Genomic DNA, 49,905 nt, shown 5'->3' with positions numbered 1-49,905 from the left:
GAAGGATCGCCCGTAAAGCGGATGACACGGATCCAATACCCGGACCACTTCGACCGATGATTCGTCAGACTCACCAGCAGGGATATTCCTGTAGGCCTTCGCTAGGGCTTGAACCGGCCCCACGGTCCCTCGAACGCCTTGCGCGCAGCAATCACCGCCAAGTCGATGTCCTGGCGGTCGCCGCGCGGCACCGTGGCAATGACCGCACCGGTGGCCGGATTGCGGCTCTCCATAGTCCGGCCCAAGAGGGCATCGACCCAGGCGCCGCCGATGAACATCTGCCGATGGCGCCCGTCGATCGGCAGCCGCAGTGCCGCCGCTGTCTGAGCTATGGTCATGACCGTCCTCCAACCACGCGCGGTAGTCTCTCAGTCTAGATTAGCGGTATCGTTGTATCGAGTCCGTGGGTGATCCGTAACGAACTTATCGCTACCATCAGGAGGCGTGGTCAGCGTCGCACCACGGGCAATCACTTGAGATTAATTATCGATCTCGAGGCCGCCCCTCATCGCCCTGCCGGGCACTTCTCCCCATATAGTGACGGGGAGAAGGACGCCTTCGCAAAGGATTTCGCCAATATCCAGCGCTGCAAAAAAGCGCGCCGAGGTGCGGCTAGTCCCTTCTCCCCGTCACTATACGGGGAGAAGATGCCGGCAGGCAGATGAGGGGCGGCGCCAACCTGCGCGATTGCCTCGACCGCTATTCGGCCGCCAGGGCCAGTTGCGGCCTTTCGCTTTCTTCTGCCGTCGTGGCCGCCTCCTCCGTTGCCCCGACCTTCTTTGGCTCCCTGCCGAAGAACAGCGCGTAGGCTGCCGGCAGGACAAGAATGGTCAGCACCGTGGCGACGAGGATGCCACCCATCATGGCATAGGCGAGCGGCCCCCAGAAGACGCCGCGCGAGATCGGGATCAGCGCCAGCACCGCGGTCAGCGCCGTCAGCACGATCGGCCGGAACCGGCGAACGGCCGAGCCGATGATGGCCTCGGAGCGCTCCACGCCGGCGGCGATGTCCTGGTCGATCTGATCGACCAGGATGATCGAGTTTCGCATGATGATGCCGAGCAGAGCGATGACACCGAGGATGGCGACGAAGCCGAACGGCGCGCCGCTGATCAAAAGTGCTGCCGCCGCCCCGATGATGCCGAGCGGACCGGTCGCCAGCACCAGCATCGCCTTGCCGAAATGCTGCAGCTGGATCATCAGCAGCACGACGATGACCGCAAGCATGATTGGCGCTTTCGCCGCAATCGAGGCCTGGCTTTCGGCCGCATCCTCGGCGCCGCCCTGGATCTCAATCTTGTAGCCGGGTGCGAGGCCGTCGCGCAGGCCCTGCATCTCGCTGTACATTTTCATGGCGACATCGTTCGGCTGCACGCCGTCCGGCAGCGTGGCGCGTACGCTGATGGTCGGCAAGCGGTCGCGCCGCCATTCGACGCCTTGCTCCAGCACCGGGACGATCTTGGCCACCTGCGACAGTGGCACGAAGCCGCCGAATTCGGTCGGGATATAGACGGAATCCACCGCGGACAGCAGATGCCGGTTTGCCTCCGGTTCACGGGCAACGATCGAAACCGTCTCCTCGCCGTCGCGGAAGTCATCCAGCGGCGCGCCGGCCATGGTCGCCTGCAGCATCTGGCGGATGCGCTGCGAGGTGACGCCGAGCGCACGGGCGCGATCCTGGTCGATCACCAGCTTCATCGCCGGCACCGGCTCCAGCCAGTCGTCGTGGATGGCGCCGAGCAGCGGATTTGCCTGGAACTTCGCCTTTACCTCGTCGGCGATGCGGCGCACCTCCTGGCGATCCGGACCCATGACGCGCATCTGCACCGGCCAGCCGGTCGGCGGACCGAGGAACAGGCGATCGACCTTGGCGCGGATCGACGGGAAATCCTCGGCCAGGATGGTGCGCAGCTTGACGATCAGCCGCTCGCGGGCCGGTTCGTCATTGGCCATCACCAGAAGCTGGGCGAAGTTCGGGTTGCGAAGCTGCTGGTCGAGCGGCAGGAAGAAACGCGGTGCGCCTTCGCCGATATAGGTGGCGATGAAGCGCTTGTCCTTGTCGTCCATCATCCTGGCTTCGAGCGCCTTGGCCTGCGTCTCGACTTCCTTGATGCTGGTGCCTTCAGGCAGCCAGAGGTCAACAAGGATTTCCGGGCGCGACGATTGTGGGAAGAAATTCTGCGGGATGAACTGGAACGCCCACAGGCTGGTGGCAAAGGTCATCAGCGTCATCACCAGCACGATGATGCGATGGCGCACCGCCCATGCCACGGTCGAGCGAAGCCGGCGGTAGAAGCCGGTGTCGAAGACATCGTGATGGTTGCCGGCGTGCTTGCGCTGCTTCAGGATCATGTGGCCGAGCCATGGCGTGAAATAGACCGCCGCGAACCAGGACACGACCAGCGCGATGCCGACGACGTAGAACAGGGTGCGCACATATTCGCCGGCCGTCGAGGCGGCGAAGCCGACGGGGATGAAGCCGGCTGTGGTGATCAGCGTGCCGGTCAGCATCGGGAAGGCGGTCGAGGAGTAGGCGAAGCTCGCCGCCTCGACCTTGACCAAGCCTTCCTCGAGCTTTCGCTCCATCATTTCGACGACGATCATCGCGTCGTCGACCAAGAGGCCAAGGGCGATGATCAGCGCGCCGAGCGAGATGCGCTGCAGGTCGATGCCGAGCTCGTACATGATGGCGAAGGTGGCGGCCAGGACCAGCGGAATGACGATCGCGATCACCAGACCCGAACGCCAGCCGATCGACAGGAACGAGACGACAAGCACGATCAGCAGCGCTTCACCGAGCGCTTCCATGAACTCGGCCACCGCATCCTTGACGACTTCCGGCTGGTCGGAAACCTGGTCCACCGAAACGCCATAGGGCAGCGCCTCCTCGAAGCGCTTGTAGGTCGCTTCGACGTCCTTGCCGACATCGGTGACGTTGAAGCCCTTGGCCATGACGACGCCGAGCTGGACGCTGTCGTGGCCGTTGAAGCGGTATTTGCGCTGGTACGGGTCCTCGAGGCCGGAGGTCACGGTGGCGATGTCGCCGAGGCGCGTCACCTGGTTGCCGGCGCGCAGGCGAAGCTCGCGGATGTCGGCCGCCTTGGCGACGTCGCCTTCGACCGAAATGCGCACCGAACGCTGGCCGGTGTCGACCGAACCTGCCGGGTCGACATTGTTCTGGCCCCTGATCGCATTCTGCAGGTCGGTCAGCGTCAGGCCGCGTTCGGCAAGCACCTTGGACGACACGTCGATATAGAGCTTTTCCGGCTGGTCGCCGATGATCACGGCTTTCTCGACGCCGGGCGTCGTCAGCAGCATGTCGCGCGCCTGGATGGCGAATTTCTTCAGCTCGGGATAGCTGTAGCCGTCGCCGCTGATCGAATGCAGCGTGATGAATGTGTCGCCAAATTCGTCGTTGAAGTAGGGCCCGAGCAGCCCCTGCGGCAGCTCGTTCGAGATATCGCCGACCTTCTTGCGCACCTGATAGAACGCATCCGCAACCTGCGCCGGGTTGGTGTCGCCCTTGACCTGCAAGGTGATGATGGCGCTGCCGGCGCGGGTATAGGAGCGGACGAAATCGAGATGCGGCGTTTCCTGCAGCTTGCGCTCGATCTTATTGACGACCTGGTCCTCCATCTCCTTAATCGAGGAGCCTGGCCAGATCGCCTGGACGACCATGACGCGGAAGGTGAAATCGGGGTCTTCCTTCTGGCCCATGCGCATCAGGCCGAGCGCACCGGCGACGATGATAAGCCCGAACAGGAAGCGGGCAATGCTCGGATGGCCGATTGCCCAGCGCGAAAGATTGAAAGACCGCTTTTCATTGGTGTTGGTGGTCATCGGCGTCAGTCCGTTTCAATTTGATCAACAGAGCACGCGCTTTCGCATGCCCAAGGAACTTCCGATGTGAGCTTCCGGGCGGCGAGGCTTTCCGAGTTGAAAGATCTACATCGCGGTGGGACGCGAGGATCGACGTGGGGGTTACATCGACCTGAGATCTCGAAAATCGGGGGCGCCTGCCGCCCGGAAACCGTGAATTGCCTGGCCGTCAGCGCAAGCGCCTTGCGGCGTCGTCATCGGCCGATGCCGACTGCTGCGCTGCATCGCCGGTCAGCTTGACTTTCAGATTCTCGGTCATGAACTGCGTGCCGGCGGCCACCACGACGTCGCCCGGCTTCAGCCCATCGGCGACACTGACGCCGTCGGGCGTGAAGGCGGCGACCTTGACCGGATGCGCATGGACCGTTCCGCCATTGCGGTCGACGGTCCAGACGATCGATTGGCTGTCCTTTTGCGCCAACGCGCTCAGCGGGATCGACACCAGCTGCTGCCGGTTGCCCGCCGCAGCTTCGATGGAGGCGGTCATGCCAAGCAGCACGCGCGGATCGTTGGGCAGGCTGACGCGAACGGCAAAGGTGCGCGACTGCGGATCGGCGCTGCCGGCGACTTCGCGGACCTTGCCTTCGAGCGTCAGCGCCTCGTCGGACCAGAAGCCGGCCTTGACGGTCTTGCCCGGCTTGAATTCGGCGATATCGGTTTCCGGAACAGCGATCAGGACTTCCTTCTCGCCGTCGATGGCAACGGTCACCACCGGCGTGCCGGAGCCGACCACCTGGCCGACATCGGCGGCAACGGCAGTGACGATCCCGTTCTTGTCCGCCTTGAGATCGGTATAGCGGACCTGGTTCTGTGCCTGCGCAAGCTGCGAGCGGGCGGAGTCTCGCGTGGCGACCGCCTGATTGTAGCTGAGCGTCGCCTGCTCGAGCTGCGACTTCGGCGCGAAATTCTTCGCGTAGAGCTGTTCGGCGCGCTTGCGCGTAAGCTCGACTGTCTCGACCTGACGGTCGGCAGCATCGAGGCTGGCCTGAGCGCTTCTCACCGAAAGCTCATAGTCGGTGGGATCGATGCGGGCGAGAACGTCGCCCGGCTTGACGCGGTCACCGATGTCGACAAGGCGCTCGGTGATCTTGCCGTTGATGCGAAAGCCGAGATTCATCTCGGTGCGGGCGCGCACCGATCCGGAATAGGAAAGCTGACGGGTATCGCTCGCCTTGGCGATCTCGACCACCTTGACCGGGCGGATGATCTCCTTGACCTCGGCTTTCTCCTGCGAGCAGCCGACGAGGCCGAGAGCGGCAACGACAATCAATGCCAGGCCGGGGGCCGTTCGCCTGTTGGTGATGGACTTGGACAAAGACACTTTTTCGTACTCCCGAACTGTGGAGATGAATTGCCGACATCGCCGCCCCACGGGCGGCAACGGTCATTTCTTCAAGGCTCTGATTGCAAACTCGGTCAGCTCGTCCGGCGTCGCCCGGTTCTTCTTGGCGAGGCACTGAGCCATCATCTGTGGATGACAGAGGCTGATAATAGCAGCACCGAAACACCGGGAAGCGACTACCGGATCCTGATCGACGAACTCGCCGGCGGCGATGCCCTCGCGGATCACTTCCGCGACCAATTCGTGGATGCTGTCGATGTGCTTTTCGATGACATGCCAGTCGCGCTCGATGGCGACGATGACCATCTCGTGCACCTTCTCCTGGTCGATCATGGTCTCGAGCGTCCACTGATAATGCGTGTGCACGTAGCGGCGGAGCTTCTCGCTGGCGGTGCCGGAACCATGGCAGGCCTCGTAGGTCAGCCGGTAGCAGGTGGCGAGCATGCGGCCGCAAACCGCCTGGTGGATTTCGACCTTGGAGGCGAAGAAGCGATAGATGTTGGCGGTCGACATGCCGAGTTCGCGCGCTATGTCGGCGACGTTGGTCTTGCCGTAGCCGTAGTGGCGGAACAATCGCTCCGCGCAATCCAGGATGCGGGTCACATTTTCCTGGCGGGCGGAGTCGGCGGTGGTGTCTAGGGTTTCAAGCATCTCATTGGCCAAAATTTACGACTGACGAATTTAGAATTTCGTCACTCGTAAATTGAAAACCGTCACCTGTCAAGGCGCGATGTTGGCCGGCTGGCTCAATTGATGACAGATGCTGACATCGTCTTAGGTGAGTCCGCCTGTGAAGCGGGCTCTCGAGAGGTCCTCCAAGCCATGTGGTAAACCCGCCCGCGCGCGTCTACAGCCCCGCGTCTTATTGACGCAAAGGACGCGGTAGCAGTTTGATTTTGCGTATGATTTTCCGAAATCGGTTCCGACTTGGGGTCATGCACTAAGGCTGTTTCGCCATTTCTCGCAGCCGGAACTTCTGGATCTTGCCCGTCGAAGTCTTCGGGATCTCGGCAAAGATCACCGCTTTCGGCACCTTGAAGCGGGCGAGCAGCGCGCGGCAGTGCTCGATGACCTCGGCCTCGGTCGCCGCCTTGCCCGGCTTCAGCTCGACATAGGCAACCGGCACCTCGCCCCATTTGTCGTCGGATCTGGCGACAACGCCACAGGAGGCGACGGCAGGATGTTTGTAGAGCGCCTCCTCGACTTCGATCGAGGAGATGTTCTCGCCGCCGGAGATGATGATGTCCTTGGAGCGATCCTTGAGCTGGATGTAGCCGTCCGGATGCATGACGCCGAGGTCGCCCGAATGGAACCAGCCACCGGCAAAGGCCTCGTCGCTCGCTTTGCGGTTCTTCAAATAGCCCTTCATGACGATGTTGCCGCGGAACATCACCTCGCCAATCGTCTCGCCGTCGGCCGGCGTCTCTTGCATGGTCTGCGGGTCCATCACGGTCAGGCCTTCGAGCGCGGCATAGCGCACGCCTTGCCTGGCCTTCTTCGCTGCCCTCGGCCCCTTCGCCAGCCGGTCCCACTCGCCGTGCCATTCGTTGACGACGGCCGGGCCATAGGTTTCGGTCAGGCCGTAGAGATGGGTGACGGCAAAGCCCGCATCGGCCATGCCCGACAGCACCGCCTCAGGCGGCGGCGCCGCGGCGGTGTTGAAGGTGACGGTCTGCGGGAACTGCCGCTTGTCCTCGTCCCTGGCGTTGATCAGCACCGACATGACGATGGGTGCACCGCAGAGATGGGTGACGCCGTGATCGGCGATGGCATCGTAGATCGGCTTTGGCCGCACCCAGCGCAGGCAGACATGGGTGCCGGCCTGCACGGCAAGCGTCCAGGGAAAGCACCAGCCGTTGCAGTGGAACATCGGCAGCGTCCACAGATAGACCGGGTGCTTGCCCATGCCGGCATGGATGGTGTTGGCATAGGCCATGAGTGCCGCGCCGCGATGGTGGCAGACGACGCCCTTCGGATTGCCTGTCGTGCCGGAGGTGTAGTTGAGCGAGATGGCATCCCATTCGTCGTCCGGCATCGACCAGGCGAAATCCTCATCGCCGTCGGCGACAAACGCCTCGTAGTCGAGCGTGCCGATCCGCTCGCCCTTGGGATAGGGCGCGTCGGCGGCGTAATCGGGATCGTCATAGTCGATCACCAGCGGCTTGACCTTGGCCAGCGCCAGCGCTTGCCGAACCACGCCGGTGAATTCGCGATCGACGAACAGCACCTTGGCTTCGGCATGGTCGAGCTGGAAGGCGATGACCGCGGCATCGAGGCGGGTGTTGAGCGAGTGCAGCACGGCCTTGGTCATCGGTACGCCGAAATGCGCTTCCAGCATCGGCGGTGTGTTGGACAGCATGACGGTGACGGTATCGCCCTTGCCGATGCCGCGCTTCGCCAGCGCCGAGGCAAGCCTCAGCGAGCGTTTCCAGAAATCGTGATAGGTTGTGCGCTGGCGGCCATGGATGATGGCGGTCTGGTCGGGAAAGGTTTTTGCCGCCCGCTCAAAATAGGTCAGCGGCGTCAGCGGCTGGTGGTTGGCCGGATTCCTGTCGAGATCCTGTTCGTAGGGATTGCCCATCCCGTCCTCCGCCAGTGTTCGTCCAGAACTTCTAACCGCGGCCTTCCGGCCCGTCACCACCAACGATGCCATCATAGACCGCGTTTGGCGCAGGATGGTCTAGATTCGGCGGGCGAAAGAGCATCGTATGCCTTCGCTCAATTTGACTTTTGTCGAGAGCCGTGAATAATGTCAGCGAGGAGATGGCATGGCGATCCGACCGGCAGAACAGCTTATCCACAAGGCCGCCTGGCTTTACTATGCACACGGCCTGCGCCAGGACCAAGTGGCCAGCCAGCTGAAGATTTCCCGTGCCTCGGTGGCGATGTATCTGCGCAAGGCGCGCGAGACCGGCATCGTCAACATCTCGACCTCGACCCAGCTTTTCACCGACGACGTCCTGGCGCGCAAGCTGGAAGACGCGCTGCAGCTCGACGCCGTCTGGATCGCGCCGGAAAACGGCTATGTCGCCGACCCGTCGACCGACATTGCTGTGCTGGCGGCAAGCGTCTTTCTCGAGCTGGTCAAGAAGGGCGACCGTATCGGCGTCGCCTGGGGACGGACCGTCTATACGATCGCCGACATCATGTCCTATGCCGACCTGCAGGACGTCACGGTGGTGCAGCTCTGCGGCAATCTGGGAGCCCCCTATTCGTACCGGCCCGACCAATGCACCATGGAAATCGCGCGCCGGCTCAATGCCAAGGGGCTGAATTTATACGCGCCGCTGGTGCTGACGACGGAAGAACTGGCACGCGGCCTGCGCGCCGAGCCGGTGATCCGCGAGCAATTGTCGGGCATCGGTGACTGCGGCCTGGCGCTGTACTCGGTCGGCTCGGTGGATACCGACAGCCATTTGGTCAAATGCGGCGCGCTGACGCCAAGCGAAATGGCTGCATTGCGCAAGGCGGGTGCGGCCGGCGTCATCGCCGGACAGATCATCGATGCCGAAGGCAAGGCGCTCGACTGCAGCTACAACCGCCGGGTGATTTCGGCAGAGCTGTCATCGCTGCGCAGGATCGAAAAGCGCCTTGTGGTGGTGCAGGAGGACAGCAAGTTCGAACCGCTCATCGCGGCGATCGCCGGCGGGTTCTGCACCCATCTCGTTGTCGGCGCGCGCATGGCACGGCGGCTGCTCGACTACGCTGGAGCAACAGCAGAAAAGGTCGCCTGATACCCAGTTCCAGCCGCCGGCGCTTTGTCATCAAGGCGTCGCGGCATTCCTGTTCACAACAAACGAGAAATCGGACGAAGTTGATATGAAGAACCTGTGGAATGACGGCGACGCGGAGAAACTGGTCGCCGACTATGCAAAGAAGGGTGTGTCCCGAGACCTGGCGCTGCGCGTCTACACGACCAGGCTTCTGGGCGGCGAGCCGCGGCTCGTCCTGCATGGGGGCGGCAACACCTCGTGCAAGACCAAGGCCACCGATCTTGTCGGCGACGAATGGGACGTGCTCTGCGTCAAGGGCAGCGGCTGGGACATGGGCGTCATCGAGCCGCAAGGCCTGCCGGCGGTCAAGCTCGGCGCGCTGTTGAAGGCGCGGTCGCTGCAAAAACTCCCCGACGAGGACATGGTCGCGCTGCAACGGGCGAACCTCATCGATCCATCCTCGCCCAATCCGTCCGTCGAGACGCTGCTGCACGCCTTCCTGCCGCACAAATTCGTCGACCACACGCATTCGACCGCAATCCTGGCCATCGTCGACCAGGACGACAGCGAGCCGCTGAGCCGGAAGGTGTTCGGCGAAAAGATGGGGTTCGTGCCCTACATCATGCCGGGTTTCGATCTGGCCAAGGCGGCTGCCGACATCTTCGACGCCGATCCGACGGTCGAAGGCCTGATCCTCGACAAGCACGGCATTTTCACCTTCGGCGACGATGCCAAGCAAGCGTACGACCGCATGATCCACTATGTGACCGTCGCCGAGGACTACATTGCCAGGAACGGCAAGCCGCCTGTCGACAAGTCGGCCTTGCCTGCCAGGCTGGCCAAGCCGGCGGAGATTGCGCCCGTGCTGCGCGGCGCGGTGGCGGTGGCGCGCGGCGAAGGCCGCTTCGACCGCATGATCAGCGATTTCCGCACCTCGGACGCGATCGTCGATTTCATCAATTCGGCGAGGATTGCCGACTTGGCCGGACGCGGCGTCTCGACACCCGACCTGTCGATCCGCATCAAGACCGGACCGATGGCACTGCCGGCGCCCGACGCGGACAAGATCGGCGACTACAAATCCGTCATCCGCCAGCATGTCGAGAAATTCGCCAAGGACTATCGCGCCTATTTCGAAACCAACGACGCGCTCGACGATGTGAAGCGCACCATGCTCGACCAGATGCCGCGGCTGACGCTGGTGCCGGGCCTCGGCATGTTCGGCCACGGCCGCACGCTCAAGGACGCGAAGATCGCCTCCGACGTCGGTGAAATGTGGATCGAGGCGGTGCGCGGCGCCGAAGCCATCGGCGATTTCCGGCCATTGTCGAAAAAGGAGCTGTTCCCGCTCGAATACTGGTCGCTGGAACAGGCCAAGCTCGCCTCCAACAAGCCGAAGCCGCTAACCGGCCAGATTATGCTGGTCACCGGCGGCGCCGGCGCGATCGGCGCCGCCACCGCAAAGCTGTTCGCCGACAACGGTGCCCATGCGGTGGTCGTCGATCTCGACGCGTCAAGAGCTGCCGAGGCGGCAAAAAAAGCCGGCAACAATTCGATCGGCATTGGCGCCGACATCACCGATCCGGCGCAGATGCGCGCTGCGTTCGACAACGCGGTCGCCGTCTTCGGCGGCCTCGACATTCTCGTCTCCAATGCCGGTGCTGCCTGGGAGGGCCGGATCGGCGAGCTCGACGACGCCACTTTGCGCAAGAGCTTCGAACTCAATTTCTTCGCCCACCAGTCGGCGGCGCAGAATGCCGTGCGCATCATGCTTGAACAGGGCACCGGCGGCGTGCTTTTGTTCAACACCTCGAAGCAGGCGGTCAATCCGGGGCCGAAGTTCGGCGCTTACGGCATTCCCAAAGCGGCGACGCTGTTCCTGTCCAGGCAATATGCACTCGACTACGGCGCGCATGGCATCCGCTCCAATGCCGTCAACGCCGACCGCATCCGTTCGGGGTTGCTGACCGACGCCATGATCGCCAGCCGCTCGGGCGCGCGCGGCGTATCGGAGAAGGAGTACATGTCGGGCAACCTGCTTGGGCAGGAAGTGACGGCCGAAGACGTCGCCCAGGCCTTCCTGCATCAGGCGCTGGCCGAGCGGACGACCGCAGACGTGACGACGGTGGATGGCGGGAATATTGCCGCGGCGTTGAGGTAAGCCAAATCTCACCAACAAAAAAGAGCGGCCCGCGAGCCGCTCTTTTCTTTGCCGATAGTGGAAGACTACTTGGCGTTCGGGTTCGGCATCCAGGCCGGCATCGCGACATCGGCATGGGCGAATTGCGGCAGCTTGGCCGAGAGGTCTTCCATGTTCTTGATGTCCTTGTCGAGGAGGTCCTTTTGGGTGATTAGCGTCGGCGGCACGATGACGTTGTGGCCGGGGTCTTCGCCGGCCAAAAGCTGCGCCAGCGCACGCACCGAGACCTGGCCGACAACGGCCGGATTGGTGGCGGCGGTTGCGGCCCAGGCGCTGTCGGGCTCGCGCATCGCGGCGATGTCCGAGGTCGAAATGTCGGCCGAATAGATCTTGACGTCCTTGTTCAGTCCGGCCTCGTCGACGGCGATCTTCACGCCCTTGGCGAATTCGTCATAAGGCGCGAACATCACCTTGATGTCGGGATGAGCCGACAACACCGAGCGAGCCTGGTTGGCGACCGAATTGGCGATCGGATTGTCGAGCGTGCCGAACATGGCGGCTTCGTTAATGCCGGCATACTTCTTTTTGAATTCAACCCAGGTCTCGTTGCGGCGGTCGAGCGGGGCGATGCCGGCGACATAAACATAGCCGGCCTTCCAGCTCTCGCCATTGTCCTTGACCGCCTGTTCGAGCGCCAGGCGCGCAAGATCGCGGTCGGACTGTTCGATCTGCGGGATTTTGGGGTTTTCGACATTGACATCGAAGGCGACGACCTTGATGCCGGCGTCGACGGCGCGCTGGGCGGCGTCCTTCATCGATTCCGTCAGTCCGTGCTGGATGATGATGCCCTGGACGCCGAGCGCGATGGCTTGGTCGACCATGTCAGCCTGAAGGGCTGCGTCCTGACGGCTGTCGAGCACGCGCAGGTCGACGCCGAGTGCCTTGGCCTGCGCCTCGACGCCGGACAGATAAGCCTGGAAGAAGTCGCCGGTCGAGAGATAGCGGACCAGTGCTATCTTGACGGCACCCGGCTTGTCGAACGGGGCCGGCCTGTCCTGCGCCATCGCCGGCAACTGCATCAGCAATGTTGCGCCGGCAAACCCGAGCGCTGCCTTCCCCAAAAGTCTTCTTGTGATGTTCACGTCGTTTCCTCCACTTGTTGAACCCAAAATGTGACCCGGTCGAAACCTATCTCCTGCCCCTGCCGGAAAGGGCGAAGGTGAAGACAAGGGCGACCACGAGAACCACGCCCTTGACGAAATCCTGCGTGTAGTAAGGCGCGTTCATCATCGTCAGGCCCTGCAGCAGCACACCGACAAACACCGCGCCGACGGCCGTGCCGAAGGCGTTCGGCTTGGCGGCGCCGAGAACCGCGTAACCGATGAGTGCCGCAGCCACTGCGTCGAGCAGCAGATTATTACCCGAGGCGATGTCGCCGCGTCCAAGCCGGGCGGCGAGCAAAATGCCGCCGATCGAGGCAAAAACTCCTGATATAACGTAGGCCCAGATTTTGTATGCCTTGACAGGCGCGCCAGCGAGTTCGGCAGCGCGTTCGTTGCTGCCGACCGCATACATCATGCGCCCGAAACGCGTGTATTCGAGAAAGAACCAGATCAGCACCGCCAGCACGAGCAGGACGACGACCGACACCGGAATGAGGTTCGGGATGAAAAAATCGAAGCGATGGCGGCCAAGCGCCAGAAAGGCGGCGCCGAAACTGCCGTTGGCGACCGAGCCATCGGGCATCGTCATGCCGGTGGCGATCGAACGGCCTTCGGTAGGAATGCGTTGCAGGCCGACAAGCAGGAACATCATGCCGAGCGTCGCCAGAAGGTCCGGCACCCGCATATAGACGATCAGCCAACCGTTGATGAGGCCGACGACGGCGCCGATCACAAGACAGACGACGACCGCGACGACGGCATTCTGCTCCAGCACCACCATGACATAGGCAGCCGCCATCATGGCGCTGGTGGCGACCGAGCCGATCGACAGGTCGAAGCCGCCGACGACCAGTGTGGCGGTGACGCCGAGCGCCAGCACGCCGGTGATGGCGACCGACTGAAAGATGAAGACGGCGCTTTGCGGCGAGACGAAGCCATCGGCGGCGACGGCGAAATAGGCGATCAACCCGAACAAAAGGATGATGAAGCCGTAGCGGATGGCACGGTCGCGCAGGATCATTCAGCGCTCCCGCACGCTGGCACCGTCTTCACCCAACCTGAACTCATGCCCTCTCCATTCCATTTGTCTCGTCTGCCGGCCCTCAGGCCGCGCTGTGCAATGGCCCGCCAGCCACTTCGGCCAGCAGGCGCTCGAGATCGATATCGGTGTTGCGATGCTCGCCGACGATCGTCTGCTCTGACATCACCAGGATGCGATCGGCCGTCTCCAGGGCTTCGTCGAGTTCGGTGACGAATAGCAGCGTGGCGCGGCCGTTGGCGCTGGCCCGCAGCTTGGCGGCGATATCGCGCCTGGCCGAAATGTCGACGCCCTGAAACGGCTCGTCGAGGATGAAAAGCCTTGCCGCCTGCGACATCCAGCGGGCGACCATCACCTTCTGCTGATTGCCGCCCGAAAGCGACGCCATCTCGTCCTTCTCCGAGCGGCAGACGATGCCGAGTTCCTGGATCTGCTGGCGGGCAGTGGCGCGTTCGATGCGGCGCTTGAGAACCCCGAGACGCGACATGCGCCTGTGGAACGGCAGACTGATATTTTCCTGGATATTGAAGTCGCCGACGATGCCGTTTTCGCCCCGGTCCTTGGCTACGAGAAACACGCCAGCGGCAATCGCTTCGCCGGTCGACCCCGGAGCATAGGGTTTCCCGTTCAGCACCATGGTCCCGGACAGCGGCTTGCGCAAACCGAATAGCGTCTCGGCAAGCGCGGTCTTGCCGACGCCGACGAGGCCGGTGATGGCAACGACCTCGCCACCGCCGAGCGTCAGCGAGATCGGCCTGGCGCCTTCAGCAATCCGCAGACCGTCGGCGGCAAAAATTGCCTTTGCCGAATTCCTGGCGACGATCCGCTCGAGCTGGATCTTGCGGCCGAGCATGGCGTTGACCGCACCTTCATAATCCAGCGGCTTCTTGTCGAAGATGCCTGAGATGACCCCATCGCGCATCGAAATGATGCGATCGGCAAGCCGCCTGATGTCAGACATACGGTGCGAAATGTAGAGAATGGCCACGCCTTGCTGGCGAAGCCTGTCGAGCAACGCGAACAGCCGGTCGGCTTCGGCACTGGACAGCGAGGAGGTCGGCTCGTCGAGGATCAGCACTTTCGGCTGGTGCGCCATGGCGCGGGCGATCGCCACCATCTGGCGGTCGGCCAGCGAGAGATCGCTGACCCGGGCTTTGAGGTCGATGACCAGCCCCATGCGGTCGGCAACCGCCTTTGCCTCACGGCGCACCCGGCCCGGATTGAACAGCGTCGGCACGCCGCCGCCGCTCAGCCTGTCGAGGGTGAGATTGGTGGCGACGTCGAGGTCGGCGACGACACCGTCATTGATGTTCTGGTGGACGGTGACGACACCAGCGCGGATCGCCTCCGCCGGCGTCTTCGGGGCGAAGTCCCGGGGCGCAAGGTCGTGATCGGCGAGGCGCATCGAACCGCCGCCATGGTCGTAGACGCCGCTGATGATCTTGACGAGGGTGGATTTGCCGGCGCCGTTGGCGCCCATCAGCACGGTCACTTCGCCGGCATGCAATTCGAGCGAGACGCCGCCAAGCACCTCGATATGGCCGAAGGATTTCCTCAGGCCGTCGACACGGAACACGGCATCATTGCCCATTCGTTCCTCCCTGACGGTGACGCTATGGGCTGTATCGGCAATTGTCAACACGATTGACAATTGCCAAAGGGCTTCCTAGCTTGGCCCGGCCGCGATGACTCCGCTATCATCGGAGCACACAAGCGGGAGGTGAGGATGACTGGGAAATCGCCGTTCGAAGCACTGTCGGTCTCGACCCTGGCGGCCCGTCTCGGCGCCAACGAAGCCCTGTGTTCGCAGATCGGCAAGGATACGAGCCAATGGAAGGTTCGTGAAGTCGGCGACGGCAATCTGAACCTGGTGTTCACTGTCGAGGGTGCCACGGGTGCGGCGGTCGTCAAGCAGGCCCTGCCCTATGTCCGGCTGGTCGGCGACAGCTGGCCGCTGCCGTTGAAGCGCTCCTTCTTCGAATATCACGCGCTGACGCGGCAACAGGCGCGGGCGCCGGGTTCGGTGCCTGATATCTATCACTTCGACGAAGGCCAGGCGCTGATCATCATGGAGTATCTGTCGCCGCACATCATCCTGCGGCGGGCGCTGATCGAGGGTCGGCAACTGCCGAATATCGCGAAAGACATCGGCCTGTTCATGGCCCGCACGCTGTTTCGCGGCTCCGACCTCAGCATGGCGGCCAAGGACCGCAAGGCCGATCTGGCGCTGTTTTCCGACAATGTCGAGCTCTGCGACATTACCGAGAACCTGGTTTTCTCGGATCCGTATTTCGATGCCAAAATGAACCGGCATACCAGCCCGCAGCTCGATGGCATCGTCGCCGAATTGCGCGCCGACCGTGATCTCAAGGTCGAGGCGCAGCGCATGAAGCACATCTTCGCGGCCAATGCCGAGACGCTGCTGCATGGCGACCTGCATTCCGGCTCGATCATGGTCACCGACTCGGAAACGCGGATGATCGACCCCGAATTCGCCTTCTACGGCCCGATCGCCTTCGATGTCGGCATGCTGCTCGCCAATTTCTGGATGGCGTTCTTCTCGCAGCGCGGCCATGAACAGGACGGAAGCCGCGATGCCATGCGCGCCTATCTGCTCGACGTCACGACAGAGACATGGTCGGTGTTCCGCAGCGAGTTCTCGCATCTGTGGCGAACCGAGCGCACCGGCATGCTCTACCAGAAGAGCCTGTTCGAGGATCAGGGCGACAGGCTCGGCGCCGAGCAGGCGCTCGACCACATGCTGCATGCTATCTGGACCGATCTGCTGGGCTTCGCCGGCGTCGAGGTGCACCGGCGCATCCTCGGGCTTGCCCACAATGCCGATTTCGAGACCATTGCCGATCAGGATCTGCGCGCCAGATGTGAGGCAAAGGCGCTGAAATTCGGCCGTCACATCGCCGTCAACCGGCGCCAGATCCACAGCATCGACGAGGTCAACCGGTTGGCCGCGCTGATCGAACGGGAGAGCAGAATTTGAACGTCGGCGAGCGCCACTACCGCACCATCTGGCCGAGTGACGACGGGCGTTCGGTGGAGATCATCGACCAGCGCTGGCTGCCGCATGATTTCCGTATTGAAAAGATCGATACCGTTGCCGGGATCGCCACGGCAATCCGCGACATGTGGGTGCGTGGGGCGCCGCTGATCGGCGTCACCGCCGCCTATGGGGTCGCCATGCAGATGGCCGACGACCCCTCGGATGCGGCGCTCGACGCCGTCTGGGCAACCCTGCACGAAACGCGCCCGACCGCGATCAATTTGCGCTGGGCGCTGAACGAAATGCAGCGCTTCCTGCTGGCGCTTCCCCTGGCAGAACGTGCCGCGGCCGCATATCGGCGTGCCGGCGAGATCGCCGACGAGGATGTCGGCCTCAACCGCGCCATCGGCGCCAATGGGCTCGAAATCATCAAGGCGATCGCGGCGCGCAAGCAGCCGGGCGAGCCGGTCAATATCCTGACCCACTGCAACGCCGGCTGGCTGGCCACCGTCGACTACGGCACCGCCACCGCGCCGATCTATCTGGCGACGGAAGCCGGCATACCAGTCCACGTCTATGTCGACGAAACGCGACCCCGCAACCAGGGTGCCCAATTGACCGCATGGGAGATGGCCGGCCACGGCGTGCCGCATACGCTGATCGTCGACAATGCCGGCGGCCATCTGATGCAGCGCGGTCAGGTCGACATGGTCATCGTCGGCACCGACAGGACCACCGCCGACGGCGATGTCTGCAACAAGATCGGCACCTATCTCAAGGCGCTTGCCGCCGCCGACAACGACGTGCCGTTCTACGTCGCGCTGCCGTCGCCGACGATCGACTGGACGGTGGGCGACGGCCTAGCGGAAATCCCGATCGAACAGCGCTCGCCCGACGAGGTCTCGCTGGTCTGGGGCAAGACCGCTTCCGGCGAGATCGCCCAGGTCCGCGTGTCGCCGGAAGCGACGCCGGCGGCCAACCCGGCCTTCGACGTGACGCCGGCGCGGCTGGTCACCGGCTTGATCACCGAACGCGGCGTCGCCACGGCCTCGCGCGAAGGCCTGAAGGCGATGTTTCCCGAGCGCGGATAGGCCGCTTTCGACGTGTCAGGAGGCGCGCTGGGTTTACCTGATCTCACGACTTCTTGAACACGGCGCGGTTAAAAACGCACGTTGCCTGTCCCACATGGAGAGCCGTATGCGTAGGGCGGGGCAGCGCACAACGCTCAAGCCGGGGCTGGCCACGGCTCCGCGAGTGAACCGGCGGGATACCGCGATGTCATTCAGACCGTTGCTTGGTGACGGACGGGTTCGGAGCCAGGAGGAGAAGTCGGAGCCCCAGCAAACCGCGTCATGGGTCGGCTCCTCGATCGTTTTCGACAATCGGCGGTGGGCGTGCCGGGAGGCGGAACTCCGCTGGACAGCCCCTCATCATCTGATCGTGCTGACCGAAGAAGGCGGAACGTCCCATACATCGATCCGGCACGAGGCAAGATCCCTGTACGACGGAATGGACCGTCCCGGAGCCCTCACCTTCGTCCCCGCAGGCGCGGAGCGGCAGGGCTTCTATCGCGATGTAAACCTCTCCTACTCAGCCTTGTGGATCGATCCCGATATCGGGCTTCCTGAATGCGAACGCCTGAGAGACCTGCCGATCCTGGTAAACAAGAAAGACGCAGTCGTCGCCACCCTCTTGAGTTCGCTTCGCGACGAGATGGCACTCGGTCACAAGCCGGACACCGCCTATGTCGAGCATCTGGTCGCCCTCGTCAGCCTCCGCGTGGCCACCCTGAACCGGGAGCAACGCCCGTCTCTACGTCACGGCTGTCTCAGCCGTCGGGTGCTTGGTCGAGTCCGGGAGTACATCGATGCACATATGAATTCCGACATTTCGCTAAGCGAGCTGGCAGCCGTCGCGGACATGGCCGTCGACAGTTTTGCGCGCCGCTTCAAAGCGACGACCGGCCTTGCACCCTATGCCTATGTGATCGAGGAACGCGTGCGGCGAGCGGAGATGCTGCTGCGCGAAACGGGTTTGTCGATCGGTACCATTGCCTTTCGCCTCGGCTTTTCAAGCCAGAGCCACTTTACCACGACCTTCCGGCGTCTCAGGGGCATGACGCCTCGGGCCTATCGGGTGAATTCTTCTCCGGAATTCTGACATTGCCGCCGGTTTCTTGAAAGAAAGCCGCCGCACACACACCCACCTCCAGTGTCGATGAGTGACAGAACCCGAGGGTTCGCTATCGGGTCAAGTTGCCGTTTTGCGTTCTTGTCATTGCGACTGGGAGATCACGCATGGCCAAAACAGACAACAGGAGCGGGCCGACGCGTCGAACGGTGTTGGAGGGCGGCGTGGCGACCGGCGTGCTCCTGGCTACCGGTATACGGGTTGACGCCGAGCCGGCCGACACCGTCACGGCAGCCGCATCGCCCACGCCGGTACCGACGATGCCGATGTCCCTGCGGATCAACGCGAAGGATCTTGCCGTCGAACTCGACCCGCGGACGACGCTGCTCGACGCCCTGCGCAACCATCTCGGCCTCACCGGCTCGAAGAAAGGCTGCGACCACGGTCAGTGCGGCGCATGCACGGTGCTCGTCGATGGGCGCCGGATCAATTCTTGCCTGACGCTTGCCGCAATGCATGAAGGCGACGAGATCACCACGGTCGAGGGCCTTGCGGAGGGTGATCGGCTGCATCCGGTCCAGGCCGCCTTCGTCGCCCGCGATGGTTTCCAGTGCGGCTATTGCACGCCGGGCCAGATCTGCTCCGCGGTCGGTATGCTGGGTGAGGCCAGGGCTGGCTGGCCGAGCCATGCGAGTGCCAACGTGGCAGCGGCTTCCGTCGCTCTCACCGACGCCGAGATCCGCGAGCGGATGAGCGGCAACATCTGCCGTTGTGCCGCTTATCCGAACATTGTCGCTGCAATCCGCGACGCGGCGGAGGAGGCGTGAGCAATGCAATCCTTCACTTATGAACGTGCGGCAAGTGCCGAGCAGGCAGCCGCCGCGGTTGCGGCCCGGCCGGACGCCAAGTTCATCAGCGGCGGCACCAACCTACTCGACCTGATGAAGCTCGAGATCGAGCGCCCAGCGCATCTCGTCGATATCAGCCGGCTGCCGCTTGATCGGATCGAGGAGACAGTGGAAGGCGGGCTTCGGGTCGGCGCCCAGGTCCGCAACAGCGATCTCGCCGCCGATCCGCGGGTGAGGTCACGCTACCCGATGCTCACGCAAGCGCTGCTGGCGGGAGCGTCCGGCCAGATACGCAACAAGGCCTCGACCAGCGGCAATCTCTTGCAGCGCACGCGCTGCCCCTACTTTTACGACCGCAATATGCCTTGCAACAAGCGCCAGCCGGGTTCGGGCTGCGCGGCGCTTCATGGCTTCAATCGCATGCATGCCGTACTCGGCGCGAGCGAAACCTGCATCGCTGTGCATCCCTCCGATATGGCGGTCGCCATGTCCGGGCTCGACGCCAGGATCGAGACCATCTCGCCCGGCGGCGAGACCCGCACGATCCCGATCGGCGATTTCCATCGATTGCCCGAGGCGATGCCACATGTCGAGACCGTGCTCGGCCACGGCGAGATGATCACCGCGGTGTCCCTGCCGCCCCCGCCACCCGGCCGGCAGGTTTACCGAAAAGTGCGCGACCGTGCTTCCTACGCCTTCGCGCTGGTGTCGGTGGCAGCAATCGTCGAGAAAAGCGGCGATCGTATCCGAAGCGCTCGGATCGCCATGGGCGGCGTGGCAGCGAAGCCATGGCGCGCGACGGAGGCGGAGCGCGCGCTCGCAGGAGCGGCGGCGTCCGACGGCGCCTTTACCGACGCCGCCGAAGCCGCGCTCGCCGGAGCCGTCGGGCATGGCGGCAATGATTTCAAGATCCCGCTGGCGAAACGGACGATGCGGCACACGCTCGCTGCTGCCGTCGAGAGTGCGTGAGGTGACACCATGACAGAGACGAAGACCAGCGAGAACCATCCTTCCGAAACGCGCAATGGCTTAATCGGGCGCCCAATCGACCGCATCGATGGTCCGCTCAAGGTGACCGGCGATGCTACCTACGCTTACGAGAATGCGCTGGAGGGTACAGCCTATGGCTATATTCTCGGCGCCGCCGTCGCCAAAGGGCGCATCGCAGAGATCGATACGGCCGAAGCCGAACGGGTGCCGGCAGTGCTGCTCGTCATGACGCACCGGAATGCGCCGGCCCAGCCGGATTTCGGCCCAGCGGTCACGCCCACGGTGCCTGAGGTCTTCACACGCGCCCGCCCCGCGCTCAACAGCGAGCGGGTGCGGTATTACGACGAGCCCGTCGCGCTGGTCGTTGCGGAGACGTTCGAGGCGGCACGCGCTGCGGCGGGCCTCATTAGAATACGCTACGACGAGGAGCCGGGCCTCTACGATTTGCCGGCGCATGTGGCCGACGCCTACGCACCAAAGCGGACCAATGCCGGCTTCGAGACCGACAGCGTGGTCGGCGACTTCGAGAGCGTCTTTGCGGCGGCTCCGGTCAAGATCGATGCCACTTACCGGACCCCCTTCGAACATCACAATCCGATGGAGCCGCATGCGACGCTCGCCGCCTGGTCAGGCAACGAACTGACGATCCGTACATCGGCGCAGACTCTCGCGAACTTCCGGGCGGGGGTCGCCAGCACGCTTCGCATCTCGCCCGAGCGCGTGCGCATCGTGAGCCCCTTCATCGGCGGAGGCTTCGGCTCCAAGCTGATTGCCCATGCCGATACGATCCTGGCCGCGCTTGCAGCGCAGATCCTGCAGCGGCCCGTGAAGATCGCGCTGACGCGGCAACAGATGTTCGCCAATGCCGGTCATCGCGCAGAGATGATCCAACAGGTACGTCTCGGCGCGGACACCGGCGGGCGGCTCACCGGGATCGCGCACGATGTCTGGTCCGCAACGTCCAGCTTCGAGGAGTACTGCGAGCAAACGGCAGTTTTTGCCCGCTCGCTCTATGCGGCGCCGAACCGTGTCACCCGTCATCGCCTGGTTCCGCTGGATATCAACCGCGGCGAATGGATGCGCTCGCCCGGCGAAGCGCCCGGCATGCTGGCGTTCGAATGCGCCATGGATGAGCTCGCAGAGCGGCTCGGCCTGGACCCGATCGAACTCAGGATCCGCAACGAACCGGCACAGGATCCCGAGCGCGGAGTGCCGTTCTCCACCCGCAATCTTGTCGCCTGCATGGAGGAAGGCGCCCGCCGTTTCGTTGGGAGCGGAGAAACCCGACACCGGCCCGAACCCGAGAGGGCCGGAAGCTCATCGGCTACGGCATGGCGGCGGCGATCCGTCCGAACTATATCGGCGCGGCGACGGCGCGGGTTGCGATCGACCGGGGCGGTCGGGTGACGGCGCGGCTCGACATGACCGATATTGGGACCGGCACTTATACGATCCTGACCCAGATCGCCGCGGAGAGCCTCGGCGTGCCGATCTCGTCCGTCAAGGTGGAACTCGGCGACAGCCGTTTCCCGCGTACCGCCGGCTCCGGCGGTTCCTGGGGCGCGGCGAGCGCGGGTTCGGCACTGCATAACGCCTGCAACGCCCTTAAGGAACGGATCCTGGAGACGGCGCGGTCGAGCGAAGCCTCGCCGTTACGTGGCGTGAACGCCACCGAGGCAAGCTTTGCCGACAGCGAGGTCAGGGCCGGCCAGCGGTCGGCAAGCCTGGCCGATCTCATCCGAAGGATCGCTCCCGACGGGTTCGAGGCCGAAGGTTCCGTGGCTGCGGGCGCCACCACCGAGTCATACAAGACTTATTCGCAGCATTCCTACGGAGCGCATTTCGTCGAGGTCGCTGTCGATTGCGATACCGGTGAGATCCGCATGCGCCGGATGCTGGCTGTGATGGGCGCGGGCCGTATCCTCAACGCCAAGACCGCGCGCTCGCAAATCATCGGCGGCATGACGTGGGGGATCGGGGCGGCGCTGATGGAGCAGACGGTGCTCGACCCGCGCTACGGCCATTTCGTCAATCACGATCTTGCCGAGTATCATGTACCGGTCAATGGCGACGTCCCCGACATGGAGGTCGTCTTCCTCGAGGAGCATGACGACAAGGCCAATCCACTTGGCGCGAAGGGTCTCGGCGAGCTCGGCGTCTGCGGTGCGGGGGCTGCTGTCGCCAACGCCATTTACAACGCGACCGGCGTGCGAGTGCGTGAATTTCCAATCACCTTGGACAAGGTGCTGCCTGCCTTGCCCGTGATCGCCATTTGACGCTGGAGTTGCCCGCTCCTTCCTTGCCCTCAAGGGTGATCAGGTCGGAACGGATCGCTATTCCTGTGCCATCCGGAACGACGTCGGTGGTTGACAGCGCTATCCGGCCCTTCCATACAAACGCGGTCAATGTTCTCAGGGCGGGGTGAAAGTCCCCACCGGCGGTAAGGGTCTCGGCCTAAGCCCGCGAGCGCTTTCCGGTTAGCCGGAGGGGTCAGCAGATCCGGTGCGATTCCGGAGCCGACGGTCACAGTCCGGATGGAAGAGAACGAACGGAAAACGGTCCGCTTTCGCGGTTCGGATTCTCGTATCGTGCGTCCTGATTCTGGTTCGAAACGGAAGGATGGACCCATGAATCAGCATTCCCAGAAAGACTATGAGACGATCCGCGTTGCCGTCATTCGCGCGCGCTGGCACGCCGATATCGTTGACCAATGCGTTGAAGCGTTCGGGGCGGAGCTGGCGGTTCTCGGGGAGAAACGCTTTGCCGTCGATGTCTTCGATGTGCCGGGCGCCTATGAGATTCCCCTGCATGCAAAGACGCTTGCCGAGACCGGTCGGTATGCAGCGATCCTCGGCGCGGCATTTGTCGTCAACGGCGGCATCTACCGGCATGAATTCGTGGCGAGCGCGGTCATCGACGGCATGATGAACGTGCAACTGTCCACCGGCGTACCGGTGCTTTCGGCGGTGCTCACGCCGCACAACTACCATGACGGCGCGGACCATCACCGCTTCTTCTTCGAGCACTTCAAGATCAAGGGCAAAGAGGCAGCCAGAGCCTGCGTACAACTGTTGGCGGCACGCGAACACATAGCGGCGTGAAATCTCCACCGCCGGATGGAAATCCCGGTAAGGCGCTGTAGTATCTCACGAAAACCAGGGAGGATGCCGGTGCAAACCAAGAAGATCATCAATGACGGCAACCGCACTGTCGACGAGATGCTGGAGGGCATTCTGGCCGCGCATCCCCGCCACCTCAAAAGCGCGGACGGAAGCCCCCGGTCCATCATCGCCCGCGACGGACCGCGCCCCGGCAAGGTGGGTCTCGTCATCGGCGGCGGCTCGGGACACGAGCCGACCTTCCTGGGCTTGGTCGGCAGGGGGCTGGCCGACGCCGCCGCGATCGGCAATGTCTTCGCCTCGCCGCCGCCGGATCCGATCCTCGAATGCGCCAAGGCGGCCAGCGGCGGTGCTGGCGTGCTGTTCATGTACGGCAACTATGCCGGCGACGTGATGAATTTCGACATGGCCGCCGAAATGGCGGCAATGGACGACATCGACGTGCGCACCGTGCTGACCACCGACGACGTCGCCTCGGCGCCACGCGACCAGAGGCAGAAGCGACGCGGCGTCGCCGGCAATTTCTTCATCTTCAAGGCCGCCGGTGCGGCCTGTGACCGGATGTTCTCCTTCGACGAGTGCGAACGCATCGCCCGAAAGACCAACGACCACACCTTCACCATGGGCGTGGCGCTGTCGCCCTGCTCGCTACCGCAGACCCGGCGGCCGAATTTCGAGATCGGCCCGGACGAGATGGAGATCGGCATGGGCATCCACGGCGAGCCCGGCACCGCGCGTGGAAAGTTGAAAACGGCCGACGAGATCACCGAGGAAATGCTGGACAAGGTCCTCGACGAGATGGCGCCGGCGCGCGGCGATAAGGTCGCCGTTCTGGTCAATTCGCTCGGCTCAACGCCGCTGATGGAGCTCTACATCATGAACCGACGCGTCAAGCAGAGGCTGGATGACGTCGGTATTTCCGTCCATGCGACCTGGGTCGGCAATTATTGCACCTCGCTCGAAATGGCCGGCGCCTCGGTGACGCTGATGCATCTCGACGGTGAATTGCAGGCGATGCTCGACCATCCCTGTGACTGCGCCATGTTCCGCGCCGGCTGAGAGAGCATCATGACGTCCACCGATACGGCCAAATTGAAAAGAATGTTCGATGCGATCGCCGCGGCGATCGACGCCGACAAGGACAGGCTCTGCCGGCTCGACGGCGTCATCGGCGACGCTGATCACGGCATCGCCATGGCGCTCGGCTTCGGTGCTGTGCGCGATGCGCTGGCCTCGCTCGACCTCGCGACGACCGAGCCTACAACGTTGCTCAACACCGCGGCGAAGTCCTTCCTCAACGCCGTCGGCGCCTCGTCAGGCCCGCTCTATGCGACGGCCTTCATACGCGGTGCCGCTGCCGTCAAAGGTAGGGCAATTCTGGAGGAGGCTGACGTCATCGTCATGCTCCGGGCGATGGCACAAGGCATCCAGGATCGCGGCAAGGCCGAGCTCGGCGAAAAGACCATGGTCGACGCCTGGCTGCCGGCAGCGCAGGCAGCGGTTGTCGCGCAGGAAGCCGGCAAGAGCCTGTCCGAGAGCCTGGAAGCGGCACTTGCCGCGGCCGAACGGGGCGCCGAGGCGACCAAGGACATGATAGCCACCAAGGGCCGCTCTTCGCGCCTCGGCGAGCGGTCGCTCGGGCATATGGATCCCGGCGCTGCATCGGCCGTGACTGTGATCGGCGCTATGCGGAAAAGTCTGGTTTAGCTCAGCTTCGCCGCGTCGAGCCTGTCGATGGCCTGGACATTACCGGCCGACGGTCCCTTCTCATCGAATTCCGATGCGAGCCATGCATCGACGATCGACTTGGCCAGTTCCGGGCCGATGACGCGGGCGCCCATGGTGATGATCTGGGCGTTGTTGGATTTTGCAGCGCGCTCCGCCGAATAAGTGTCGTGGGTCAGTGCGGCGCGAATGCCGGGGACCTTGTTGGCGGATATGGATACGCCGATGCCGGTGCCGCAAAACAGGATGCCGCGATCGTTCTCGCCGTCGATTATGGTCTGGGCGAGCTTCTGCGACAGGTCGGCATAGTAGCCCGCCTGGCTGAGATCGCTGACCGTGAGGCCGGGCTTGGTGGCGAGGTGAGCGGCAATGACGTCGAGCAGCGGCTTGCCGGCGCTATCGGCTCCAATGGCTATTTTCATGTTCGGTTTCCTTTTCCTGTTCGATGGTTCAGATCGCCGCTGAGGCGCGTTTGAGGATGTCGATATAGCCTTCCGCCTGCCAGGCGGAACGGCCGATGAACAAGCCGTCGATATGAGACTGTCCGATCAGTTCGGCGGCATTTTGGGGATTGACGCTGCCGCCATAGAGCACCGGCGGCACGGCCGGCAGCAGGTCGCGGGCGATTTTCTTGATCAGCGCCTGCTGTCTGCCGGCATAGTCCGAGCTTGCCGGAACGCCCTGGTCCCCGATCGCCCAGACCGGCTCATAGGCAAACAGGATCGTCGCCGCCTTCGCCGCGCCTTCGAGAAATTGCAGCGCGCCGTGCACCTGCAAGGCCAGCGCCGCATCGGCCTGGCCGCTGTCGCGTTGCGCCAGGGTCTCGCCGACGCAGATCAGCGGCACCATGCCGTGCTTCACCGCCGCCGCGGTCTTCAGCCCGACAGCCCTGTCGGTCTCGCCGAAATGCTCGCGCCGTTCGCTGTGGCCGAGCTCGACCATGTCGAGGCCACAGTCCTTCAGCATTACCGGCGAGATCTCGCCGGTCCAGGCGCCGGCGTCGGCCCAGTGCATGTTCTGGGCGCCGACCTTGATGCGTGTCTGCGACAGCGCCTTCTTGACCTCGCGGACCGCCGTGAATGGCGGGACGACGAAGGGCTGGATGCGCTCGTCGAAACCGGGGACGAACTCCGCCAATGCCTTGGTGAAAGCCATCGCCTCGGCGAGCGTCTTGTTCATTTTCCAGCTGGTGCCGACCCAGTAAACCATGCCTACTCTCCTACTCTGCGACCACTGTCAGCGATACGCCGGCGCCATCCAGCGCCGCGCGCATCTGCGGCTGCGGCTCGCGGCCAGTAAAGACGGTGTCGAAGGCCTTGAGATCGGTCAGGAAATGCAAGGCGGTGCGGCCGAACTTGCCGTGATCGACCAGCAGATATTTGCGCGCCGCAGCGGCCATCATCAGCCGTTTGGTCTGGACCACTTCCTGATCCTGATGAAATGCGGAAGCGCCGTGAATGGCCGATGACGACAGGAAAGCGACATCGGCGCGCAATGATTTCAGCGTGTCTTCAGCGAGCAGGCCGAAGAAGCCGTGAAACTTCTTGCTGTATTGGCCGCCGAGTGCAATCAGGTTGATGCCGGCAACGCCCGCCAGCTCCTGGATGACGGCCAGATTGTTCGAGATCACCGTCAGCGGACGCAGATCGGCAAGGTGCCGCGCAACGCCGCCCGCGGTCGAGCCGTCGTCGATGATCACCGTCTGGCCCGGTTCGATCATCGTCACGGCGGCGGCGGCGATGCGCTGTTTCTCGTCGCCAGCCAGTCTCTGGCGGTAGCGGAAATCGCTCTCGAAAAGGCTGCTCGGCTGGATCGAGGCGCCGCCGCGTACCTTGCGCAGGAAACCGCTTTCCTCGAGCTCGTCGAGGTCACGGTGGACGGTCATCTTCGACACGCCGAAGCGCGATGCAAGATCGTCGACACTGGCGGTGCCGGTGTCCATCAGAAAATCCATGATGCCTTGCCGGCGGCCGTCGCTCTTCATTTCCGCGGCTTCTCGTGCAACCCGAACGCACGTTCCAAGATATAACAGGAAACGTCGCATAGCCACCAAATTTTTTGTGATAATGTTATGTCTCTATGGGATATCATGACGCTTCTGGTCGCGTGCTGTAACAAGAATTGCTGCCGGCCGAGCGTCCAGCGGTTGCGGTGCAGCGGAAATCCGGCCAGAAGCATTAGCGGGCTCGACAACAGCCGAACAGCCCGCAAACACTGGCTCCAAACCGGATACGGGAGACTACTGAGTGGCTCGCATCACACTGAGACAATTGCTCGATCATGCCGCCGAATACGGTTATGGCGTGCCTGCCTTCAACATGAACAATATGGAACAGGGGCTCGCCATCATGGAGGCGGCCGAGGAGACCAAATCGCCGGTCATCCTGCAGGCGAGCCGCGGCGCGCGGACCTACGCCAACGACGTCGTGCTGGCCAAGCTGATCGACGCGCTGGTCGAAATCCGTCCCGACATCCCGGTCTGCATGCATCTCGACCATGGCAACAACGAAGCCACCTGCGTCACCGCGATCCAGTACGGGTTCACCTCGGTGATGATGGACGGATCGCTGAAGGAAGACGGCAAGACGCCGGCCGACTACGCCTACAATTCCGGCATCACCCGCCGCGTCGTCGACATGGCGCATTGGGGCGGCGTGTCGGTGGAAGGCGAGATCGGCGTTCTTGGGTCGTTGGAGATGGGCGGCGGCGAACAAGAGGACGGTCATGGCGTCGAGGGCGTCATCAGCCACGACCAGCTGCTGACCGACCCGGTGCAGGCCGAACAGTTCGTGCGCGACACCCATGTCGATGCTCTGGCCGTCGCCATGGGCACCAGCCACGGCGCCTACAAGTTCAGCCGCAAGCCGGACGGCGCGGTGCTCGCCATGAACGTCATCGAGGAAATCCACCGCCGCCTGCCGAACATGCATCTCGTCATGCACGGCTCGTCCTCGGTGCCAGAAGAGCTGCAGGAGATCATCAACAAATATGGCGGCCAGATGAAGCCAACATGGGGCGTGCCGGTCGAGGAGATCCAGCGTGGCATCAAGCATGGCGTGCGCAAGATCAATATCGACACCGACAACCGTATGGCGCTGACCGGCGCGATCCGCAAGGTGCTGACCGAGAACCCCTCGGAATTCGACCCGCGCAAATATCTGACGCCGGCGATGGCCGCCATGAGGAAGCTCTGTAAGGAGCGTTTCGAGCAGTTCGGCACCGCCGGCAACGCGCCGAAGATCAAACCGCTGCCGCTGTCGGAAATGGCCAAGCGCTACAAGTCCGGCAGCCTCGACCCGAAATTCGGCTGACGTACTCGGGTTCCAAGCAGGAGCCGCATCGGCTCCTGCTCATCCATCATGCTCGCGGCAAAAGATCGGCCCTGCCGGTCTCGATGAACGGCGCCCAGTAGTCGACCGACTCGCGGATCATGGCGATGACCTGGTGGTCGACGGGCTCGCGCTCGCGGAACGACAATTCGAGGCAGATCTCATTGTCGACGCCGCCGCCGCGACGCACCGTCTCCAGGAACTTTTCCGGCGTGATGCGGCCGTCCTTGTTGTAGGCGGCGGTGAACGGCCAATGACCGCCCTTGTTCATCGACGACTGCTTGACATGGATGATCGGCGATTTCTTTGGAAAGGCTTCGGCCCAGGCATAAGGATCGATGTCCCCTGGATTGCTTGAGGTGACATCGCCATGGTCGATGTCGACCATCATCTTGAGCGGGATCGCCATGCCGGCCGCGTCGATTTCGCCCTGCAGCGTCCGGCAGCTTTCGATCGTATGGCCGAACTCGCGGCTAACCGACATCGGCTCCCAGAACAGGTAGGTCAAGCCGGCGGCCCTAGCGTGTTCGGCGACCTCGCGCCAGCATTCCAGCGCAATCTCGAAAAGCCGCGCGCGACGCTCCGGATCGTCATAGTCACGATGGGTGAAGATCGCGAATTGCGTGCCCATGCCGCCGGCGCCGAGCTCGGCCGAAATTTCGGCAAAGGTCTTGAACCAGTCGACATAATAGCGCCGCACGTCGGGGTCGGGATGGCCGAAATGATTGAGCCGGCCGTAAGGGCCGGTCATCGCGGAGGTCACGCGCACGCCGGTGCGGTTGAGCGCGGTGCGGAATAGGCGGAGGAATTTCGAGATCGTCGCCGCCGGCCAGCCGGGATTGACGAATTCATGCGTGAGCTGCACGTCCCTGATGCCGATGTCGTAAGCGATCGCATCGATCAGATCGTCCGGTTCGGCGAAACGGTTGACCAGCGGATTGGTGTTGAGGGACAGGGTGAAAGCCATCAGCCTGCCTTCGCCAGCCGGCTCGAACACCAGTCTTCGAAGGCGGTTCTTTCCGCGGCGGACAGATGCAGTCCGTGCTTGGTGCGCCGTTCGAGAATATCGGCCGCGGTCTCGGCCCATTCATGCTCGAACAGGTAATTGGCTTCGCGTTCGAAAAAATCCTTGCCGAAGCGCCGCCCCAGTTCGGCGAGCGAGCCGGCCGCGCCGACCAGATCGCGTGTCCTTGTGCCGTAGAGCCGGCCATAATGCTTGACCAGCGAGGCCGGCATCCAGGGGAATTCATGGCCGAGGTCGCCGAGAAACTGCTCGAAATCGGCATTGGCGATATCGCCGCCGGGCAGATGCCCTTTCGAGGTCCATGGCCTGCCCATCTTCGGAAAGAACGGGGCGATGCGGTCGAGCGCGTGCTCGGCCAATTTGCGGAAGGTGGTGATCTTGCCGCCGAAGACGGAAAGCAGCGGCGCCTGTCCCTCCGCCGCGTCGAGCTCGAAAATATAGTCGCGGGTCACTGCGCTCGGATTGTCGGCATTGTCGTCATAGAGCGGCCTGACTCCGGAAAACGAGTAGACGACGTCGCTGCGCACAAGCTGGCGCTTGAAATAGCGGTTGACCACCTTAATCAGGTAATCGACCTCGCTGGCATCGGCGGTCACGTCCTCCGGCCGCCCTTCATAAGGAATGTCGGTGGTGCCGATCAGCGCGAGGTCGTTCTGGTAGGGATTGATGAAGATCACGCGCTTGTCACTGTTCTGGACGAGATAGGCCTGCCGCCCTTCCCAGAATTTCGGCACGATGATGTGGCTGCCCTTGACCAGGCGGACGTTGCGCCTGGAATTCTCGCCGGCCACGCGGTTGATGACGTCGTTGACCCAAGGACCGGCGGCGTTGACCAGCGCCCGCGCCTGGATCGTGGTCCTAACGCCGGTTCGACCGTCGCGCATCTCCACCGACCACAGGCCGCTTTCGCGACGGGCGGCGGTGCAGGCGGTGCGGGTGAAGACCCTGGCTCCGCGTTCGGCTGCATCGAGCGCGTTGATGACGACGAGGCGGGCATCGTCGACCCAGCAATCGGAATATTCAAAGCCGCGCTTGAACACGTCCTTGATCGGCGCGCCTTCGGGTGCGGTGCGCAGGTCGAGCGTGCGGGTGGCCGGCAGCCGCTTGCGGCCGCCAAGATGGTCGTAGAGGAACAGGCCGAGCCGGACCAGCCAGGCCGGCCGATCATCCGGGCTGTGCGGCAGCACGAAGCGCATCGGCCAGATGATGTGCGGCGCAGATTCCAGCAGCACCTCGCGCTCGATAAGCGCCTCCCGCACCAGGCGGAACTCGTAATATTCGAGATAGCGCAAACCGCCATGGACGAGCTTTCCCGATCGCGAACTGGTGCCTTCGGCGAGATCGTCTTTTTCGCAGAGGATGACCGACAGACCCCGGCCTGCCGCATCGCGCGCAATGCCGGCGCCATTGACGCCGCCGCCAATGACGCAGAGATCGACGATTTCGCTGTCACCGCTCATCTCGCTCTATGCCCTGTCATCAGCATGGATTGACCGGCGGCAGGCCGGCGATGAAGCGGCGCACTTCCTCGGCCGCCTGCTCGGCAGCATAAGTCACCGTGCGTACCGACGCGCCGGCGATATGCGGCGTCAGCGTCACATTCGGCAGCTGCAGCAGCGGCCAGTCGGCCGGCACCGGCTCGACGGCGAACGTCTCCAGCATGGCACTGCCGATCTGCCCCGAGACGAGCCCCTCGAAGAGTGCATCGTAGTCGACCAGCGGTCCGCGCGCGGTATTGACGAAGATCACGCCGGGCTTCATCCGGGCAATGGCGTCCTTGCCGATCAGGCCGCGCGTCTCCTCGGTGACCCGGGAATGCAGCGTGACCACATCGGAGCGCGACAGGAGATCGTCCAGCGCAACCAGCTCGACGCCGGCATTGCGGTCCTCGACGCTCAATTGCACATAGGGATCGGAGACCAGGATGCGGCAGCCGAATGCGCGCAGCAGCCGAACCAGCCTGGTGCCGATATTGCCATAGCCGATGACGCCAACGGTCATTTCGTTGAGCTCGCGGCCGGTGCGGTCGGCGCGGTAGAGATCGCCGCGCCACTCGCCCTTGCGCAAGGCTTCGTGGCCGACGCGGATCAGCCGCGTCTCGGCGAGAATGGCGCCGATGGTGAACTCGGCCACCGCGCTGGCGTTGCGGCCGGGCACATTGACCACGGTGATGCCATGGGCGTTGGCGGCAGCCATGTCGATGTTGATCGGCCCGCCGCGCGACACCGCAACCAGCCTGAGCGCCGGCAAGCGCTGCATCATGGTTTCGGAAAGCGGCGCAAGCTGGGTGACGAAGATTTCGGCATCGCCGATAAAATCGACCACCTCGTCCGGATCACCGAAATATTCCTTGACCCTGTCGAGGCCGAGCGCCGCATTGCCGAATTCCATCGGCTCGTCGGGCCATGCGGTCTCAATGGTGCGGATGTCGAGATTATCGCCGCAGGCCGCTTCGATTTTCTCGCGAAACACTTCCGGAAGCATGAAGCGGTCGCCGATGATCGCAATTTTGTTGGGCATGCTCTTCTCAATTCACGTCAGTTTGTCTGGATGCGGCCAGCGAACGCCAGACGGGCCGCAGCGCCTCATGCGCCAATGTGTAGGACGGAACAATCGCCTCGTAGGCAGCGGCAAGTTTTCGGTCGCTAGGTTCGGCCGCACGGAGCAAAGGCGTGACCCATTCACTGACGCAATCGTCCATCGATGCGTACTGGCCGACGCAGACCGCAGCAATCATCGCAGCGCCCGCAGCACCGGCCTCCTCGCGCTCGCTGGTGCGAATGTCGGCGCCGACCGCAGCACCCAGGATCTTGCGCAGAGCCGGGCTCCTGGCCGCTCCGCCGGTCAGGCGGATTTCCTTGGGCAGCGGCCCCATGGCGGCGTAGCAATCGCGTGCCGCGAAAGCCAGCCCCTCGAAGACCGCACGAACCATGTCGGCATAGCCGTGCCTGGACGAAATGCCGACGAAGCCGGCCCTGGCATTGGCATCGACGAACGGCCCGCGCTCGCCCGCCTCCGAGACATAGGGCTGGTAGAGCAGCGAGCCTGGCTCGGACGACGATATCCACTGGTCGACCAGCGCGATCATCTCGCCATTGGTCCGCGTGATACCTTGCGAGGCGAGAATGCCGGAGGCGAGGCCGAGAACCCAGTCGATGTTGAGCGTTGCCGCCATGTTCGACTGCATCTGCGCAAAGACGCCTGGCGCCGGCATCGTCATCGTGTAGCCGGTTGCAGCCTCGTTGAGCAGCACCTCGTCCGGCGTCTCGGCAAGCCGCATATGCATGCCCGTTGAGCCGATGATCGAGCAGCCGGACTTGCGCTCGCGATCGAACAGGCCGGCGCCGAGCGCGGTACAGGCGACATCGACATAGGCCAGAACGACCGGCGTGCCGGAGAGCAGTCCGGTCGCCTCTGCCGCTGCCGCCGACAGCCCTGTGCTTTGCCTGGTGCCATCGATGATGGGCGGCAGTAAATGCCTGAGATCGGTGACGCCGAGCACCTCAAGCACATCATCGCAATAGCCGCGCGTGCGGAAATCGCCGAAGGTGAAGGTGCCTTCGGACGGGTCGGTGGCGCGTTGGCCGGTCAACTTGAAATAGAGCCAGTCCTTGCAGTGGAACGCCGTCGCTGCATTGGCAAGCATCGCGGGCATGTGGCGCTTCATGAAGACGAACTGCGATCCCTGCTGGCAGGCAGCGAGCCCGCTGCCGGTCTTTTCGAAGCGCAGCCGGTCCTCGGGCCGCGCGCGGATCTCCTCGACGACCGCGGCAGCGCGCGCGTCGAGCCACAGCCAGCCCTTGGCCACCGGCGCACCATCCTTGTCGATCAGCCAGGTGCCGTCGCCTTGGCCGGTCACGGCAATGGCAATGGTCCGGCTGGCTAGGTCCGGCACCTTGTCGGCGAGCTGGCGCAAGGTCGTCGCGGTATCGGCCCAGGTGCGTGTCAGGTCCTGCTCGGCGCCGCCGCCCGGTAGTGTCTCGTATTTGTTGGGCAGCGCGGCGACCGCGATCTGCCTGCCCGCCGTGTCGAAGGCGACGGATTTGATGACAGACGTGCCGGCGTCGATGCCGATCAGCACATCCCGCATCAGGCAAGCTCCGTGCCGTGCGAAATGGCGTTGCCGCTCGCCTGATCGAAGACGTGCAGGTTTTTCGGATCGATGCTGACCTTGATCGGCGCACCGAGCTCCAGGCGGGTCCGGTCATGCTCGACCAGAACCAGCGAACCGCCGGCGAAATCGGCGGCGATATGGGTCTGATCGCCAAGCCATTGATTGGCCGAAACGGTGGCCGGCACTCCGTCCTTCGAACGGCGGACGGCATAGGGCCTGACACCAATGACGACGCGCTGCCGGTTGAGCAGTTCGTCGCGAACCGGGCCGCTGAACGCGTCCTTGTCGTAATCGAGCGAAAGACCGTCGGGCAGCTTGAGATTGATCTTGCCGTCAGCCGTGCCGACATAGGCCTCGAAGACATTCATCGGCGGCTCGCCGACGAAGGTGCCGGTGAACAGGTTTGCCGGCCGCTCCTTGAGCCTGTCGGGCGTGTCGAACTGCTGCAGCACGCCGCCTTCCATGACAGCGATGCGGTCTGCCAGCGCGTTGGCCTCGGTCTGGTCGTGGGTGACCAGGATCGCGGTCAGGCCGCGCTCCTTGATGAAGTGCTTGATGCGGCCGCGCAGCACGGCGCGGAGCTGCGGCTCGAGCTGGCCCATCGGCTCGTCGAGCAGATGCAGGTCGGCTTTGCGGATCAGCGCCCGGCCAAGGCTGGCGCGCTGCTGCTGGCCGCCGGAGATCGAACTCGGATAGCGCTCGAGAATGTCCTCGATCTCGAGCAGCTTGGCGATGCTGGCAACTTTTGCATCGACCTCGCTCTTCGGCAGCCTGGCCGCCTTGAGGGCGAAGGCCATGTTCTCGCGCACGGTCAGCGGCGGATAGAGCGAATAGCCCTCGAACGCCATCGCCACGTTGCGCTTGACCGGCGGCAGTGTGTGCACCTTGCGGCCGGCAACCGAGATCGTGCCACGCGAGACCTCTTCGAAACCTGCGATCATGCGCAATGTCGAGGTCTTGCCGCAGCCGGACGAGCCGAGCAGCGCCACGATCTCGCCCTTGGCGATTTCCATCGTCAGGTTCTTGACGGCGTGCACGCCGCGGTCGATCGGACCGTAGAACTTGTCGACGCCTGAGAGGGTGATTGCGCTCGGGCTCATGCCGCTTCTCCGCTGCGCAAATTGACGACGTTTTTCGAGCCGATACGCTCGCCACTTGCCCGATCGAACAGCAGGGCGCTTTTGCTGTCGACGGCGATATAGGCCCTGCCCTCGGATTGGCCCGGTGTTCCGGACGGACGCGAGACCAGGATTTCACGGCCACGCACGGTGCGCACCAGCGTGACGATCTTCTCGTTGAGCGGCGTCTCGGCCTCGACCGTCACCGGAATGGCGCCCTGAGTACCTTCGTCGACGAAGGCCAGCGCCTCCGGCCGCAAGCCGATGACGCAGTCACGGCCGACCGCCGCCTCATGCGCGCCGGCCAGATGGACCTGGACATTGGAGAGGCCGACATAGATGCCCTTGGCGTCCCGTGACGGCTTGACGTCGAGCAGGTTGATGGTCGGGTCGCCGAACAGCCGGGCGATCTCGACGTTGGCCGGCTCGCGATAGATCTGTTCGGGCGTGCCGAGCTGTTTGACGACGCCTTGCGACATCACCGCGATGCGGTCGCCGAGCGCCATCGCCTCCTTGTAGTCCTGGGTGACGTAGACAACGGTTGCGCCACGATCGGCGAGCAGCCTTGGCAGTTCGAGCCGCATTTCGAAACGCAATTTGGCATCGACGTTGCGCAAGGGATCATCGAGCAGCAGAAGCGGCGGCGAGCCGACCAGGGCGCGGGCAAGCGCGGTGCGCTGCTTCTGGCCGTTGGACAGCGCCCGCGGCTTGTGGCTGAGCACATGGCCGATCTTCAACAGCTTGGCGACGCTCTCGACGCCGGCCCTGATCGCGCCCTGCGACGAATGCTTCGCCTGCAGAGGCGTAGCAATGTTGTCGAACGCGGTCATATGCGGGAACAGCGCGAAATTCTGGAAGGCCATGCCGACGCCGCGGAACTCGGCGTCGACGTCGGTCATGTCCTCGCCGCCGATGAGGATCTTTCCCTCGTCGGGGTCGATGACGCCGGCGACCAGCCGCAGCAGCACCGTCTTGCCGGCGCCGGACGGCCCGAACAGGACCAGCGTTTCGCCGTCGGCGACGGTCAGCGACAGATTGTCGAGAACGGTCTGGCTCTTGTAGCGCTTGACGATGTTTCGCAGTTCGAGGCTTGCCATCGGACTATCCTTTCACCGCGCCAAGCGACAGGCCTTCGACGAGATAGCGTTGCGCATAAAGCGCGAGCGCCAGCGTCGGCGTGATCGACAGCACGATCGCGGCCGAGATCTGGCCGTACTGGATGCCGGAGGAGGTGATGAAGGCCAGCGCGCCGACCGTCACCGGCTGCTTGTCGGCCGAAGCGAGCACCAGCGCAAAGACGAAATTGTTCCAGGCGAAGATGAAGGCGAGCAGGCCGGCAGCGGCAATGCCCGGGCCGGCGAGCGGCAGCGCGATCTTGCGGAACGTGGCAAACCAGGAATGGCCGGCAATGCGGTAGGCATATTCGATATCGGCCGGAATATCCTCGAAATAGCCGCGCACGATCCACAGGATCAGCGGCAGGCAGATCAGCTGGTAGACCCAGATCAGCCCGATATAGGTATTGGCCAGCCCGAGCTTCTGGAAATAGAGGGTGAGCGGCAAAAGCACCAGCAGCGCCGGCGCGAACCGGAACGACAGCAGCGTGAAGGCGATGTCCTCCGAGCCGCGGAACTTGTGCCGTGCGAACGCATAGGCTGCCGGCACGCCGAGCAGCAACGCGACGGCAACCGAGGTGACCGACAGGAAGACGGAATTCCAGAGATTGCGCATGAAGGCGATGTCGAGCGTGCCGGCCGCAGTCATCAGCTTGCCGGTGATCAGCGCAGTGTAGTTGGCGAGCGTCGGCTCGAAGACAAGCTGCGGCGGGATCCGCAGGATTGTCTCGTTGGTCTGGAACGACATCATCAGGATCCAGACGATCGGGAACATGAAGAAGATCACGACCAGCGCCAGGGCTATGCCGCGCAGGATGCGTTCGAGAAGGGAGGTGTGTTCCATGCCAGCCTCCTATGCCTGGCCGCGGGCGCGTTCGCGCAGCCGCAGCCAGTTCTTGATGAAAATGTTCGAGAGGAAATAGGTGATCGCCCACAGGATGATCATCAGTGCCGCCGAGCGGCCGACATTGGTCGACTGGAAGAAGTTGAGATAGGCCTCGACCTGGAAGACGGTCAGCGTATCGCCCGGACCACCCTGCGTCATAGCGTAGATGATGTCGAACTGCTGGATGGAATCAAGCAGGCGGAACAGCGTCGCCGTCAGGATGTAGGGAGTCAGCATCGGCAAGGTGATGCGGAAGAACACGAAACTGCGTGGCACGCCGTCGAGCGCTGCCGCCTCGAAGGGCTGCGTCGGCAGGCTGCGCAGGCCGGCAAGCAGCAGGATCATGATGAAGGGCGTGTAGACCCAGACGTCGACAAGCACGACGGTGAGCAGTGCCGTGGAGGGAGACGAGGCCCAGCGGAAATCCTGCAGCCCGATCAGGCTGGCGAGATAGCTGAGCACGCCAAAGCCGGGATTGGTCATCAGCTTCCACATCAGCGCGGCGAGCGCCGGCGCCGTCATCAGCGGCATCAACAGCATGATCGAGATGAAGTTGTTCAGCGTCGAGCGCTTCTGCAGCAGCATGGCGATGCCGAGACCGAGAAGCAGCTCGAGCACGACGGTGATGCCGGCGTAGAGCAGCGACACCTGCAGCGTGTTCCAGAACTTCGGGTCAGTGAAGAACGAGATGTAGTTGTCGCCCCAGTTGAACTGCCGCGCCCAGGGCTGGCTCAACCGGTAGCGCTGGAAAGAATAGACCACGGATGTGAAGAACGGGATCAGAATGCCGATGCAGACCAAGAGGGCCGGCAAGCTGAGGAGGTAGGGCAGCACCCGCTTGCTGATCCTGAAGCCCGACGGCCTGTTTCTTTGTATTGTCGCCGCAGTCATCTGCTGCTCCGTCATCCTGTTGCTTCGCCGTCCCGGCCGCCCAAGGGAGCAAGGCGGCCGGTCGGGCGAGCAGGCGGTACCGCTCGGTACCGCGTCGCAAACGTATAACATCTCAAAGGCTGGCCCGTGGGACGGGCCAGCCCTGGCCGCGGCTTAGCCGAGCCCGGCTTCCTTGAGCTGGCCGTTGATGCTCTCGGCCAGCTTGTCGAGGCCCTCGTCGACCGGCACTTCCTTGGCCACCATCTTCTGCAGCGTCGCCGCCCATTCGGTGGTGAGATCGAAGAACAGCGGCTGCGGGGTGAACTTGATGCTGGCGCCCGGCGCCGAGACGTCGAACATCTCGACATAGCCCGGATAGCTCTTGTTCAGCTTCTCGCGGAACATCTCGTCGTTCCAGACCGACTGACGCACCGGATTGACGAAGTCCATCTTGGTCGCACCGAACAATGCATGCTCGGGTCCGGATGCCCATTGCATGAAGTACCAGGTGGCGTCCTTGTCCTTCGAGAAGTTGGACATCGACAGCGACCAGATCCAGATGTTGGGCGTCGGTGCCTTGGCGGCGGGATTGGCCTTAAACGCCGAAAAGGCGAGCTTGCCGGCCATCTTGTTGTCGCCGCCATTCATGAAGTAGCCGAGGATATCGGCGTCGAAAATCATCGCCGAAGCGCCTGCACCGAGATCGGTGCCGACCTGATACCAGGTGTAGGTCGACCAGTCCTTGGGGCCGCTCTCCTGGATCATCTGGACCCACTGCTTGTGGAAAGCCTTGGATTCGGCGGTGCTCATCGCGGCCGACAGCTTGCCGTCAGCCGAGACGTTCAGATCCTTCTGGTCGAAATTGGCGTAAGCCGACAGGAAGCCCGGGTGGATCGTCGCCCAGGAGCGCGAGCCGCGCACGCCGATGCCGTAGACGCCGCCACCGACGTCCTTGGTGAGCTTCGCCGCCGTAGCGACCATTTCATCCATATTGCCGGGAACGCTGACCCCGACCTTGTCGAACATGCCCTTGTTGTAGGTGATGTTGTTCTGCTCGAAGCCCCACGGAATGCACCATTGCTTGGCGTCTGCCGAACCGAGCGCGCCGCCCGGCTGGCCGTTCCAGGCGCAGGAGTTCTTGACGCCGGGCAGGAAGTCGTCCCAGGCATATTTCGGGTTGGTCTTGGCCGGATCCTTGATCCATTCATTGAGGTCGGTGATCCAGCCGGCCGGACCGTAGGTCCAGGTCATGTAGGCGCCGGTCATGAAGGCATCGTATTCGGGCGAGCTGGCCGACAGCGCGGCGGTAACCTTGTCGAAATAGACGTCTTCGGGGAACACGTCATAGACGACTTCCATGCCGGTCAGCTTCTTGAAATTGTCGAGGTTGGCAATCATCGCATCGGCGTAAGGATGCTTGTTGAGCAACAGCTTGATGGTCTTGCCCTTATGCGCCTGCCAGTCGAAATCAGCCGCCAGGGCGCGGGTCTGCCCGAAATTGAGCAGTGTACCGGCTGTGCTGGCGGCAAGGCCCATTGCACCGAGGCCCTTGATCAGCCCACGGCGGTCGACTTGTCCACGCAGGAACGCGTCGATGAGGTCTTTCTCTTTCTCATGCATTTCTCTTCTCCTCCACAGGGTAGTTTCAACGAAATGGCTGCCGGCTACCCGACCGGCGTCTGTTCCACGAGCGATCGCGCCGTCCGCTCGTCGGTTATCAGGCCTTTGAGATAGCGGCCCTCCAGCACTGACTTGATGGCGCGAACCTTCACCTTGCCGCCGGCGACGGCGACAATCCTGCGGTTGCTGATGTCTTCGCGCGCCAGTGCCAGCGCCCGGTTAGAAAGCGTCGTCGCAACAGCCTTTCCGGCATCGTCGAAGAAATGGCCGAGCAGTTCGCCGACGCCGCCGTTGCGGCGGATCTCCTCCATCTCGCCCTTCTCGATCATGCCGGTGGCGACAAGCGAGGCCTCACGCTCGGCGGTGCCGATGCCGGCAATGAGCAAGTCGGCGGTCTTGGCGAGGTCGAAGACATCGCTGACGCCCTTCTGCCCGAGCAGCACCGTTCGATCCTCGACGGTGTTGGCGAACATCGGCACCGGCATCACATAGGCCTCCGCACCGGTCCGTTCGGCGACGCGGTGGATGACGTCATGCGGATTGGCCGAGAACTTGCGCGTCAGGCCGCCAAGCAGGGAAACGAAACGTATCCTGCCGGCCGATATGCGCGGCAGATATTCGACGCAGGCGGCAAGTGTGCGGCCATGGCCGACGCCGATCAGCGTCTCCTCGCCACGTTCGATCTCGCGCTTGAGAAACTGCGCGCCGGCAATGCCAAGCGCCTTGAGCGGCAGGTCTTCGGCATCGAAATCCGGAACCACCTCGCAATAGTCGAGGCCGTAACGGCCGGATAACTCGTCCTCGAGCTCCACGCATTCGGAGACTTCGCCGTCGATATAGACTTTGACCAGGCCTTCCTGATTGGCCTTGGTGATGAGGCGATGCGCCTTGAGGCTGGTCAGGCCGAGCCGCTTGGCGACCTCCGACTGGGTCAGGCCGCCGGCATAGTGAAGCCAGGCGGCACGGGCTGCCATCCCGGTCTCATCGTCGCGCAGCAGGCCGTTGCCAAAACCAACCATTTCCGCCCTTTGATATTTTTATCAGTTGCTGCAAAATTTTTCACAAGGCGTCGCCCGAGTCAAGCAACCGCAGCGTTTAAATCTTCGTTTGGGCTTGCCGGCAGAGCGTCGGTCTTGGCCAAACAGGGGTCGCGCGAATAAGCGGGGACTGCTCGGGCATGTTTTAAAACGTTTGCAATTTAGCCCGAACCGATTACAAACGTTTCAAACTCCGTTCGGAGGAACGATGCCGGCCCGCGTTACCACCCTCAAAGAACTTGCTGCGCAGCTCGGCCTGTCGATCACCACCGTTTCGCGCGCCCTTGCCGGCCACGAGCAGATCGCCTTGAAAACGCGCCAACGTGTCACCGAGGCCGCGCGCCAGGCCGGCTACGTGCCGAACACGGCAGCCCGCACGCTGGTCTCCGGCCGCAGCGGCTTTGTCGGCATGGTGCTGCCGATCCGCGGTCCCAATCTGGTCGATTCCTTCCTCGGCGAATTCGTCACCGGGTTGGGCGAAGGGCTGGTTTCGCACGGCTCCGACCTGATTCTGGCCGCAGCGGCGCAGGGCCAGTCGGAGCTTTCCGTGCTCCGCCATGTGGTGGAATCGGGGCGCGCCGACGGCGTCGTCGTCACCCGTATCGCCGAGGTCGACGAGCGGCTTTCGTATCTGCGCCAACGCAATTTCCCGTTCGTCGCGCATGGCCGGCTGCTCGACGGCGACTTTGCCTATCATTGGCTCGATACCGATGGCGCGTATGCTTTCGGCGAAGCCTTCGACATGCTGTACGATCTCGGACACCGCCATTTCGGGCTGGTGACGATTTCCGAGCCAATGACGTTTCGCCATCTCCGACAGGATGGGCTCGCTGCCGCGATCGCCCGCCGGGGCGACCCGTCGGTCAGGCTCGATGTGGCGACAGCGCCGCGTTTCGATCGCGGTGCCCGCATCCAGGCGATCAACCGGCTGCTGCATGTCGCGGAGCGGCCGACGGCGATTGTCGCGCTGTTCGACGAGCTGGCGCTGACGGTGATGGAAGAGGCAGCCCGCGCTGGCCTTGCCGTTCCTCGCGACCTTTCGGTGATCGGCTTCGACAACATAGCCGCCTCCGCCTACGCGCCGCCGGGGCTGACCACTTTCGACGCCTCGATCCGCCAGTGCGCGCGCGAGATCGGCGAGATGCTGCTGACCGTCATCGGCGACAGGCCGGCCGCGCCGCTGACGCGGCTGGTCCGGCCGACACTTGTCTCGCGGGCAAGCCATGGTCCGGCACCAACAGGACAGAACTGACGCCTTAGCGGCGCATAACCAGGGAGGAAGATGACGATGAATGCGTTGAGGACATTGGCAGGTGCCGTGCTGGCGCTGTCGCTCGCTGCCGGCGCAGCACAAGCCCAGCAGGTGTTGTTCTGGTCGACACAGGCGCGACCCGTGGAAGAGACCCAGAAAATGCGCGGCGAGGTGCTGAAGGGGTTTGACGGCCAGGTCGATTACCAAGTCGCCGAGGACGGGCCCTGGCTCACCCGCCTGCAAGCCGAGCTGCAGGCCGGCTCCGGCAGCATCGGCGTGCTTGGCGGCCTGCACGGGGACTTCTCCACGGTCGGCGCTAACCTTGTCGATCTGTCTGGCATCGATGTCGGCGGCGTCAAGGTCAACGATGCCTACAAGAAGCTCGGCACGCTCGGCACAGGCGAACAGAAATACCTGCCATGGATGCAGGCCACCTTCCTGATGGCGGCAAACAAGCAGGCGCTGCAATATCTGCCGGCCGGCACCGATCTCAACACCATCACCTACGACCAGCTGATCGAATGGGCAAAAACCATCGCAGAGAAGACCGGCTCGCCCAAATTCGGCTTTCCGGCCGGTCCGAAAGGGCTGAAGCACCGCTTCTTCGAGGGCTTCCTCTATCCGTCCTACACCGGTTCGATGGTGACCAAGTTCCGCTCGGCGGAGGCCGAGACGGCGTGGAACAAGTTCAAGGAATTGTGGCAGTATACCAACCCGAATTCGACCAATTATGCGTTCATGCAGGAGCCGCTGCTGACCGGCGAAGTGTGGGTGGCGTTCGATCACGTGGCGCGGCTCGCCGACGCCTTCAATCAGAAACCCGACGAGTTCGTCGCCTTCCCGGCGCCGGCCGGGCCGGCAGGCCGCGGCTACATGCCGGTGATCGCTGGCGTCGCCATCCCAAAAACCTCGCCCGACATGGACAAGGCCAAAGCGCTGGTCGCCTATATGCTGAAGCCGGAAACCCAGATCGCGACACTGAAGGCGACGAACTTCTTCCCGATCGTCGACGTCAAGCTGCCCGACGACATGCCGGCCTCGGTCAAGGCCTTCGGCCCGGCGATCGCCACGATGACCGGAGCTCCCGATGCGCTGCCGGCGCTACTGCCGATGGGACTCGGCGATCTCGGCGGCAAGTTCAACCAGATCTACACCGACAGTTTCGAGCGCATCGTGCTCGGCGGCGAGGACGTGCACGGCGTGCTCGACGAACAGGCGACGGCGCTGAAAGCGATCATCGACCAGGCGAAGGCGCCATGCTGGGCGCCTGACAAACCATCGCAGGGCGCCTGCCCGGTCGATTAAGAATCCTCCCCGGGCGTCCGGACTCTAGCGCGCCGGGCGCCCACCCCTTTTCAAACGCCGAACAGAGATCGCTCCATGCACGGCAAGGCCCTGCCCTATCTGCTGCTGATGCCGGCGACGCTGTTCCTTTGCGTCTTCTTTCTCTACCCGTTCGCGCTGGTCGCCTTCGAAGCGTTCACCCGCGACGGCGGCTTTACGCTCGACAATTTCCGCACCATGGCCGGCAGCTGGAAATTCCCGGTCACGGTCCGCAACACGCTGCTGCTGAGCGCCGTCGTCGTGCCGATCCAGCTGATCATGGCACTGCTGATGGCAACGGTGGTGTCGCGGCTCGAAACGGGGCGCAGCGCCGCGCTTTATATCTTCGCCATTCCGCTCGGCATCTCCGATCTCGCCGCCGGGCTGATTTGGCTCGCCATCTTCGACCAGTCCGGCTTCCTCAACACCTTGCTCTCCAACCTCGGCGTCATCGACAGGCCGGTCATGTTCCTCGGCTACCAGAGCAAGCTGATGATCTTCATCGCCGTGGCGCTGGCAGAGATCTGGCGTGCGACCGCCATCATGATGGTTATCCTGGTCGCCGGCATGGGGCTGATCCCGAAGGAATATTACGAGGCAGCCGAGGTCTTCGGCGCGAGCCCGTGGAAGCGCTTCGTCAAGATCACACTGCCTCTGCTGCGCCCCAGCCTGCAGACGGCGATCATTCTGCGCGTCATCCTTGCCTTCGAGGTCTTTGCAGTGGTTGCAGCACTCGGCGGCACCAATCTGCCGGTGCTGATGGGCGAAACCTACAACTGGCAGTTCACGCTGCAGGACCGAAATGTCGCCGCAGCCATGGCGCTGTTCATCCTCGCCATCTCGATCGGCTTCACGCTGTTCTTCCTACGGGTGCTGCGTGTGCCGAAGGAGGCGCGGATATGAGCACCGTCGCGGAGCTGTCGATCGCCGCGCCTGCGGCCCGCAAAGCCGGCAACTGGCTGCTGGTCGCCACCGTCATCCTGCTTTGCATCTGGGTGCTGTTGCCGATCTATCTGCTGATCGTCAACGCGCTGTCGTCGCCGGAAGAGGTGACCGCATTCCCCAAGCGCTTCTTCCCGTCATTCGATTTCGGCAGCCTTTCCTTCTTCATCAATTTCGCCGGCGTCGCCAAGGCGCTGTGGAATTCGGTCCTCGTCGCTGCCCTGACGATGATCCTCTCGATCGGCTTCGGCGCACCGGCTGGCTACGCGCTGTCGCGCTTCGATTTCCCAGGCAAGGAAACGTTCCGTTTCCTCGTGCTGATGACCCGCGCCTTCCCGCTGCCGCTGCTGGCGCTGCCGCTGGCGGTAATGTTCATCCGTACCGGCCTCGACGATACCGCGATCGGGCTGGCGCTGGTCCATACCACGCTGGCGCTGCCGTTTGCCGTGCTGATTACCTTCTCGCTCTTCTCCGGCATTCCGGTCGAGCTGGAGGAAGCGGCCTGGACGCTTGGCTGCACAAGATTGCAGGCATTTCGCAAGGTCATTCTGCCGCTGGCGCTGCCGGGCATCGCGGCATCGGCGGTATTTGCCTTCACCATCTCGTGGAACGAGGTGTTTGCCGCAGCCGTGCTCACGATCGAGAACCGGACGCTGACCGCCTTCCTGCTGCAGAGCCTCGGCGAATCGCCGCTCTACCTCAAATTCGCCGGCGGCGCGGCCTTGGTTATCCCGGCGCTGATCTTCATCTTCGCCGTCCGCAAATATTTGTTCGCCATGTGGGGGATCGCCAACCGATGACGCGCACAAACGAGAACGCCGATGGCTGAGATCGCCATCAAACAAGTCGCAAAGCACTTCGGCGGCTTCACCGCTTTGCATTCGATCGATCTGACCATCGCCGATCAGGAGTTCATGGTGCTGCTTGGCGCCTCGGGCTGCGGCAAGACCACGCTGCTGAGGATCGTCGCCGGCCTGGAGACGCCAAGCCAGGGCGAAGTCTGGATCGGCGGCCGCCGCGTCGACCATCTGCCGCCGCGCGAACGCGGCATCGCCATGGTGTTCCAGAATTACGCCGTCTTTCCGCACCTGACGGTGTTCGAGAACATCGCCTTCGGCCTGCGCATGAAGAAGCTGCCGCAGCAGGAGGTCGAGGGGCGCGTCAACCGCACCGCAGAGCTCATGCACATCGAGCAGCTTTTGAAGCGCTATTCGGGCCAGCTTTCCGGCGGCCAGCGCCAGCGTGTGGCTGTCGCTCGGGCGCTCGCCATGGAGCCCGACGTCATCCTGATGGACGAGCCGCTGTCCAACCTCGACGCGCTGCTGCGGCTCGAAATGCGCGCCGAGCTCAAGGGCGTGCTTGCCGCATCTAGAACCACCACCATCTACGTCACCCACGACCAGGTCGAGGCGATGAGCCTGGCCGACCGCATCGCCGTCATGCATCAGGGCCATATCGTCCAGGCCGCCTCGCCGGTAGAGGTCTACCGCAATCCGGCGGCCCGCTTCGTCGGTTCCTTTATCGGCAACCCGCCGATGAATTTCATCCCGGCGACGAAGGCTGCGAACGGCGGCTGGACTGTCGCCGAGCTGACGCTGCCGGGCCCGAAGTCGGACAAGCAGACGATAGAATTCGCCATTCGCCCCGAGGATGTCGACGCCAGCAACGAGGGGCTGCGCGCCACCGTGCGCGTCGTCGAGCCGCTCGGACCGCACACGCTGGTCACCTGCGATGTCGAGGGCGGCCTGTTCCGCGCCATTCTCGAATCGAATGCCACGATTGCCGTCGGCGATCACTTGCGGCTTTCGCCCAAACCCGACCGCATCCGCTGGTTCGATCCTGAAACCACCAACGCACTTTGATCCCCACGCCCTTCGATCCTGAAAGTACGAACGCCTCGATGATATCTCTTGCCATTGACGAAACCATCGCCCGCGCCGTCGAGGTGCTCAGGGAAAACGACCAAGGCACCTACACCATACCGACCAAGGGCCTCTACCCGTTCCAGTGGAACTGGGATTCTTGCCTGACCGCGCTCGGTCTTGCCCACTATGACGAGGCCCGAGCCTGGACCGAGATCGACACGCTGTTCGCCCACCAGTGGCCGGACGGCATGGTGCCGCACATCGTCTTCCATGTCTGGAGCGACGGCTATTTCCCTGGACCGGAGGTCTGGCGAACGAACCGCCCGACCGCCACCTCCGGCATCACCCAGCCGGCGGTCGCCGGCTTTGCCGTGCGCCGCCTGTTCGACCGGGCCAAGGACAAAACGCTGGCGGTCGAGCGCGCCCGCGCGCTGTTGCCGAAAATCGACGCCTGGCACCGCTGGTTCTACGAAAATCGCGACCCGAACGGCGAAGGACTGGTCGCCATAATCCACCCATGGGAGTCCGGCCGCGACAACTCGATCGACTGGGACGACGCGTTCGAGCGCGTGCCGACCGAAGGCGTCGAACCTTACACCCGCCGCGACATCCTGCACGCCGATCCGGCGCATCGTCCAACCAAGGCGCAGTATGACCGCTACATCTGGCTGCTGCAGCATTTCCGCGGGCTTGGCTGGGACAACGCCCGGCTGCACGACGCCTCGCCGTTCCAGGTCGTCGATCCTGGCTTCAATGCCATCCTGATCCGTTCCGCCGCCGATCTCGCCGATCTCGCCGAGACGCTCGGCGAGAAGGACATCGCCAACGCCAACCGAGCCCGCGCCGAGAAGGGCGTAGCGGCTATGGAGCGGCTGTGGAGCGACGCGCATGGCCAATACATTTGTTTTGACCGAGTGGCTGGAAAGCTTGTTGACAGCGCTTCGGTCGGCGGCTTTCTGCCGGTGTTCGCGGCCATTCCGGAAAGGCGGGCCGCAGCCATCGCTGCCACGATCGAGCGCATCGCCGGCAAGGCGCACTATATCGTCCCCTCGCACGATCCTGGCGATGCGCGCTTCGATGCCAAGCGTTACTGGCGCGGCCCGGTCTGGCTGGTGGTCAACTACATGATCGCCGACGGCCTTGCCGCCGCCGGCCACAGCCAAATGGCACAACGGATCACGCAGTCCAGTCTCGACCTGATCGCCGAGAGCGGCTTTGCCGAATATTACGACCCGCTCAGCGGTGAGCCGCTCGGCGGCAGCCGCTTCACCTGGACCGCGGCAATGGTGATCGAGTTTTTGAAGGGCAGAGGCTGAGCGCCGGCCGCGATTGGCTGCCCCGGCCGGCCACTCCGGCTTTCAAAGCCTGCTTGCAGCGAAAGAGTGATTGCACAGCTGAGCTGCCGTGCCGATCTTCATCATGCCGGAGCTATAATAGTTCTTCACAAACCGCTATCTATACTGCTTCGAAGGCGGGAGAAGCGCGGCTTGGAATTCGATCTGAAAACCATTGAGGCGCTCGCTCCCGATCAGGCGTCGCTGAGCGCCGCCTCCAAGCTCACCAAACGATCGAACTGGCCGCGGCTCGAAAAACATGAGCAGCAGGCGCTCATCTGGGGCAAATGCCAGGGCTCCGGCTCCAATCCTTATCGCGTTGTGGTCGACACGGGCGATCACGGCTACAAATGCACCTGCCCCTCGCGAAAATTCCCGTGCAAGCACACGCTGGCCCTGATGTGGATTGCCGCCACGGCGCCAGCCAGTTTTGCCGCTGCCGATACGACGCCGGAATGGGTGAATGATTGGCTCGGCCGGCGCCGGAAGACAACGCCACAGCCGACGCAACTGGCACTGGGCGCGGAAGCCAAGAGCATTGGCGAAGCCGCAAGGCCGGACGAGAGCGCAGCCGTTGAAGACGTTGCGGCGGTAGAGCGGCGCGAGGCAGCGCAGCGCAAGCGGGCGGAAGACACACGCCACGCAGTGTCGGCGGCGCTCGATGAGCTCGACCAATGGATTGCCGACCAGTTGCGGCTCGGTCTTTCCGGATTTGTCGACGCCAGCAGCGACCGCTGCCGCCGGATTGCCGCGCGGCTGGTCGACATGAAGGCAACCGCGCTCGCCGGCCGTATCGACGAGATCCCGTCGCGGTTGATGGCGCTGCGCAGCGAAGAAAGGCCCGATGCAGCAATCCGCGAGCTTGGCAAGCTTGTGCTGCTGGCCAAAGCCTGGCGATCAGCGCCTGACGATCCCGAGTTGAAGCGTCTTGTATCGACCTCTGACACCCGCGAGCAGGTACTCGCCAATCCGGACGCAAAACAGGTTGAAAGCCTATGGGAGGTTCTCGGCGAGAAGATCGAGAGCCGCCGCGATGGCCTGGTCAGCCATTCGACCTGGCTACTCGATTTGAAGAGCGCTGCGCCGCAATTTGCCGTGCTGCTCGATTTTTTCCCGGCTTCGGCCGGGCGCCGGTCCAATGCTTTTGCACCAGGCGACCGTTTCAATGCCCGGCTGGTGTTTTATCCATCACGCATGCCGCTCCGCGCCCTGGTGGCGGAGCGCATGGGGGAAGTTGCGCCCGGCGCGTGGCCCGATTTCGCTTTTGGCGCCGCGAAAGATCCGCTCGCGACGCATGCTTCCCATCAGGACGCCGCGCCTTGGATTGGCGATTGTCCCCTCATGTTGCCGCCCGGCGCGATCCTGCTAGACGATCGGGGCACGGCATGGTGGCAGGCAGAGGATGACCCGCAGGGGATCGCCTTGCCGATCGCCGGCGCGGTAGATCAAACCTTGCTCGGCCTCGACCTTGCGGCCACGGCAGCGCTCTGGAATGGCGCCCGGCTTGACCTGCTGGCGGCGCAAAGCGAGTTCGGGAGGCTTGATCTGGCGTGAACGAAGGCGAGCAAACAGGCCTGGCGGCAATGCGCGATTGCTGGATCACCGGCGGCGCCACTTTCGATCTGGCTCCGGCCGACTGGAAGGCAATCGCCGGCGGTACAAGTCCCGACGAACAGGAGCGCCGGCTCCTGGCAATCGCCGCACAAGCGCTCGACGTCGCGCTACGGCCTGCGGCGCCGATGACACTGAAGCGTCGTCCGCCGCTGCCCAGACTTGCCCTGCCCATGCTGCCGGGACGGTTTCGGCCGTTGTTGAGAGCCGCTCTGAAGCACGCCGCCGACACGAGGCGCAAGACGCGCGTGGCGACGCTTGTCGCCAGCCGCGGCTTTGTGCTCCTCCCATGGACTGGATGCCTGGCGCGTCGGATCAAAACAGCCCGGACGTCTACGCACCATGGATCGACTGGCAAGCAAGTGTGGATGGGGAAAGACATGCCCCACAAGAGAAACTGACGGCGGAAAACTGGGATGAGTTCTATCCCGCCGCGCGACGCATCGCCCTGGCCGATATGCGTCGCGTCGACCCGGCCTCGGCTCGAATGCTAATCGAGGCCAAGGCGCCAGGCGAACCCGCGGAAGTCAGGCTTGCGCTGGTTGAGCTTATGCGCTTCGGCTTGCATCCAGAGGACGCGCCTTTCCTGAAAAGCCTTTCGGCCGACAAGTCCGGCAAGGTGCGCGAATTGGCTGGCCGGCTGTTGGCAAGGCTGGGAGAGCACGGCCACCCCAGAGACGGTGGAGCGGATGATCCCGTAGCCGAGCTCGCCGCCTTTATCACTGAAAGCAAATCGGCTTCATCCGCCGCCGCACGATCTATACTCCGGCAAAACTGAAGTCCCCGGCGCAGGAGCAACGCCGCGCCGAACTGTTCGAGACTTGCAACCTAGTCGATGTTGCCGCGCGGTTCGGCGCTACGGAACCTGAATTCATAGGAGCCTGGCAATTCGGCGTGGACAACAATGCCGACATCCTGATCGCACGAATGGTCGCCGCTTCAGGGAGCGATGCCGCGGTGACGCATATGGCGGACACGCTTGTTGCAGACGGCGGCAAGGCGGCGCTGTTCCTCCTGCATGTGATGCCCCGCCTCGACAGTCGCAGAAAACGAGTCCTCATCCGTCTTATCCTCGAGCAGGCAAACTACCTTGGCGCGGTCAATCTAGCGGAAGGCATTGAAGCTGGCTGGCTGGAATGGGACGACCTGACCAATGGGCAAGTTCTGCCGGCCCTGCGTTCCGTGGTCGCTGGAAATGACGATGCCATGCGGCGGGGGGCCGACGATATACTGGAGACGATCGGCTTTCTTGCCACCGCGGCCGCGGCGGCAAGATTGATCGACGAGGTCGTGGCGGGCGGCCTTCCGGGCGCCGGCCCCGATCGCGGGGTGCTGGGTCTGCAAGGAGCGCTGGGGGGAACTACGTCGATGTGCGCCCC

40 protein-coding genes, 2 pseudogenes and 1 riboswitch are annotated in these 49,905 nt (G+C 63.5%); of the genes and pseudogenes, 21 read left to right on the top strand and 21 right to left on the bottom strand.

What is annotated here, in order from left to right; all coding sequences use genetic code 11:
* Nucleotides 1–101 precede the first annotated feature (101 nt).
* From NKJ94_RS27245 to NKJ94_RS27225, 5 genes are all read right to left on the bottom strand, one after another.
* Nucleotides 102–338, bottom strand: a complete 237-nt coding sequence (locus NKJ94_RS27245) for an aldehyde dehydrogenase family protein (protein WP_352529493.1) — start codon at nucleotides 336–338, stop codon at nucleotides 102–104.
* A gap of 361 nt (nucleotides 339–699) precedes the next feature.
* Nucleotides 700–3,840: an efflux RND transporter permease subunit gene (locus NKJ94_RS27240; RefSeq protein WP_352529491.1), complete on the bottom strand. Its 3,141-nt coding sequence runs from the start codon at nucleotides 3,838–3,840 to the stop codon at nucleotides 700–702.
* Between the two features lie 208 nt (nucleotides 3,841–4,048).
* A complete protein-coding gene (locus tag NKJ94_RS27235; RefSeq protein ID WP_352529489.1) occupies nucleotides 4,049–5,200 on the bottom strand; it encodes an efflux RND transporter periplasmic adaptor subunit in 1,152 nt (383 codons plus the stop codon).
* A gap of 63 nt (nucleotides 5,201–5,263) precedes the next feature.
* The gene (locus tag NKJ94_RS27230) at nucleotides 5,264–5,872 is read right to left on the bottom strand and encodes a TetR/AcrR family transcriptional regulator (RefSeq protein WP_352529487.1); all 609 of its coding nucleotides are present in this window, start codon (nucleotides 5,870–5,872) and stop codon (nucleotides 5,264–5,266) included.
* A gap of 289 nt (nucleotides 5,873–6,161) precedes the next feature.
* Entirely contained in the window at nucleotides 6,162–7,802 is a 1,641-nt protein-coding gene (locus tag NKJ94_RS27225) for an acyl-CoA synthetase (RefSeq protein WP_352529485.1), read from the bottom strand.
* Between the two features lie 187 nt (nucleotides 7,803–7,989).
* On the opposite strand from NKJ94_RS27225, the gene NKJ94_RS27220 reads away from it, so the two are divergent.
* Together NKJ94_RS27220 and NKJ94_RS27215 are read left to right on the top strand one after the other, a co-directional pair.
* A complete protein-coding gene (locus tag NKJ94_RS27220) occupies nucleotides 7,990–8,955 on the top strand; it encodes a sugar-binding transcriptional regulator (RefSeq protein ID WP_352529483.1) in 966 nt (321 codons plus the stop codon).
* 85 nt (nucleotides 8,956–9,040) lie between these two features.
* Complete coding sequence (locus NKJ94_RS27215; RefSeq protein ID WP_352529481.1) at nucleotides 9,041–11,095, top strand: bifunctional aldolase/short-chain dehydrogenase; 2,055 nt, start codon at nucleotides 9,041–9,043, stop codon at nucleotides 11,093–11,095.
* A 65-nt stretch (nucleotides 11,096–11,160) separates the two neighbouring features.
* On the opposite strand, the gene NKJ94_RS27210 is transcribed toward NKJ94_RS27215, so the two are convergent.
* From NKJ94_RS27210 to NKJ94_RS27200, 3 genes are all read right to left on the bottom strand, one after another.
* Nucleotides 11,161–12,216 (bottom strand): substrate-binding domain-containing protein, encoded by a 1,056-nt coding sequence (locus NKJ94_RS27210; RefSeq protein ID WP_352529479.1) that lies wholly within the window; start codon nucleotides 12,214–12,216, stop codon nucleotides 11,161–11,163.
* A 46-nt stretch (nucleotides 12,217–12,262) separates the two neighbouring features.
* Nucleotides 12,263–13,258 (bottom strand): ABC transporter permease, encoded by a 996-nt coding sequence (locus NKJ94_RS27205; protein WP_352529477.1) that lies wholly within the window; start codon nucleotides 13,256–13,258, stop codon nucleotides 12,263–12,265.
* 82 nt (nucleotides 13,259–13,340) lie between these two features.
* Nucleotides 13,341–14,867 carry a sugar ABC transporter ATP-binding protein gene (locus tag NKJ94_RS27200; protein ID WP_352529475.1) on the bottom strand — a complete coding sequence of 509 codons (1,527 nt, stop codon included), beginning with the start codon at nucleotides 14,865–14,867 and terminating at the stop codon, nucleotides 13,341–13,343.
* A 135-nt stretch (nucleotides 14,868–15,002) separates the two neighbouring features.
* Here NKJ94_RS27200 and mtnK point away from each other — a divergent pair, with 135 nt between their 5' ends.
* The 9 genes and pseudogenes from mtnK to dhaL all read left to right on the top strand — a co-directional run bounded on the left by mtnK (nucleotide 15,003) and on the right by dhaL (nucleotide 25,068).
* Complete coding sequence (mtnK, locus tag NKJ94_RS27195) at nucleotides 15,003–16,274, top strand: S-methyl-5-thioribose kinase (RefSeq protein WP_352529473.1); 1,272 nt, start codon at nucleotides 15,003–15,005, stop codon at nucleotides 16,272–16,274.
* Nucleotides 16,271–17,365 carry an S-methyl-5-thioribose-1-phosphate isomerase gene (gene mtnA / locus NKJ94_RS27190; protein WP_352529471.1) on the top strand — a complete coding sequence of 365 codons (1,095 nt, stop codon included), beginning with the start codon at nucleotides 16,271–16,273 and terminating at the stop codon, nucleotides 17,363–17,365. The genes mtnK and mtnA overlap by 4 nt, the downstream gene beginning before the upstream one ends.
* Nucleotides 17,366–17,549: 184 nt before the next feature.
* Nucleotides 17,550–18,434 carry a helix-turn-helix domain-containing protein gene (locus NKJ94_RS27185; protein ID WP_352529497.1) on the top strand — a complete coding sequence of 295 codons (885 nt, stop codon included), beginning with the start codon at nucleotides 17,550–17,552 and terminating at the stop codon, nucleotides 18,432–18,434.
* A 137-nt stretch (nucleotides 18,435–18,571) separates the two neighbouring features.
* On the top strand, nucleotides 18,572–19,231 hold the full coding sequence (locus NKJ94_RS27180) for a 2Fe-2S iron-sulfur cluster-binding protein (RefSeq protein WP_352529469.1): 660 nt from the start codon (nucleotides 18,572–18,574) through the stop codon (nucleotides 19,229–19,231).
* 3 nt (nucleotides 19,232–19,234) lie between these two features.
* Complete coding sequence (locus tag NKJ94_RS27175) at nucleotides 19,235–20,221, top strand: FAD binding domain-containing protein (protein ID WP_352529467.1); 987 nt, start codon at nucleotides 19,235–19,237, stop codon at nucleotides 20,219–20,221.
* Nucleotides 20,222–20,230: 9 nt separating this feature from the next.
* Nucleotides 20,231–22,518, top strand: a pseudogene (locus NKJ94_RS27170) (molybdopterin cofactor-binding domain-containing protein).
* 127 nt (nucleotides 22,519–22,645) lie between these two features.
* Nucleotides 22,646–22,792: riboswitch (FMN riboswitch) on the top strand.
* 77 nt (nucleotides 22,793–22,869) lie between these two features.
* A complete protein-coding gene (locus NKJ94_RS27165; RefSeq protein WP_352529495.1) occupies nucleotides 22,870–23,343 on the top strand; it encodes a 6,7-dimethyl-8-ribityllumazine synthase in 474 nt (157 codons plus the stop codon).
* Nucleotides 23,344–23,412: 69 nt separating this feature from the next.
* The gene (locus NKJ94_RS27160) at nucleotides 23,413–24,420 is read left to right on the top strand and encodes a dihydroxyacetone kinase subunit DhaK (protein WP_352529465.1); all 1,008 of its coding nucleotides are present in this window, start codon (nucleotides 23,413–23,415) and stop codon (nucleotides 24,418–24,420) included.
* A 9-nt stretch (nucleotides 24,421–24,429) separates the two neighbouring features.
* Nucleotides 24,430–25,068 carry a dihydroxyacetone kinase subunit DhaL gene (gene dhaL / locus NKJ94_RS27155; protein WP_352529463.1) on the top strand — a complete coding sequence of 213 codons (639 nt, stop codon included), beginning with the start codon at nucleotides 24,430–24,432 and terminating at the stop codon, nucleotides 25,066–25,068.
* Here dhaL and derI read toward each other — a convergent pair.
* From derI to NKJ94_RS27140, 3 genes are read right to left on the bottom strand one after another with little or no spacing between them, the layout of a single operon-like run.
* Entirely contained in the window at nucleotides 25,065–25,508 is a 444-nt protein-coding gene (derI, locus tag NKJ94_RS27150; RefSeq protein ID WP_352529461.1) for a D-erythrulose-4-phosphate isomerase, read from the bottom strand. The two genes, dhaL and derI, sit on opposite strands and share 4 nt — an antisense overlap.
* Before the next feature lie 28 nt (nucleotides 25,509–25,536).
* The gene (locus NKJ94_RS27145) at nucleotides 25,537–26,295 is read right to left on the bottom strand and encodes a triose-phosphate isomerase (protein ID WP_352529459.1); all 759 of its coding nucleotides are present in this window, start codon (nucleotides 26,293–26,295) and stop codon (nucleotides 25,537–25,539) included.
* Between the two features lie 10 nt (nucleotides 26,296–26,305).
* The gene (locus NKJ94_RS27140) at nucleotides 26,306–27,070 is read right to left on the bottom strand and encodes a DeoR/GlpR family DNA-binding transcription regulator (RefSeq protein ID WP_352529457.1); all 765 of its coding nucleotides are present in this window, start codon (nucleotides 27,068–27,070) and stop codon (nucleotides 26,306–26,308) included.
* A 262-nt stretch (nucleotides 27,071–27,332) separates the two neighbouring features.
* On the opposite strand from NKJ94_RS27140, the gene fba reads away from it, so the two are divergent.
* Entirely contained in the window at nucleotides 27,333–28,397 is a 1,065-nt protein-coding gene (gene fba, locus NKJ94_RS27135) for a class II fructose-bisphosphate aldolase (protein WP_352529455.1), read from the top strand.
* Between the two features lie 46 nt (nucleotides 28,398–28,443).
* On the opposite strand, the gene NKJ94_RS27130 is transcribed toward fba, so the two are convergent.
* The 10 genes from NKJ94_RS27130 to NKJ94_RS27085 all read right to left on the bottom strand — a co-directional run bounded on the left by NKJ94_RS27130 (nucleotide 28,444) and on the right by NKJ94_RS27085 (nucleotide 40,181).
* Nucleotides 28,444–29,382, bottom strand: a complete 939-nt coding sequence (locus tag NKJ94_RS27130) for a sugar phosphate isomerase/epimerase family protein (protein WP_352529453.1) — start codon at nucleotides 29,380–29,382, stop codon at nucleotides 28,444–28,446.
* Complete coding sequence (locus NKJ94_RS27125; protein ID WP_352529451.1) at nucleotides 29,382–30,899, bottom strand: glycerol-3-phosphate dehydrogenase; 1,518 nt, start codon at nucleotides 30,897–30,899, stop codon at nucleotides 29,382–29,384. Before NKJ94_RS27125 ends, NKJ94_RS27130 begins: the two co-directional genes overlap by 1 nt.
* Nucleotides 30,900–30,918: 19 nt before the next feature.
* Complete coding sequence (locus tag NKJ94_RS27120) at nucleotides 30,919–31,959, bottom strand: 2-hydroxyacid dehydrogenase (protein ID WP_352529449.1); 1,041 nt, start codon at nucleotides 31,957–31,959, stop codon at nucleotides 30,919–30,921.
* A 7-nt stretch (nucleotides 31,960–31,966) separates the two neighbouring features.
* Nucleotides 31,967–33,529 carry an FGGY-family carbohydrate kinase gene (locus NKJ94_RS27115; protein WP_352529447.1) on the bottom strand — a complete coding sequence of 521 codons (1,563 nt, stop codon included), beginning with the start codon at nucleotides 33,527–33,529 and terminating at the stop codon, nucleotides 31,967–31,969.
* Nucleotides 33,529–34,653, bottom strand: coding sequence for an ABC transporter ATP-binding protein (locus NKJ94_RS27110; RefSeq protein WP_352529445.1), 1,125 nt, complete (start codon nucleotides 34,651–34,653; stop codon nucleotides 33,529–33,531). The genes NKJ94_RS27115 and NKJ94_RS27110 overlap by 1 nt, the downstream gene beginning before the upstream one ends.
* Entirely contained in the window at nucleotides 34,650–35,768 is a 1,119-nt protein-coding gene (locus tag NKJ94_RS27105) for an ABC transporter ATP-binding protein (RefSeq protein ID WP_352529443.1), read from the bottom strand. Before NKJ94_RS27105 ends, NKJ94_RS27110 begins: the two co-directional genes overlap by 4 nt.
* Nucleotides 35,769–35,772: 4 nt before the next feature.
* A complete protein-coding gene (locus tag NKJ94_RS27100; RefSeq protein WP_023676025.1) occupies nucleotides 35,773–36,630 on the bottom strand; it encodes a carbohydrate ABC transporter permease in 858 nt (285 codons plus the stop codon).
* Nucleotides 36,631–36,639: 9 nt separating this feature from the next.
* Nucleotides 36,640–37,563, bottom strand: coding sequence for a carbohydrate ABC transporter permease (locus tag NKJ94_RS27095; RefSeq protein ID WP_352529441.1), 924 nt, complete (start codon nucleotides 37,561–37,563; stop codon nucleotides 36,640–36,642).
* A gap of 153 nt (nucleotides 37,564–37,716) precedes the next feature.
* Nucleotides 37,717–39,162, bottom strand: a complete 1,446-nt coding sequence (locus NKJ94_RS27090) for an ABC transporter substrate-binding protein (RefSeq protein ID WP_352529439.1) — start codon at nucleotides 39,160–39,162, stop codon at nucleotides 37,717–37,719.
* A 44-nt stretch (nucleotides 39,163–39,206) separates the two neighbouring features.
* Nucleotides 39,207–40,181 (bottom strand): sugar-binding transcriptional regulator, encoded by a 975-nt coding sequence (locus tag NKJ94_RS27085; protein WP_352529437.1) that lies wholly within the window; start codon nucleotides 40,179–40,181, stop codon nucleotides 39,207–39,209.
* Nucleotides 40,182–40,407: 226 nt separating this feature from the next.
* On the opposite strand from NKJ94_RS27085, the gene NKJ94_RS27080 reads away from it, so the two are divergent.
* From NKJ94_RS27080 to NKJ94_RS27040, 9 genes and pseudogenes are all read left to right on the top strand, one after another.
* On the top strand, nucleotides 40,408–41,451 hold the full coding sequence (locus NKJ94_RS27080; protein ID WP_352529436.1) for a LacI family DNA-binding transcriptional regulator: 1,044 nt from the start codon (nucleotides 40,408–40,410) through the stop codon (nucleotides 41,449–41,451).
* Between the two features lie 36 nt (nucleotides 41,452–41,487).
* Entirely contained in the window at nucleotides 41,488–42,756 is a 1,269-nt protein-coding gene (locus NKJ94_RS27075) for an ABC transporter substrate-binding protein (protein ID WP_352529434.1), read from the top strand.
* Between the two features lie 75 nt (nucleotides 42,757–42,831).
* Nucleotides 42,832–43,677, top strand: a complete 846-nt coding sequence (locus tag NKJ94_RS27070; protein WP_352529432.1) for a carbohydrate ABC transporter permease — start codon at nucleotides 42,832–42,834, stop codon at nucleotides 43,675–43,677.
* A complete protein-coding gene (locus tag NKJ94_RS27065; protein ID WP_352529430.1) occupies nucleotides 43,674–44,516 on the top strand; it encodes a carbohydrate ABC transporter permease in 843 nt (280 codons plus the stop codon). The genes NKJ94_RS27070 and NKJ94_RS27065 overlap by 4 nt, the downstream gene beginning before the upstream one ends.
* Nucleotides 44,517–44,537: 21 nt before the next feature.
* Nucleotides 44,538–45,578, top strand: coding sequence for an ABC transporter ATP-binding protein (locus NKJ94_RS27060; RefSeq protein WP_352529428.1), 1,041 nt, complete (start codon nucleotides 44,538–44,540; stop codon nucleotides 45,576–45,578).
* Between the two features lie 38 nt (nucleotides 45,579–45,616).
* Complete coding sequence (locus NKJ94_RS27055; protein ID WP_352529426.1) at nucleotides 45,617–46,897, top strand: amylo-alpha-1,6-glucosidase; 1,281 nt, start codon at nucleotides 45,617–45,619, stop codon at nucleotides 46,895–46,897.
* Between the two features lie 171 nt (nucleotides 46,898–47,068).
* A complete protein-coding gene (locus NKJ94_RS27050; RefSeq protein WP_352529424.1) occupies nucleotides 47,069–48,469 on the top strand; it encodes an SWIM zinc finger family protein in 1,401 nt (466 codons plus the stop codon).
* A gap of 346 nt (nucleotides 48,470–48,815) precedes the next feature.
* Nucleotides 48,816–49,304: a DUF5691 domain-containing protein gene (locus NKJ94_RS27045; protein ID WP_352529422.1), complete on the top strand. Its 489-nt coding sequence runs from the start codon at nucleotides 48,816–48,818 to the stop codon at nucleotides 49,302–49,304.
* A 116-nt stretch (nucleotides 49,305–49,420) separates the two neighbouring features.
* Nucleotides 49,421–49,905 (top strand): annotated as a pseudogene (locus NKJ94_RS27040) (DUF5691 domain-containing protein); the annotation flags it as partial.

This window comes from Mesorhizobium sp. M0060 (genome assembly GCF_040323155.1).
In the GTDB taxonomy this organism is placed as follows: domain Bacteria; phylum Pseudomonadota; class Alphaproteobacteria; order Rhizobiales; family Rhizobiaceae; genus Mesorhizobium.
The sequence above is the reverse complement of the archived record's forward strand: the minus strand, read 5'-3'. Positions and strand labels throughout refer to the sequence as shown.

Excerpts from the sequence above, each read along its gene's own strand:
- NKJ94_RS27245 (WP_352529493.1), bottom strand. The coding sequence starts at position 338 with ATGACCATAGCTCAGACAGCGGCGGCACTGCGGCTGCCGATCGACGGG.
- NKJ94_RS27240 (WP_352529491.1), bottom strand. The coding sequence starts at position 3,840 with ATGACCACCAACACCAATGAAAAGCGGTCTTTCAATCTTTCGCGCTGG.
- NKJ94_RS27230 (WP_352529487.1), bottom strand. The coding sequence starts at position 5,872 with ATGCTTGAAACCCTAGACACCACCGCCGACTCCGCCCGCCAGGAAAAT.
- NKJ94_RS27225 (WP_352529485.1), bottom strand. The coding sequence starts at position 7,802 with ATGGGCAATCCCTACGAACAGGATCTCGACAGGAATCCGGCCAACCAC.
- NKJ94_RS27220 (WP_352529483.1), top strand. The coding sequence starts at position 7,990 with ATGGCGATCCGACCGGCAGAACAGCTTATCCACAAGGCCGCCTGGCTT.
- NKJ94_RS27215 (WP_352529481.1), top strand. The coding sequence starts at position 9,041 with ATGAAGAACCTGTGGAATGACGGCGACGCGGAGAAACTGGTCGCCGAC.
- NKJ94_RS27205 (WP_352529477.1), bottom strand. The coding sequence starts at position 13,258 with ATGATCCTGCGCGACCGTGCCATCCGCTACGGCTTCATCATCCTTTTG.
- NKJ94_RS27200 (WP_352529475.1), bottom strand. The coding sequence starts at position 14,867 with ATGGGCAATGATGCCGTGTTCCGTGTCGACGGCCTGAGGAAATCCTTC.
- mtnK (WP_352529473.1), top strand. The coding sequence starts at position 15,003 with ATGACTGGGAAATCGCCGTTCGAAGCACTGTCGGTCTCGACCCTGGCG.
- NKJ94_RS27185 (WP_352529497.1), top strand. The coding sequence starts at position 17,550 with ATGTCATTCAGACCGTTGCTTGGTGACGGACGGGTTCGGAGCCAGGAG.
- NKJ94_RS27180 (WP_352529469.1), top strand. The coding sequence starts at position 18,572 with ATGGCCAAAACAGACAACAGGAGCGGGCCGACGCGTCGAACGGTGTTG.
- NKJ94_RS27175 (WP_352529467.1), top strand. The coding sequence starts at position 19,235 with ATGCAATCCTTCACTTATGAACGTGCGGCAAGTGCCGAGCAGGCAGCC.
- NKJ94_RS27165 (WP_352529495.1), top strand. The coding sequence starts at position 22,870 with ATGAATCAGCATTCCCAGAAAGACTATGAGACGATCCGCGTTGCCGTC.
- dhaL (WP_352529463.1), top strand. The coding sequence starts at position 24,430 with ATGACGTCCACCGATACGGCCAAATTGAAAAGAATGTTCGATGCGATC.
- derI (WP_352529461.1), bottom strand. The coding sequence starts at position 25,508 with ATGAAAATAGCCATTGGAGCCGATAGCGCCGGCAAGCCGCTGCTCGAC.
- NKJ94_RS27145 (WP_352529459.1), bottom strand. The coding sequence starts at position 26,295 with ATGGTTTACTGGGTCGGCACCAGCTGGAAAATGAACAAGACGCTCGCC.
- NKJ94_RS27140 (WP_352529457.1), bottom strand. The coding sequence starts at position 27,070 with ATGAAGAGCGACGGCCGCCGGCAAGGCATCATGGATTTTCTGATGGAC.
- NKJ94_RS27130 (WP_352529453.1), bottom strand. The coding sequence starts at position 29,382 with ATGGCTTTCACCCTGTCCCTCAACACCAATCCGCTGGTCAACCGTTTC.
- NKJ94_RS27125 (WP_352529451.1), bottom strand. The coding sequence starts at position 30,899 with ATGAGCGGTGACAGCGAAATCGTCGATCTCTGCGTCATTGGCGGCGGC.
- NKJ94_RS27120 (WP_352529449.1), bottom strand. The coding sequence starts at position 31,959 with ATGCCCAACAAAATTGCGATCATCGGCGACCGCTTCATGCTTCCGGAA.
- NKJ94_RS27115 (WP_352529447.1), bottom strand. The coding sequence starts at position 33,529 with ATGCGGGATGTGCTGATCGGCATCGACGCCGGCACGTCTGTCATCAAA.
- NKJ94_RS27110 (WP_352529445.1), bottom strand. The coding sequence starts at position 34,653 with ATGAGCCCGAGCGCAATCACCCTCTCAGGCGTCGACAAGTTCTACGGT.
- NKJ94_RS27105 (WP_352529443.1), bottom strand. The coding sequence starts at position 35,768 with ATGGCAAGCCTCGAACTGCGAAACATCGTCAAGCGCTACAAGAGCCAG.
- NKJ94_RS27100 (WP_023676025.1), bottom strand. The coding sequence starts at position 36,630 with ATGGAACACACCTCCCTTCTCGAACGCATCCTGCGCGGCATAGCCCTG.
- NKJ94_RS27095 (WP_352529441.1), bottom strand. The coding sequence starts at position 37,563 with ATGACTGCGGCGACAATACAAAGAAACAGGCCGTCGGGCTTCAGGATC.
- NKJ94_RS27090 (WP_352529439.1), bottom strand. The coding sequence starts at position 39,162 with ATGCATGAGAAAGAGAAAGACCTCATCGACGCGTTCCTGCGTGGACAA.
- NKJ94_RS27085 (WP_352529437.1), bottom strand. The coding sequence starts at position 40,181 with ATGGTTGGTTTTGGCAACGGCCTGCTGCGCGACGATGAGACCGGGATG.
- NKJ94_RS27080 (WP_352529436.1), top strand. The coding sequence starts at position 40,408 with ATGCCGGCCCGCGTTACCACCCTCAAAGAACTTGCTGCGCAGCTCGGC.
- NKJ94_RS27075 (WP_352529434.1), top strand. The coding sequence starts at position 41,488 with ATGAATGCGTTGAGGACATTGGCAGGTGCCGTGCTGGCGCTGTCGCTC.
- NKJ94_RS27070 (WP_352529432.1), top strand. The coding sequence starts at position 42,832 with ATGCACGGCAAGGCCCTGCCCTATCTGCTGCTGATGCCGGCGACGCTG.
- NKJ94_RS27065 (WP_352529430.1), top strand. The coding sequence starts at position 43,674 with ATGAGCACCGTCGCGGAGCTGTCGATCGCCGCGCCTGCGGCCCGCAAA.
- NKJ94_RS27060 (WP_352529428.1), top strand. The coding sequence starts at position 44,538 with ATGGCTGAGATCGCCATCAAACAAGTCGCAAAGCACTTCGGCGGCTTC.
- NKJ94_RS27055 (WP_352529426.1), top strand. The coding sequence starts at position 45,617 with ATGATATCTCTTGCCATTGACGAAACCATCGCCCGCGCCGTCGAGGTG.
- NKJ94_RS27045 (WP_352529422.1), top strand. The coding sequence starts at position 48,816 with ATGGACTGGATGCCTGGCGCGTCGGATCAAAACAGCCCGGACGTCTAC.